56 protein-coding genes and 1 riboswitch (1 of these 57 cut by a window edge) are annotated in these 57,671 nt (G+C 37.4%); of the genes, 47 read left to right on the forward strand and 9 right to left on the reverse strand.

Annotated elements, in window-relative coordinates; genetic code table 11:
* The 4 genes from BUF11_RS04605 to BUF11_RS04620 all read left to right on the forward strand — a co-directional run.
* On the forward strand, positions 1 to 638 hold the 3' portion of the coding sequence (locus tag BUF11_RS04605) for an alpha/beta hydrolase (RefSeq protein ID WP_242952311.1). Its footprint begins 310 nt before the window's first position; only the last 638 of its 948 coding nucleotides appear in the window; the start codon falls outside the window, past its left edge; its stop codon occupies positions 636 to 638.
* A 16-nt stretch (positions 639 to 654) separates the two neighbouring features.
* Positions 655 to 1,725 (forward strand): alpha/beta hydrolase, encoded by a 1,071-nt coding sequence (locus BUF11_RS04610; RefSeq protein ID WP_073587570.1) that lies wholly within the window; start codon positions 655 to 657, stop codon positions 1,723 to 1,725.
* Between the two features lie 286 nt (positions 1,726 to 2,011).
* On the forward strand, positions 2,012 to 3,307 hold the full coding sequence (locus tag BUF11_RS04615; RefSeq protein ID WP_073587571.1) for a transglutaminase domain-containing protein: 1,296 nt from the start codon (positions 2,012 to 2,014) through the stop codon (positions 3,305 to 3,307).
* 57 nt (positions 3,308 to 3,364) lie between these two features.
* Positions 3,365 to 4,099 (forward strand): flavodoxin, encoded by a 735-nt coding sequence (locus BUF11_RS04620; RefSeq protein WP_073587572.1) that lies wholly within the window; start codon positions 3,365 to 3,367, stop codon positions 4,097 to 4,099.
* 71 nt (positions 4,100 to 4,170) lie between these two features.
* On the opposite strand, the gene BUF11_RS04625 is transcribed toward BUF11_RS04620, so the two are convergent.
* The gene (locus tag BUF11_RS04625; RefSeq protein ID WP_073587573.1) at positions 4,171 to 4,632 is read right to left on the reverse strand and encodes a MerR family transcriptional regulator; all 462 of its coding nucleotides are present in this window, start codon (positions 4,630 to 4,632) and stop codon (positions 4,171 to 4,173) included.
* A gap of 142 nt (positions 4,633 to 4,774) precedes the next feature.
* On the opposite strand from BUF11_RS04625, the gene BUF11_RS04630 reads away from it, so the two are divergent.
* The 14 genes from BUF11_RS04630 to BUF11_RS24920 all read left to right on the forward strand — a co-directional run bounded on the left by BUF11_RS04630 (position 4,775) and on the right by BUF11_RS24920 (position 21,368).
* Entirely contained in the window at positions 4,775 to 5,944 is a 1,170-nt protein-coding gene (locus BUF11_RS04630; protein WP_073587574.1) for an iron-containing alcohol dehydrogenase, read from the forward strand.
* Between the two features lie 130 nt (positions 5,945 to 6,074).
* Positions 6,075 to 7,358 (forward strand): MFS transporter, encoded by a 1,284-nt coding sequence (locus tag BUF11_RS04635; RefSeq protein ID WP_073587575.1) that lies wholly within the window; start codon positions 6,075 to 6,077, stop codon positions 7,356 to 7,358.
* Positions 7,359 to 7,406: 48 nt separating this feature from the next.
* On the forward strand, positions 7,407 to 8,237 hold the full coding sequence (locus tag BUF11_RS04640) for an oxidoreductase (RefSeq protein ID WP_073587576.1): 831 nt from the start codon (positions 7,407 to 7,409) through the stop codon (positions 8,235 to 8,237).
* A 62-nt stretch (positions 8,238 to 8,299) separates the two neighbouring features.
* Positions 8,300 to 8,788 carry a flavodoxin gene (locus BUF11_RS04645; protein WP_073587938.1) on the forward strand — a complete coding sequence of 163 codons (489 nt, stop codon included), beginning with the start codon at positions 8,300 to 8,302 and terminating at the stop codon, positions 8,786 to 8,788.
* A gap of 177 nt (positions 8,789 to 8,965) precedes the next feature.
* On the forward strand, positions 8,966 to 9,136 hold the full coding sequence (locus BUF11_RS23975) for a flavodoxin family protein (RefSeq protein ID WP_139243270.1): 171 nt from the start codon (positions 8,966 to 8,968) through the stop codon (positions 9,134 to 9,136).
* A gap of 61 nt (positions 9,137 to 9,197) precedes the next feature.
* Positions 9,198 to 9,275, forward strand: a complete 78-nt coding sequence (locus tag BUF11_RS25180; protein WP_408606868.1) for a hypothetical protein — start codon at positions 9,198 to 9,200, stop codon at positions 9,273 to 9,275.
* A gap of 534 nt (positions 9,276 to 9,809) precedes the next feature.
* Positions 9,810 to 12,092, forward strand: a complete 2,283-nt coding sequence (locus tag BUF11_RS04655; RefSeq protein ID WP_073587578.1) for a beta-glucosidase — start codon at positions 9,810 to 9,812, stop codon at positions 12,090 to 12,092.
* Positions 12,093 to 12,160: 68 nt separating this feature from the next.
* A complete protein-coding gene (locus BUF11_RS04660) occupies positions 12,161 to 13,762 on the forward strand; it encodes a carboxylesterase/lipase family protein (RefSeq protein WP_073587579.1) in 1,602 nt (533 codons plus the stop codon).
* Positions 13,763 to 14,200: 438 nt separating this feature from the next.
* Positions 14,201 to 15,907 carry a sensor histidine kinase gene (locus BUF11_RS04665; protein WP_073587580.1) on the forward strand — a complete coding sequence of 569 codons (1,707 nt, stop codon included), beginning with the start codon at positions 14,201 to 14,203 and terminating at the stop codon, positions 15,905 to 15,907.
* Positions 15,907 to 17,184 carry a response regulator transcription factor gene (locus BUF11_RS04670; RefSeq protein ID WP_073587581.1) on the forward strand — a complete coding sequence of 426 codons (1,278 nt, stop codon included), beginning with the start codon at positions 15,907 to 15,909 and terminating at the stop codon, positions 17,182 to 17,184. The genes BUF11_RS04665 and BUF11_RS04670 overlap by 1 nt, the downstream gene beginning before the upstream one ends.
* A gap of 124 nt (positions 17,185 to 17,308) precedes the next feature.
* Positions 17,309 to 18,814 (forward strand): ABC transporter substrate-binding protein, encoded by a 1,506-nt coding sequence (locus BUF11_RS04675; RefSeq protein WP_073587582.1) that lies wholly within the window; start codon positions 17,309 to 17,311, stop codon positions 18,812 to 18,814.
* A gap of 13 nt (positions 18,815 to 18,827) precedes the next feature.
* Positions 18,828 to 19,757 carry an ABC transporter permease gene (locus tag BUF11_RS04680; protein ID WP_073587939.1) on the forward strand — a complete coding sequence of 310 codons (930 nt, stop codon included), beginning with the start codon at positions 18,828 to 18,830 and terminating at the stop codon, positions 19,755 to 19,757.
* A gap of 17 nt (positions 19,758 to 19,774) precedes the next feature.
* Positions 19,775 to 20,665, forward strand: a complete 891-nt coding sequence (locus tag BUF11_RS04685; RefSeq protein ID WP_073587583.1) for a carbohydrate ABC transporter permease — start codon at positions 19,775 to 19,777, stop codon at positions 20,663 to 20,665.
* A 574-nt stretch (positions 20,666 to 21,239) separates the two neighbouring features.
* Positions 21,240 to 21,368, forward strand: a complete 129-nt coding sequence (locus tag BUF11_RS24920; protein WP_278277130.1) for a hypothetical protein — start codon at positions 21,240 to 21,242, stop codon at positions 21,366 to 21,368.
* 32 nt (positions 21,369 to 21,400) lie between these two features.
* On the opposite strand, the gene BUF11_RS04695 is transcribed toward BUF11_RS24920, so the two are convergent.
* Positions 21,401 to 22,051 (reverse strand): TetR/AcrR family transcriptional regulator, encoded by a 651-nt coding sequence (locus BUF11_RS04695; RefSeq protein ID WP_073587585.1) that lies wholly within the window; start codon positions 22,049 to 22,051, stop codon positions 21,401 to 21,403.
* Between the two features lie 133 nt (positions 22,052 to 22,184).
* On the opposite strand from BUF11_RS04695, the gene BUF11_RS04700 reads away from it, so the two are divergent.
* From BUF11_RS04700 to pgmB, 7 genes are all read left to right on the forward strand, one after another.
* Entirely contained in the window at positions 22,185 to 23,036 is an 852-nt protein-coding gene (locus BUF11_RS04700; RefSeq protein ID WP_073587586.1) for an aldo/keto reductase, read from the forward strand.
* 62 nt (positions 23,037 to 23,098) lie between these two features.
* Entirely contained in the window at positions 23,099 to 23,458 is a 360-nt protein-coding gene (locus tag BUF11_RS04705; RefSeq protein WP_073587587.1) for a nuclear transport factor 2 family protein, read from the forward strand.
* 555 nt (positions 23,459 to 24,013) lie between these two features.
* Complete coding sequence (locus tag BUF11_RS04710; protein ID WP_334293027.1) at positions 24,014 to 24,865, forward strand: DUF362 domain-containing protein; 852 nt, start codon at positions 24,014 to 24,016, stop codon at positions 24,863 to 24,865.
* A complete protein-coding gene (locus BUF11_RS04715; RefSeq protein WP_073587589.1) occupies positions 24,858 to 25,754 on the forward strand; it encodes a permease in 897 nt (298 codons plus the stop codon). The genes BUF11_RS04710 and BUF11_RS04715 overlap by 8 nt, the downstream gene beginning before the upstream one ends.
* A 53-nt stretch (positions 25,755 to 25,807) precedes the next feature.
* The gene (locus BUF11_RS25025; RefSeq protein WP_330393850.1) at positions 25,808 to 26,947 is read left to right on the forward strand and encodes an ECF transporter S component; all 1,140 of its coding nucleotides are present in this window, start codon (positions 25,808 to 25,810) and stop codon (positions 26,945 to 26,947) included.
* 186 nt (positions 26,948 to 27,133) lie between these two features.
* Positions 27,134 to 27,841, forward strand: a complete 708-nt coding sequence (locus BUF11_RS04730) for a DUF4405 domain-containing protein (protein WP_084558446.1) — start codon at positions 27,134 to 27,136, stop codon at positions 27,839 to 27,841.
* 208 nt (positions 27,842 to 28,049) lie between these two features.
* Positions 28,050 to 28,691 carry a beta-phosphoglucomutase gene (gene pgmB, locus BUF11_RS04735; protein ID WP_073587590.1) on the forward strand — a complete coding sequence of 214 codons (642 nt, stop codon included), beginning with the start codon at positions 28,050 to 28,052 and terminating at the stop codon, positions 28,689 to 28,691.
* A 65-nt stretch (positions 28,692 to 28,756) separates the two neighbouring features.
* Here pgmB and BUF11_RS04740 read toward each other — a convergent pair whose 3' ends face one another.
* On the reverse strand, positions 28,757 to 31,252 hold the full coding sequence (locus BUF11_RS04740; RefSeq protein ID WP_073587591.1) for a GH39 family glycosyl hydrolase: 2,496 nt from the start codon (positions 31,250 to 31,252) through the stop codon (positions 28,757 to 28,759).
* A 263-nt stretch (positions 31,253 to 31,515) separates the two neighbouring features.
* On the opposite strand from BUF11_RS04740, the gene BUF11_RS04745 reads away from it, so the two are divergent.
* The 12 genes from BUF11_RS04745 to BUF11_RS04800 all read left to right on the forward strand — a co-directional run bounded on the left by BUF11_RS04745 (position 31,516) and on the right by BUF11_RS04800 (position 46,117).
* The gene (locus tag BUF11_RS04745; RefSeq protein ID WP_073587592.1) at positions 31,516 to 33,018 is read left to right on the forward strand and encodes a sugar ABC transporter ATP-binding protein; all 1,503 of its coding nucleotides are present in this window, start codon (positions 31,516 to 31,518) and stop codon (positions 33,016 to 33,018) included.
* Positions 33,019 to 33,043: 25 nt separating this feature from the next.
* Positions 33,044 to 34,009, forward strand: coding sequence for an ABC transporter permease (locus BUF11_RS04750; RefSeq protein WP_073587593.1), 966 nt, complete (start codon positions 33,044 to 33,046; stop codon positions 34,007 to 34,009).
* Between the two features lie 58 nt (positions 34,010 to 34,067).
* On the forward strand, positions 34,068 to 35,333 hold the full coding sequence (locus BUF11_RS04755; RefSeq protein ID WP_073587594.1) for a type 1 periplasmic-binding domain-containing protein: 1,266 nt from the start codon (positions 34,068 to 34,070) through the stop codon (positions 35,331 to 35,333).
* 72 nt (positions 35,334 to 35,405) lie between these two features.
* Positions 35,406 to 36,413: an ABC transporter permease gene (locus BUF11_RS04760; RefSeq protein WP_073587595.1), complete on the forward strand. Its 1,008-nt coding sequence runs from the start codon at positions 35,406 to 35,408 to the stop codon at positions 36,411 to 36,413.
* A 30-nt stretch (positions 36,414 to 36,443) separates the two neighbouring features.
* A complete protein-coding gene (locus tag BUF11_RS04765) occupies positions 36,444 to 38,144 on the forward strand; it encodes a glycoside hydrolase family 3 N-terminal domain-containing protein (RefSeq protein ID WP_073587596.1) in 1,701 nt (566 codons plus the stop codon).
* Positions 38,145 to 38,193: 49 nt separating this feature from the next.
* Positions 38,194 to 39,648 carry a family 43 glycosylhydrolase gene (locus tag BUF11_RS04770; protein ID WP_330393851.1) on the forward strand — a complete coding sequence of 485 codons (1,455 nt, stop codon included), beginning with the start codon at positions 38,194 to 38,196 and terminating at the stop codon, positions 39,646 to 39,648.
* 4 nt (positions 39,649 to 39,652) lie between these two features.
* Entirely contained in the window at positions 39,653 to 39,886 is a 234-nt protein-coding gene (locus BUF11_RS04775) for a polya polymerase (protein WP_073587597.1), read from the forward strand.
* 18 nt (positions 39,887 to 39,904) lie between these two features.
* A complete protein-coding gene (locus tag BUF11_RS04780; RefSeq protein WP_073587598.1) occupies positions 39,905 to 42,664 on the forward strand; it encodes an alpha-L-rhamnosidase in 2,760 nt (919 codons plus the stop codon).
* Positions 42,665 to 42,982: 318 nt separating this feature from the next.
* Positions 42,983 to 43,882 carry a prolyl oligopeptidase family serine peptidase gene (locus BUF11_RS04785; RefSeq protein WP_073587599.1) on the forward strand — a complete coding sequence of 300 codons (900 nt, stop codon included), beginning with the start codon at positions 42,983 to 42,985 and terminating at the stop codon, positions 43,880 to 43,882.
* Between the two features lie 40 nt (positions 43,883 to 43,922).
* The gene (locus BUF11_RS04790) at positions 43,923 to 44,609 is read left to right on the forward strand and encodes a flavodoxin (protein ID WP_073587600.1); all 687 of its coding nucleotides are present in this window, start codon (positions 43,923 to 43,925) and stop codon (positions 44,607 to 44,609) included.
* Between the two features lie 408 nt (positions 44,610 to 45,017).
* Positions 45,018 to 45,106, forward strand: a riboswitch (cyclic di-GMP riboswitch).
* Positions 45,107 to 45,527: 421 nt separating this feature from the next.
* Entirely contained in the window at positions 45,528 to 45,938 is a 411-nt protein-coding gene (locus tag BUF11_RS04795; protein WP_073587601.1) for a sigma-70 family RNA polymerase sigma factor, read from the forward strand.
* Positions 45,935 to 46,117, forward strand: a complete 183-nt coding sequence (locus tag BUF11_RS04800; protein WP_073587602.1) for a helix-turn-helix domain-containing protein — start codon at positions 45,935 to 45,937, stop codon at positions 46,115 to 46,117. The genes BUF11_RS04795 and BUF11_RS04800 overlap by 4 nt, the downstream gene beginning before the upstream one ends.
* A 250-nt stretch (positions 46,118 to 46,367) precedes the next feature.
* Here the strand turns inward: BUF11_RS04800 and BUF11_RS04805 are convergent, their stop codons facing one another.
* From BUF11_RS04805 to BUF11_RS25130, 4 genes are all read right to left on the reverse strand, one after another.
* On the reverse strand, positions 46,368 to 46,928 hold the full coding sequence (locus BUF11_RS04805) for a hypothetical protein (RefSeq protein ID WP_073587603.1): 561 nt from the start codon (positions 46,926 to 46,928) through the stop codon (positions 46,368 to 46,370).
* A gap of 19 nt (positions 46,929 to 46,947) precedes the next feature.
* Positions 46,948 to 48,057, reverse strand: coding sequence for a MarR family transcriptional regulator (locus BUF11_RS04810; RefSeq protein WP_073587604.1), 1,110 nt, complete (start codon positions 48,055 to 48,057; stop codon positions 46,948 to 46,950).
* Between the two features lie 18 nt (positions 48,058 to 48,075).
* Positions 48,076 to 48,681 (reverse strand): hypothetical protein, encoded by a 606-nt coding sequence (locus BUF11_RS04815; protein WP_073587605.1) that lies wholly within the window; start codon positions 48,679 to 48,681, stop codon positions 48,076 to 48,078.
* A 711-nt stretch (positions 48,682 to 49,392) separates the two neighbouring features.
* Positions 49,393 to 49,629 (reverse strand): MerR family transcriptional regulator, encoded by a 237-nt coding sequence (locus tag BUF11_RS25130; protein ID WP_334293028.1) that lies wholly within the window; start codon positions 49,627 to 49,629, stop codon positions 49,393 to 49,395.
* 290 nt (positions 49,630 to 49,919) lie between these two features.
* Here BUF11_RS25130 and BUF11_RS04825 point away from each other — a divergent pair, with 290 nt between their 5' ends.
* The 4 genes from BUF11_RS04825 (at position 49,920) to BUF11_RS04835 (ending at position 51,724) form a co-directional block, all read left to right on the forward strand.
* The gene (locus tag BUF11_RS04825; RefSeq protein WP_139243272.1) at positions 49,920 to 50,177 is read left to right on the forward strand and encodes a hypothetical protein; all 258 of its coding nucleotides are present in this window, start codon (positions 49,920 to 49,922) and stop codon (positions 50,175 to 50,177) included.
* Between the two features lie 47 nt (positions 50,178 to 50,224).
* Complete coding sequence (locus BUF11_RS25185) at positions 50,225 to 50,365, forward strand: lmo0937 family membrane protein (protein WP_139243273.1); 141 nt, start codon at positions 50,225 to 50,227, stop codon at positions 50,363 to 50,365.
* Positions 50,366 to 50,562: 197 nt separating this feature from the next.
* Positions 50,563 to 50,910 (forward strand): hypothetical protein, encoded by a 348-nt coding sequence (locus BUF11_RS04830; RefSeq protein WP_073587607.1) that lies wholly within the window; start codon positions 50,563 to 50,565, stop codon positions 50,908 to 50,910.
* 166 nt (positions 50,911 to 51,076) lie between these two features.
* Entirely contained in the window at positions 51,077 to 51,724 is a 648-nt protein-coding gene (locus BUF11_RS04835) for a MerR family transcriptional regulator (RefSeq protein WP_139243274.1), read from the forward strand.
* A gap of 337 nt (positions 51,725 to 52,061) precedes the next feature.
* On the opposite strand, the gene BUF11_RS04840 is transcribed toward BUF11_RS04835, so the two are convergent.
* Positions 52,062 to 52,967, reverse strand: coding sequence for a DUF5643 domain-containing protein (locus tag BUF11_RS04840; protein ID WP_073587609.1), 906 nt, complete (start codon positions 52,965 to 52,967; stop codon positions 52,062 to 52,064).
* Positions 52,968 to 53,298: 331 nt separating this feature from the next.
* On the opposite strand from BUF11_RS04840, the gene BUF11_RS04845 reads away from it, so the two are divergent.
* From BUF11_RS04845 to BUF11_RS04855, 3 genes are all read left to right on the forward strand, one after another.
* Entirely contained in the window at positions 53,299 to 54,294 is a 996-nt protein-coding gene (locus BUF11_RS04845) for an aminopeptidase (RefSeq protein ID WP_073587610.1), read from the forward strand.
* An 11-nt stretch (positions 54,295 to 54,305) separates the two neighbouring features.
* On the forward strand, positions 54,306 to 54,674 hold the full coding sequence (locus tag BUF11_RS04850) for a hypothetical protein (protein WP_073587611.1): 369 nt from the start codon (positions 54,306 to 54,308) through the stop codon (positions 54,672 to 54,674).
* A 74-nt stretch (positions 54,675 to 54,748) separates the two neighbouring features.
* Positions 54,749 to 55,297 (forward strand): metalloregulator ArsR/SmtB family transcription factor, encoded by a 549-nt coding sequence (locus BUF11_RS04855; protein ID WP_073587612.1) that lies wholly within the window; start codon positions 54,749 to 54,751, stop codon positions 55,295 to 55,297.
* A gap of 117 nt (positions 55,298 to 55,414) precedes the next feature.
* Here the strand turns inward: BUF11_RS04855 and BUF11_RS04860 are convergent, their stop codons facing one another.
* Positions 55,415 to 55,750, reverse strand: a complete 336-nt coding sequence (locus BUF11_RS04860) for a hypothetical protein (RefSeq protein ID WP_073587613.1) — start codon at positions 55,748 to 55,750, stop codon at positions 55,415 to 55,417.
* A gap of 183 nt (positions 55,751 to 55,933) precedes the next feature.
* Between BUF11_RS04860 and BUF11_RS04870 the strand changes: the two genes are divergently transcribed.
* The 3 genes from BUF11_RS04870 (at position 55,934) to BUF11_RS04880 (ending at position 57,540) form a co-directional block, all read left to right on the forward strand.
* Positions 55,934 to 56,458, forward strand: coding sequence for a CDP-alcohol phosphatidyltransferase family protein (locus tag BUF11_RS04870; protein ID WP_278277132.1), 525 nt, complete (start codon positions 55,934 to 55,936; stop codon positions 56,456 to 56,458).
* A 54-nt stretch (positions 56,459 to 56,512) separates the two neighbouring features.
* On the forward strand, positions 56,513 to 56,974 hold the full coding sequence (locus BUF11_RS04875) for a hypothetical protein (RefSeq protein ID WP_073587616.1): 462 nt from the start codon (positions 56,513 to 56,515) through the stop codon (positions 56,972 to 56,974).
* Positions 56,975 to 57,066: 92 nt separating this feature from the next.
* Entirely contained in the window at positions 57,067 to 57,540 is a 474-nt protein-coding gene (locus BUF11_RS04880) for a MarR family transcriptional regulator (RefSeq protein ID WP_073587617.1), read from the forward strand.
* Positions 57,541 to 57,671: the final 131 nt, after the last annotated feature.

The raw sequence follows: 57,671 nt of genomic DNA on the forward strand, positions 1-57,671 counted from the left end.
ATGAAGAAAAAGCTGCTGACCCCGCCAAGGAAAATACCGGACTTTTCTTTTTCAGGGGAAATACAGGTGAGAAATTTGCCATTGTGAATGCCGGTGGCGGCTTTTCATATGTGGGAGCCATGCATGACAGTTTTCCCCATGCATTGGAATTATCGAAAAAGGGGTATAATGCATTCGCACTGATTTACCGACCGGGAGCCGAGACAGCCTGTGAAGATCTTGCTCGAGCGATTGCTTTTATCCATGAACATGCGGACGAACTTGAGGTCGACACGGTGGATTATTCCCTGTGGGGAGGCTCTGCAGGTGCGCGTATGGCGGCCTGGCTTGGATCATACGGAACAGCAGCCTTTGGAGAAGCGAAGTATCCGAGGCCCGGAGCGGTCATCATGCAGTATACGGGACTTTCTGAAGTGTTCAGGAATGAGCCGCCGACATATGCATGTGTGGGTACCAGAGACGGCATTGCAAGCTATCGTACAATGAAGAACCGTATTAATCAAATCAAGGCAAATGGAACAAACGCAGAGATTGAGATTTTTGATGGTCTGCCCCATGGATTCGGACTTGGCGAAGGGACCATTGCAGAAGGATGGATAGATCATGCGGTCAGATTCTGGGAAAATCAGATGGGATGAGAAGGAGGTATGGAGAATGAGAGTAAAAAGATTTGCAAGTTTGGCAGTGTTGCTGTTTCTTATCATTTTACTTGGGGCATGTAACAGTCGAAATGCATCAGATGCTACTTCTGTCACTGACAAGCAGGATAATGCAGTCAGTGAAGCAATAGAGGAGGTAACAGGAGAGGAGGCAGAAGCTGGCATGAACACGGGAAACGGTACTGAGCATTCTGTTCCGCAGGAACTTAAGACTATTCCAAGGGAGTATTACCAAGCGGCAGATCATCCGGGAACCTTGGCGGAGATTACCTACAATACCTATGAGTCAAAAACATATGAACAGAAAAGTAAAGAACTAACAAAACGGGCAATCGTATATCTGCCATATGGGTACTCAAAAGAAAAAAAGTATAATGTTTTTTATCTGATGCATGGAGGCTGGAGTAATGAAACAACGACCCTTGGCACTCCGAATCAACCGAATTCCTTTAAGAATGTAATTGATCATGCCATAGAGAACGGAGAGGTAGAGCCGCTTATCATTGTGTGTCCTACCTACAATAATGAAAGTCCGGAGGACAGTGCGGACTATACGCTGGCGTTTTATACTCTAACCGTCAATTATCACAATGAACTGGTAAATGATCTGATTCCTGCTGTGGAAGGAACCTACTCGACATATGCGAAAAGCACATCGCCGGAGGATATTAAGAATTCCAGAGACCACCGTGCATTTGGTGGCTTTTCGATGGGCTCTGTTACCACATGGTATACCTTTGTGAATTGTCTGGATGAATTCCGGTATTTCCTGCCGATGAGCGGTGCGATGGACTATGAGGGGGATGATGTAGATGCGGCAGTCACTGCCTCCGGTTACAGCCCGGACGATTTCTTCATCTATGCGATTACCGGAACAAATGACTTTGAAGGCGGACATTTCACAAGCCAGATTGAGGGAATGCTTGGTATGCCCAGTGGGAATTTCATATCAGCCGATAGTGAAGAATCCGGAAATATTGCATTTCGTATTAAGGACGGATATTCCCACGATGGTCGGGCAGCGATGGAATACACCTATAATGGCCTCATGTGGTTTTGGAACTAATGAGGATGCATCCGGAGCAGAAAATGTAGATACCTTGATCCTTTTGACAGTTTAAAAGTCAGGTGAAAATTAGAGAACCCTGTAACCCCTATAAATGGCTACAGGGTTCCTTGCTTACCATTTCGTAAAATACCGGTAAGTACAACAACATAAGTGTTAGTATTCATATAAATCTACTTCTTTTCTCACAAATTTCTCACATTTTCACTTTAATGTTAGTTATTGAATTTGAATTAGTTTATACTTTGGAAGAAAATGCGAACTATACATAAGATTGGAGTTAAGTATGAAGAAACTGCTTGGACTTTTATTTATATCCTTTTTTGTACTGGGTATATTCTCGGGACTGTTATATTTAAAAGAGCAAGAACCGGATACATACAGCAGAATCATGGGGATTCCGGATGGAAGTACGCAGACAAAGGATAATGGTCTGGAAATTGTCAACAGTGCTTATTCAGATAATGCTGGCGGCATGGAAATACAGAAAACCCCAAGTGATTCGGGAACAAAGACAGAAAAAGAGAAAAAAGCAACAGAGAATAACGGTAAAAAGGCCAAAAAGGCAACTAATAAAGCGGCTGGGAAGGATGCTTCTAATAAAAAGGCAGAGCCAAATAAATTAACTTCTGATACCAACAGACCCATAACGGAAAAAGCCAGAGGAAATATTCCGAAAAAAGAATTACAAGCCGTACAAAAAGCAGATATGGTACCTTTAGAAGGAACCGGTAAAGAAGTTGATGCTGCCAATTCTGCTATTGATGAAGGAGCGCTGGGAGGGGACTATACTTTTTCAGAACTTCTGTATCCATACAGAGCTATGCTGGATAGTGAAGAGCAAAAAGCATATGACCAAATATATGCCAATGCCTTAAGCTACAACAGTGAACATTTTGCAATCCAAGCTTCTGTTAATGCAACTCAAATAGATGATATTATGCAGTCCGTATATAATGACCATCCTGAATTATTTTGGCTGGAAACGCAGTATGATTACCAGTATGGAAGTAATGGGATAGTTTATAGTATCAGATTGAATTTTAATGAGACAATTGAGGATATTGATAAAAATGTTGCTGTTTTTAATGAAAAAGTAAATGAAATCATCAATTTGGCCAAGGATTACAAGACAGATGTGGAGAAAGAACGATTTGTACATGATTACCTTATTAATACAACTACTTATGATGAAAATGCTCCCATGCATCAGAGTGCATACAGTGCGTTAGTGAATGGGAGAAGTGTATGTGCAGGTTACTCAAGAGCTTTTCAGCATATACTGATGCAGATGGGAATCCCGGTTTATTATTGCACGGGTGTAGCTGACGGCGGTACACACGCCTGGAATATCATAAAATTAGGTAACAATTTTTATAATGTTGATACGCTCTGGGATGATTCAGTTGAAGAAAGATATGGTACAGAATGTTATTTATATTATAATATGCCCGATTCTGAATTTAATATCGAGCACAAAAGAACAGGGCTGTCAGTGAATCTTCCTGACTGTACCGAAACAGATATGGAATATGATGCTGTTTTTAGCAGTAATATAATGGGTGATAATTTAGCTGCTTAATAATTCAAAAACTGTTAAATTGTTAGCAAAAAATGAGAGGCAGACAGGAGACTATTTATGAGGAAAATATTGTTGTGCGTTGTAATGGGACTTTCACTTGTAATGACAGCATGTGGAAATCAAAGAACAAATATAGGAAGCGAAAGTAACACAACAAATTCGAATAATACAGCGAAAGCAGGCAATCAAGCAAAGATAAATACTCAGGAGAAGAGCGAGGAGAATTCAGGAGATTCTAACAAGGAAGCTGGTAAAAACATATTAATTGCATATTTTGCGGTTGCAGAAAACAGCGATGTGGATGCTGTTTCATCTGCCAGCGTAGTAACAGATAACGGAGAAGCAAAAGGCCGTGTTCGTATTCTTGCAGATGATGTTCAGAATGTGACAGGCGGAGATTTGTTCTCTATTCAGACTTCGGTAAAGTATCCGGGAAATGTAGGTGATTTAATAGAATATGCCAATAAAGAAAAGGAAGACAAGGCTCGACCGGAATTAACTTCCCATATTGAGAATCTGGATGATTATGATGTGATTTTCATTGGATATCCGACCTGGTGGTATGACATGCCAATGGTTATGTATAGTTTCTTTGAGGAAAATGATTTTTCAGGAAAAACTATTATACCCTTTAATTCACATAATGGAAGTCGTTTCTCAGGCACGATTGAAACCATACAGGAGCTGGAGCCTAATGCAACTGTTATTACAGATGGATTTACGGTAAATGAACGTGATGTATCAGATGCAGCACCTGATATAGAAGATTGGCTGAAAGGTCTTGGATATTGATAATACATGGATGGTACAGTATATAACATTAATATGACAATCCATCAAAATAAGAAAAAATCCATTTTTTCTTATTTTGATGGGTTTCGCCTCTTTTCATATTTTTCTTTATAAGGTCGAATGTCTTCTGGTACATCTTCCGTCTTCATTGCCCTGGGAACAGCAGTGGCCCCCATGGCTTTGGCAGTCTCGTAATACCAACGTTTATATTTTAGTATATCAAGGGTATCCTGAAGCTGGGCAAGCTGCAATTCTACTGCTTTGCATTGCTTTTGAAACATTTCCAGCCGCTGATTAATGGAATCATCTCCCTGCTGTACTAAGTCCATAAAAGTCTTAATTTCTTTAATTGACATGCCGGTCTTCTTCAAACAATCAATGATGAGCAACAATTCAAGATCATCATCCTTGAACATCCGCATACCTCCATCCGAACGTTCTACAAAAGGAAGCAGTCCTTCCTTATCATAGTAGCGGAGAGTAGAAGGTGCTATATTCAATTTCTTTGCCATTTCACCAACGGTATATAGCATGAGAGCTCCTCACTAATAAATATTTTTAAAAGGTTTAAAAAACATATTGACTTAAAGTTAACTTTAACTTGTATAATCTAATTAAACTTGTAGAAATACTATACAATAGTTCAAAAGTAATGTCAATGAAAGGATGAATTTTATGAGTTTCAATATGTATGTGCCAACAAAAATTTTATTTGGAGCCGGACAGTTAAATACTTTGCATTTACAGGAAATGCCCGGAAAAAAGGCAATGATCGTGATTTCAAACGGTAAGTCTACCAGAGTCAATGGCTACCTAAGCCGTACGGAAGAACAGCTGAAGTCTGCCGGCGTGGAATGCGTTGTGTTCGACAAGGTTCAGCCCAATCCTTTGAAAGTCACTGTTATGGACGGTGCAGGTTTTGCTAAGGAAAACGGGTGTGATTTTATTGTCGCCCTAGGAGGTGGCAGCGTAATTGATTCTGCCAAGGCCATAGCAGTTATGGCAGCAAATACAGGGGACCTTTGGGATTATATCGGCAGCGGCACCGGAAAAGGACAGCCGATTCAGAACAGGCCGCTTCCCATTATAGCAATCAGCACAACAGCGGGAACCGGCTCGGAAGCAGATGCCGGGTGCGTGGTAACAAACCCTGAAACAAATGAAAAGGTAGGATTGAAAACACCGCTGATCTTTCCGGTACTTTGTATTGAAGATCCCGAATTAATGACAAGTGTCCCTGCCGGTTTTACAGCATACCAGGGCTTTGATGCACTGTCCCATAGTCTGGAAGGTTATGTGTCAAAATATGCAAATTTAATGAGCGATATGTACGCCCTTACCGCGATTGAAAATGTAGGTCGTCATCTTGCCAGAGCTGTTAAGAATGGGAATGACATGGAAGCCAGGGAACATATTGCATTCGGAAATATCCTGTCGGGTACGGTAATGTGCGTCGGCACCACCTCCAGCCAGCATTCTCTGGAACATGCTTTATCTGCCTATCACGAAAATCTGCCCCACGGTGCAGGCCTTATCATGTTGTCCCGTTCCTACTTTGGCAATATTATCGAACATCATGCCTGTGACGACCGTTTTGTTCGCATGGCAAGGGCAATGGGGATGGAGGATGCTACAAGGCCGGAAGACTTCCTGACCGTGTTGCAGAAGCTGCTGGAGGATTGTGGAGTAGCGGACTTGAAAATGTCCGACTATGGCATCACTCCGGATGAATTCTCTAAAATGGCAGATAACGCGATGGGGCCGATGGGCGGACTATTTGCTTGTGACCGGGTGTCTCTCACGAAAGATGATGTGATTGCGATTTATCAGAAGTCGTATAAATAGCCCAAAAAGGGAGGACGAGTGGATGGAGCCGGCACGGACGAAAGAATATAATCAATTAAAATAATACAAAAAGGAAAAGAATATGGCAAAACATATGGACACCTTTCGGATATGTTAGGAGACATAATTTATGAAACAGCAATCTAAATCAGAACCGCTATGGACAAAAAACTTTATTTTACTTCTAGCCAGTGCCGTTTTTATGTACATAGCAACATTCATGTTTACACCTACTTTGCCATTATTTGCACGGAGTATTGGGGCTGTTGATCCTTCGGTAGGTGGCTTTGTCATCTTGGTTTATACCGTGGGTTCTTTCGTTCCGAGGGTAATCTGGGGAAATATGGCCGACAGGCGCGGACGTAAACCGGTCTTTCTCATCGGTGTGATTATTATGGCTGCGGCAGCACCCTTTTTGGGACTGTTTGTGTCATTGTCCGGAATATTGATCATACGTCTGATTCAGGGTATTGGGTTCAGCGCCTCCTCCACCTCGGGAAGCACTATGGCAGCAGATCTGGTACCGGCTTCACGGATGACAGAAGGCATCGGATTATATACACTGGCCAATACCATAGGAATGGCTCTGGGGCCGGACCTGGGACTGAATATACTGCGGCAGTACGGCGCAAGGTGGCTGTTTGGTGCAAGTATAGTGTCAGGAGTAGTGAGTTTAGGGCTTGGAATGTTATTGAATTATGAGAAAAAACGAGGTGCAATCCAGTCAGAGCCAGGTTACGTAAGAAATGCTATGCCAGAAGCCGAATCTACTGAATCGGTAAAGTTATCCTCTAAACACGGTAAGCTGATTGAAAAGAGTGTTTTAACCACCAGTCTGGTAGCCTTTTTCGCAGTTATGCCCTATGGTGCGATCATGGCCTATATCGCCAGCTACGGTATTGATCGGGGCGTGGGAAATATCGGCTTGTATTTCTCAGTATATGCTTTATCGCTTTTTTTAGTGCGGTTAGTAATCGGCCGGTTATCAGACCGCCATGGCATAACAATGGTTATCATACCAGGTAGTGCACTGATGTTTGGGGGGCTGGTTGTACTGCACCAGGCAAATAGCCTGGCGGTCTTTCTAATTTCGGCAATTCTGTTCGGTTTGGGATTTGGTGTAGTTTTCCCTCTTTTGCAGGCGATAGCCTATATGTTCTGTCCTGAAAATCGCCGCGGTGTTGCCAGTGCAACACTGTTTACGACTACAGACTTAGCATATGGACTGGGAGCCGTAATCATCGGTTTTGGAATCAAGTATCTGGGATATGCCACAGCGTTTGCCGGGTTATCCATTTTTATAGTCATTTCAATAATATTTTATATCATTCTTCTGTATCCCCAGCTTAAATCTTCCGGCAATAAGCAAGCTGATTTATACAGAAAAAATGTCGTAAAGGAAAAAACGTTGTAAATATTAATCAACAATACACAATAATAACAAAGAAAGAGAGGTAATAATATGTCTACATGGTTAATTACTGGTTGTTCAAGCGGCCTCGGTCGCAATCTTGCTCAGGCTGTGTTGAAAAATGGGGATAATGCAGTCGTTACTGCCAGAGACCTTTCCACTGTCCAGGAAATTGTGGCTTCCTATCCCGATACAGCAATTGCTCTCCAACTGGATGTGACTGACCACATGCAGGTTGCGCAGGTGGTACAGCAGGCGGAGAATCGATTCGGCAGGATAGATGTTCTCATCAATAATGCGGGACATGGGTATCGTGCCGCTGTGGAAGAAGCGGATGAAGCCGAGGTGGATGAGCTTTTCGCTACCAATTTTTTCGGCCCTATCGCATTGATAAAAGCGGTGCTGCCAGGCATGAGAGCGAGACACGATGGTGTTATCGTGAACATTTCTTCCATTGCCGCCCGCACTACTGCACCGGGTTCCGGCTACTACTCGGCAACAAAATGTGCCCTTGAAGGGCTCTCAAGAGGTCTTCAGAAAGAAGTCAGCCCTCATGGAATTAGAGTTATCATAGTTGAACCTGGTGCATTCCGGACTGATTTCGCGGGTCGGTCCTTGCTGCAATCCCGGACTGCTTTGACGGATTATGCCGAGACCGCTGGACAGCGTCGAAAAGAAAATGACCATACCCACGGTAATCAGATTGGTGATCCGGCAAAGGGGGCACAGCTCATCATCAAAGCTGTCGAAGCTTCTGCTCCGCCTTCTTTGCTGTTATTGGGAAGCGACGCCGTCCAGGTGGTCAGCGGAGCGCTTGATGCGGATCGTGCCCAAGTGGAAGCTTGGAAAAATGAGAGTATTACAACGGATTTCCCGGCTTAAGTAAGGATTCCATAGTTTCAGCAGGAACAGGAGTGAAGCATTGGGAAGAAAAGGAGCTTATTATGAATTCAAAAAAATTGGTTGTTTATTATTCAATGGATGGAAATACAAAACAGGTTGCAGAAAAAATTCATAAAGCAACCGGAGCTGATATCGTAGAAATCGATACGGTAATTCCTTATACCGGTACAGATGAAGAGATTGTAAAGCAGGGAGAGGACGAGGTAAAAAGAAAATATATGCCGCAAATAAAGCCTTTGCAGGTAAATTTGGGGGATTATGATACCATCATAATCGGAACACCTACCTGGTGGTATACGATGTCTCCGGCAATACTTACCTTTATTACGTCCAATGATTTTGCAGGAAAAACAGTGATTCCGTTCCAGACACATGCCGGATGGCCGGGACATGGAATGAAAGATATAAAAGATGCATGTAAAGATGCGTCAGTAATGAATGAGAAAACGATAAAATTCAGTCCGCAGCAATTTGGCTTAATGGAGACATCAGAAAAGGAACTGAGTAAGTGGATTGAGACCCTGAAATAATTAAATTTTATATATAGCTCAGATCATTAATAATATAATCCCGCGTTAAAAGATCTGTCTTTAACAATAAGACGGCAATTTGCACAAAACAGAAAGAACTCATGCGCTGGTTCAAAGGCGCATGAGTTCTTTCTGTTTTGTGCAAATTGCCTGTGAATATATTGAAATAGGTCATTTATGAATCTTGACAATGATAAAGAACAAATGCGCACAAAGATAGTAGTAATATATTATTCTGTAGGTAACAATACGAAAAGAATAGCAGAGAAAATTCAAAAGGAAATAGGAGCCGATATTGCACGTATTGATACGGTAATACCATATAAAGTTCCTATGATAAGATTGTGAATCAGGAACAGGAAGAAGTAAATAGAAATTACAGCCTGAAATCAAGCCATTGTCAATTGATTTGGCTAACTACGAGACTGTTATAATAGGGACTCCAATATGGTGGTATACAATGGCACCGGCAGTACACACATTTTGATGTAAAATAAAATTACTCAGTTTGATGGCTTTAATATATATCTAAGAGAAGAAGGGATGCCTCTCCCAAATGACAAGCATTATGTGAAAATGTAATCCAATCAAAATAGTGAAAAGTGTAAAATAGTACAAAAGAAAGTATAAAAAAGTGAAAGAAACATATTAAAAAATCCTTATACTAGTAAGTGGATAGTACATCAAAATAAGACTACCACAGAGTACAGATCACCGATAAATAGAGATTAAATTACTCTGATTATGGAAGCAATGTTAGGTATACTTTTATTCTTTCGTAGTAGATGCGAAAAATTATTGAAGTCAGCAATTATATATGAATACGACTTGTCTTGTTATATAAGCAGTTTTCTATATTGCCTTTTGGGAGAACAGATATCAAATTTTAAAGCTGCAGTAATTTTACCATGCTTATAGAGCTGAAAATGATATTCTTTTTAAGTACCAAGATGGATATGGACACAGTCGGTTGCAGTATAACTTAACCATAAATATATTGTAGTAGATAGGAGTATTAAAAATGGAAGAGAAAAAAATGAATAACATTTTGGGTGATTTGTCCAACAGGGAAAAGTCGATAATTACTTGTGAATTATGGGGGAATATAAGCAATCCATTAGAACCATACGGTATTACCAAGATTAAATGTGGTGATAGTGCGAAACCTGTTGACTTTTGGTTGAAACAGGAAGAGTATAGAAATCCAGAAGATTATTACTGTATTACTTATCCATCATCGGCAGCGTTAGGTGCAGGATGGAATAAAGATAATTGCTATAAAGTAGGGCAGAATATTGGACGCTCAAGCAAGTTACATGGAGTAGACATCGTATGCCGCCCAGGTATGAATATTAAACGATCTCCCTTATGTGGACGTAATTTTGAATATTATTCCGAAGATCCAGTTGTGACAGGTGAACTAGCTGAAAGTTTTATTCGTGGTGTCCAAAGTCAAGGAACAGGGGCTTGCCCAAAGCATTTTTTGTGCAATAATCAGGAATTTGAGAGAATGACTACCAATGCAGTTGTAAGCGAACGAGCTTTGAGAGAAATATACATAAGAGGTTTTCAGATAGCAATAGAAAAGGGAAATCCATGGAGCATTATGACCTCTTATAATAAAGTGAATGGAGAATATGTCACGGTTAATAAGCATTTGATGAATATTTTAAGACATGATTTAAAGTTTGATGGCTATGTGTTATCTGATGGTGGTGCAGTACAGTCAGGTACAGCGGTAGCATCTCATCGTAATGGTATGGACATGGAGATGGGGTATTACCATCCAACAGAAGTGCAGAATGCTCTTGATTCAGGCGAGTTATCGCAGAATGCAATTAATGAGAATATTCGTCATATTATAAAAACATTTGAAAAGATACACTCTATGGAAGCAACAGGGATTGAAAATCAGGCGGATGAACATGTCCTTGCTAGAAAAATTGCTGCAGATTGTGCAGTATTATTAAAAAATAATGGAATACTTCCGTTGCTGAGACAGGAAAAAATTGCCGTCATTGGAAAATTGGCGAAAACCCCTAATTTTATGGGCGGAGGTTCCGGGTTTTCTAATGCATATAAGCTTGATAACACGTATGATGAAATTGCAAACATCTTGGGATATCAGCCGGAATATGCTGCCGCATATGATTTAGCTGAAAATCCGGATGAAGAAATGTCTTCAGACATGCATTTAATTAGTGAGGCAGTTGAAAAAGCAAAATTGGCAGATAAGGTTATTTTCTTTACAGGAATACCTTATGGATACGAGGTGGAAGGTATGGACAGAAAGGGCTTCTCGCTTCCCTCTAACCAGATAGAAGCAATGAACGCAGTCATAGATGCATCAGTTTCAGTTATTGTGGTTAATGTTAGCGGAGCCTCCGTAGAGATGACAGGATGCATTGAAGCATCAGCAATTTTGCATAGCTATCCAGCTGGAGAGAGTATGGGAGGAGCAATAGCAGATGTTCTGTTTGGCATAGCTGAGCCTGGAGGACGTCTTTCGGAGACTTTCCCAGTGAGAATTCAAGATACACCGGCATTTCTTAATTATGTGTCATATCCACAGGTCAGAGAAAATGTATTATATGGAGAAGATATATTTGTTGGATATCGTTGGTATGAAATGCGTGACATTAAGCCGATATTTCCATTTGGTTATGGTTTAAGTTATTCTGAATTTGAATATAGTAATGCAAGTATAAACAGGAGCGAGTTGACACCAGATAGCACAGTGACGTTGAGCTTATTTGTAAAAAATATAGGAACCCGCTCTGCTTCGCAGGTTATACAGGTGTATGTGGCACAGGAGAAGCCGAAAGTCTTGCGCCCGATTAAAGAACTAAAGGGATTTGAGAAGGTGTTCTTGAATCCAGGTGAAGAACAGGAAGTGTCTTTGACTTTAGACCGGAAAGCATTTGAGTACTTTAGTGAGGAACAGAACAGATGGATTGTAGAAAGTGGATCATATCACATACTTATAGCAATTAATAGTGAAGAGATAATTTCTTCGATGCAGATTGAAATAAAGTCTAAGGATAAAAGTCATTTGTTCCACTTTAATTCAGCTTGTGAACGACTGTTTAAAGAGGAAAGGATAAAAGAAGCTTGTTCATTCCTTCCAGAAGATAAACAGAGATTTTTTATACCAGATAAAAATAAAGATTTAATTTTAGCAAGTCCATTTGCTTACGCTGTGCCAATATATCATGCAATCGAAGATGATTCAATGATGATAGGGGATAAACGATTGACTAATCAGGAATTAAGTCAGGTGATTTCCAATTTGAATAATGTATAGGATTGAATTGTTTAATATATAAATTAAGTAGAAAATAATGGGCCATTATGGCAGAAAGAGAGTAAAATATGTCACAGCATTTATTTAGACACGGAAATGACACTGCAGTTGTAGTAACTGCAAAAGGAAGAGTAAGAGGGTATGAGTATGATGGCGTTTCTATTTTTAAAGGAATTCCATATGCCAATGCAAAACGGTTTCATGCACCGGAGCCCACTGACACATGGGAAGGAGTGTATGATGCTACAAATTATGGTTATGTCTGCCCTCTTATGAGCACGCCTATGATTTTTGGGGAGCTACAAAACCCACACAGATACTGGGTTCAAAATGAGAACTGCCAAAATTTGAATTTGTGGACTCCGTCATGTGACTCTCAAAAACGTCCGGTATTTATGTGGCTTCATGGTGGAGGATTTACGGAAGGATCTTCCGTTGAGCAGTTGGCATTTGAAGGAGAGAATCTAAGTAGATACGGAGAAGTTGTAGTGGTGTCCATAAATCATCGCGTAAATCTTTTGGGTTATTGCGATTTGTCTGACTTTGGTGATGAATATAAGAATTCAGCAAATGCAGGGACTGCTGACACAATAGCTGCACTGCATTGGATTCATGAGAATATTGAAAATTTTGGAGGAGATCCTCAGAATGTCACTATTTTTGGACAGTCAGGTGGTGGAGAAAAAGTTTCTGTTCTCTTGCAGACGCCGGCTGCAGATGGACTGTATCAGAAATGTGTTATCATGAGTGGCGTGCTAGATCCTAATCTTGAGGATACAAAAGGTAGTGGAAAAGAACTTGTTGAAGCTATGTTAAATGAATTGAAAACTGATGATATAAAGGTATTGGAAAAGATTACTTATCAGGAATTAATCGAAGTATATAATAAAGTAAGTCCAAGATTGAAAAAAGAGGGAAAATATATTGGTCTGGTTCCTAATCCCAATGAATTTTATGTAGGTATGCCAATTGAACATGGCTTTAGAAAAGAAACAGCTGATGTTCCAATGATGATAGGGACAGTATTTGGTGAAATGGTTACTGTAATTGATCCTGAAGCTTCTCAAAGATATAGACAGGAACGCATGCTTTCCAAAGAACAGCAGATAGAATGCATAGAAAAACTTATAGGTGAAAAGGGAATCAATGAGATGTTTGATGAGTTTGAAAAGGCTTATCCTGAGCGGCCAATTGCAGATATACATTTCATTGACATGGTATTCCGTTTACCTACTAAAAAATATATTGATATGCGGAGTGTATTAAATAGCTGTACATATTCGTATATGTTCAATCAGGATTTGCCATTGAATGGGAACACTGCACCATGGCATTGTGCTGAAATACCTTTTATGTTTCATAATACAGAGTTGGTTCCAGTTACACAAATACCGGAAGTAACACAAAAATTGGAGACACAAATGGTTGAAAGTCTTATTGCATTTGCAAAAACTGGTACTCCTTCGAACGTGAGTATCCCGGAATGGCCGGCAAGTACTTCAGAAGAAGAGAAAACTATGATATTTGATGCAAATACGAGATTGATCTGCAACAATGATAAAAAATTGTTACAGCTATTGAAAAAATATTTTGGACCGGTATACGGACGTGAATTGCAAAATAGTATGGAGTTCTTGTTTGGAGATAAATGGATGAAAATGTGGCAGTAGTGCTAGAAATAGTATGCATATCAATCTGGTACTTATAATAGCTTGAGATGTCTGAAAAAAGAGTTGTAATAGTACTATATACATTTATTCAAATGAAAGAAGGATTTGTGGATTAAGTTATTTTACTGTAAAAGGTTAATACTAATGATGCTGTATAAAATGAATATAGAACAAAATGAGGCATAGATGAATTAAGCTATGCTCTATTTTGATTATGGACTTTACTTTGGTTGAGTATGCATAAAAAACGTCTGAAATCAAAAAAATATTCATTATACTTAACAACATAAACTTAAAAATTCAATAAATATTTGGACATTTAATACAAAATTATGTATCATATTGTTATAATAAAATAACGAGACGGATATGAATGACTAATGATTGGCGCCGTAACTTTTGGTATCAATAAGTATATTAAAGTGAGTTGGGGTAGGAATGAAAAAACATACACAAATAAAATTAAGTAAAAGTATCATTGTCGTAGTTGTTGTATTGGTGATTGCTGGTATTCTGCAAGCTTTATGGGGAAGCTATATTATTAAATTCTACAATAAGCAAAATAAAAAAATAGAGAATGATATTACTTCAACCTTTTTAGCCAATAAGGATATATCATTTTCATACTTATATCAAGAAATGCAGCAATTAGTTTATGGTAGTGATATTCTTGATCGTGTAAAGCAAGCTAATAATTTACCAGATGATGCACAAAGCACAGTGTTCTCACGCAACAATTCTGTTATTGCCACAAAGGAGCTATTTCAACAAATGGTTACTTTATACGGAGATTCCATGAACTTTTTTTATTATGACCCTAGTTATAATAAAATCGTGGAATACGGTAGAATGAAAATAGGAGACAGAACACATTTTATTAGCTGCATACAAAATGATATGAAAGAAGGAAAAATAAGATTTTCTCGTGGCGGTAAATGGTATCTTTATGATAAAAAATATTTATGTATGATTACCAGAGGTAAAAAAGGATATATTGGTTGTTTTATGAAGAATGATGATTTTATAAATGAAATTATGCAGATTTTTTCTAAAACTGGTGTAACGGTTACACTTTATGATTTTGAGGAGCAAATTGTATATGCTCAGGAAAGAACATCAAAAGGGGAAATGAAAGGGATAGCCATTGACACCATTGATTTGGAAAATACTAAATGGCACAGTATGACTTATGCGGATTTTAAAATAGCAGTGCAAATACCAATGTTCAGTCTTGCAAGTCCTTTATGGTTACAATTTGTTTTTACAATTGTTTTTGTTATATATTTGATTAGTGTTGTGTTTGTAATTCAATATACTCGCAAAAATATTTTAGGGCAGGCAAAATATTTTTATAATAATTTGATGATGTTTTCTGATAAAGTTAAATTTCAGGAAGAAAATGGTATTGTGGAGTTTTCAGAGGCAGGAAAAGTATTGAATAAATTAGCAGATGAAATCAATAAATTGAAAATTAACGTATACGAGGAACAATTGGAAAAGAAAAAAGTCGAATTGGATTATGCTCAATTACAAGTTCGTCCACATTTTTATATAAATTGTCTAAATGTAATTAATAGCCTTGCTCAGATGGGAGAAAACGAGCAGATACAAAAAATTTCCTTGCATGTATCCAAGTATTTGCGGTTTATTTTTAATAAGAGCATGGAACTGCTGCCTATAGCAGAGGAACTGTATTTTGTAAAGAATTATCTAAATGTAATAGATAGTGTTAATGGTGTGGAGTGTCAATTAAATATTGATTTAGAAGATGGATTGGAACAATTTCCAGTGCCACCATTGATTATACAGACTTTTGTTGAAAATTCTGTAAAGCATGGGATGAATATAGAGGAGGTATTCTCTGTTTCTATTGTGGTAAAAAAGCAGGAGGCATATGTTGAAATTACAATTACTGATTCTGGCAAAGGAATTGACTCAGAGATCAGAGAATTGTGGAATAAGGGAATCTATGAGAATGGAGATAAATGTTATCATGTAGGAATTCGTAATGCTGCAAAAAGAATGCAAATGTTGTATGGAGCAAAAGCAAGTATATTTTTTGACATCTTGTCTCAAGGAGGAAGTAAGACGGTTATTCGACTTCCTTACAATGAAATAGAATATGGTGGGGAGGATGAACTATAATGAAAATATTACTGGTTGATGATAATATATATATTCTGAATAGTTTACAGAATGGGATTGATTACAACAGCTTAGGGTTTTTGGAGGTATTAGTGGCAAGAAGTTTAGAGAGAGCAATTGAAATCTTAGAAAAAAATGAGATTCAAGCTGTTGTTACGGATATTGAAATGCCCAATGGAACGGGGTTGGAGTTACTTGAATGGATAAATGCAAATAAGCCGAGTATTGTTACTGTTTTTTGTACCAGCTATGCAGACTTTAGCTATGCAAAAAAAGCTTTAGAGTTGCATAGCTTTGACTATTATTTAAAACCAATTAAATTTGATGATTTATATAAAATACTAAAAAGGGTAGTTGAAGAAGTTCATCATAGAGAAAAAGAGAATAATCAAAAAAAAATGGGAAATTATTGGCTTGATAATCAAGCTGAGAACAAAAACTACTTTTGGTTAGAAGTATTGGTACGAAATTATGGGTACGCAGAGGATGAATGGGAAGAACTTGCGTCAACCAGACATTTAGAATATCACAATGATAATTCTTATATGATTGGTATTTTATTGTTATATATAGAAAAAGATGAGATGCGCTATAGCAATAAACAATTTATAACGGATAATATATTAAGAGAACAGTTATCAAGGAATTATCTGCAGTTAGAAGCATTCGTCGGTGAGAATAACAATACCTGGCTAATTGTGGTATCCGAACAACTTGAAAAAGATAATGAAGTGATTCAAGGCATAATGAATCAAATTATGGAGGAAATTCAAAGTAGTTTTAAATGTAAAATGGGATTTATATATAGTAGAGATATCCTGCTTAAAGATTGTAGGGACGCTTACCTTGATTTAGAGCAGGCTGTTAAAGTGTATCAACAAAAAAACAAAAAAATCCCATTATGCACGGGATATGAGATACAGGAGGCTCTTGGAACCAGTGAAGCTAGTGAGAAAGCACTTGATGATTTAAAAAGTTATCTAGAAGCACATTATAATGAAAAAATAAGTCAGGAGCAGATAGCAAGAGAAATATATTATAATCTTGCATATATATCAAAGCTATTTAAACGTAGGTTAGGAATGCCAATAGGAAATTATATTTTGGAATACAGAATAGAAATGGCAAAGAAGATGTTATTCATGAACAGATTAAGCGTTACAGAGATTGCAATGGAAGTAGGCTACGACAATTTTGCATACTTTTCACGTCTTTTTAAAAAAAAGACAGGTTATACACCAAGAGAATATAGGAAAATGATGAAAAGTGCAAAATAGTACAAATGAAAATACAAAAAAGTGAAAGAAACAAATACAGAAATCCTTATACTTATAAGTGTAAGGATTTTTAGTTTATATACTCATATAACGAAAACAAAATCTAAAAGTGGAGGAAGAATTTATGAAAAGAAAAATGGCTTTATTGTTAGTATTGGGAATGTTAGTTTTCTGTTTTACTGGTTGCGGAAACAGTAATGATACTAGCAACTCTTCACCAAGTAATGCTGCAAAGGCGACAGGTACTGAAGAAAAACCATATGAAGCAACAGTTATGTATTGGGCTTCTAATGATCCAAGAGATGTACAGCATGTTGAGGATTCACTTAACGAATTATCTATACCCGATATCAATGTAAAAATTCATTTGCAGCCAGTTACACTTGGCACATATATGCAGCAAATTCAGATGGTTTTATCATCAGACGATGCATTGGATATTTTCCCTATATTTGGATCAAATGCGGGTTCTTATATTGACGCAGGATATGTGGTAAATATAGCCCCATTTCTTGATAGTGCTGGAAGTGATTTAACGGATATTATTGGTAAAGAAGATATAAAATGCTGTAGTATTGGAGATTTTTTGTGGGGTGTTCCAACCATGCATGAAAGAAGTAATCCAATCGGTTATGTTGTTAGAACTGATTTATTGAAGGAAGCAGGATTTACGGCAGATGATGTTAAAACTATGGCGGATATGACTAAAGTATATGCAAAAGTGAAAGAACTACATCCTGATATGATTCTTTACAGTGGAATCAACAATTTGACACAACCATTATTACAGAGTACATTTGACCCGTTAGGTGGTGGAAACTTTGGGGTATTGCTAAATTATGGTCAGAATACTACTGTTTCGAACTGGTATGAGTCTGATGAATTTGTATCATGGGTGCAATTAATGTATGATTGGAATCAGCGTGGATATGTTTCTAAAGATCTTGCAGTAAGTGCCGATTCAGGTGAATCACTGATAAAAGCTGGAAATCTTTTTTCTTTCACCAGTTATGTTAAGCCCAATTCAAAGCAGGAAAAAGATGCAGCAACTGGATATGATACTACTATTTTACAGGTGACAGAACCGGCTTGCTATACTGCAACAACAAATGCAGGTGCTTATGGTATTCCTGCAAATGCCAAAGATCCTGAAAAAGCGGTAAAGCTTTTGAACTGGCTTTATAAAACCAAAGAAGCAAATGATTTACTGAATTGGGGTGTAAAGGGAGTTGATTACGAAGTCAAAGGCGATGGAACAATTGGATTCCCAGAAGGTGTATCAACAGAAAACGTAGAATATCATCAGGACTATGGGTGGGCAATGTTTAATCAGTATAATAGTTATGTATGGGAAGGCAACGATGTAGATATATGGGATAAATATAAGGAAGTAAGAGACAAAGCAATTGTATCAAAAGCATATGGATTTACATTTAATACAGAGCCAGTTCTAAATGAACTAGCTGCATTGACTGCAGTTACAGATGAGTATTTATCAACAATTGCGGCAGGCGATGTAGACTCCAAAACAGGTTTAAAAGAGTTGAATAGTGCTCTATATGCAGCAGGGCTCCAGAAGGTTATGGATGAGAAACAATCACAACTTGATGCATGGCTTGCAAAAAAATAAAGGAGAATATGACATGAGAAAGCAGAAAGGGAAAGTCAGCCTAAAACAGATTAAAAAGTTTCTGCCGCTGTATATTATGATTCTGCCAAGTATTGTTTACATGTTTATTAATAATTATATCCCAATGACAGGCATCATTATTGCATTTAAAAAATATAACAAACAAAAAGGAATCTATTTTAGCGATTGGTGTGGGTTGGATAATTTTAATTATTTATTTCAGAATGATGCGGCAATCATAATAAGAAATACTTTCCTATATAATGTTATATTTATAATTTTGGGAACTATTGTCGGTGTGACTTTAGCCATATTAATTACTAATGTGGCGTCTAAAAAGGCAAGAAAGATATATCAAAGTGCGATTATGTTGCCTTTTTTGATTTCGATTGTCATTGTAAGCTATATTGTGTTCGGTTTCTTGAGTGCAGAAAACGGATTGATAAACAATATGATTTTGGCTCCACTAGGAAAGAATCCAATCAAGTGGTATTCTACACCAAAATACTGGCCATTTATTTTGACGTTTGTTAATTTGTGGAAAGGGTGTGGATATGGAACACTGATATATATTGCGGGGATTGCAGGTATTGATTCAAGCTTTTTTGAAGCAGCAAGGTTGGATGGAGCAAGTAGATGGCAACAGATAAAAAAAATCACATTACCTTGTTTAGTCCCATCTATTATTACTTTGACCGTCATGAGCGTAGGACGTATCTTTAACTCTGATTTTGGACTGTTTTATCAGGTACCGCAAAATTCAGGTGCATTATACAGTGTAACCAACACAATTGATACTTATGTATACCGTGCTTTGATGTCTACTAGTGGACTAGGTCGTTCTGCAGCAGCAGGATTTTTCCAGTCTGTAGTAGGATTTTCATTGGTTATGGTAGTTAACGGACTAGTAAGAAAATTCAATAAAGAAAATGCAATTTTTTAGAAGGAGTAGATAATATTATGATAAAATCAAAATCATATATTCGGCATCAAATTTTATCAAATACCGTTTTATTTGTAGTAACACTGATTATGGTACTACCTTTGGTAATGTTGTTTATGTCATCTATCTCCTCTGAGAGAACATTACTGCTGAATGGATATTCGTTTATACCAAAAGAATTTAGTTTAGATGCATATCGCTATATTCTGTCAAATAAAGAAACAATTTTCAGGGCATATGGAATGACTATTCTTGTGACAGTGATCGGTACAGGTATTAATATGTTTCTTTCTGCCTCAACAGGATATGTGTTATCGGTTAAAAAACTTCCATTTAGAAATGTCATAAGTTTTTATGTGTTTTTTACCATGATATTTAGTGGCGGTTTAGTTCCAACCTATTTAATGTGGACAACAATTTTTCATATTAAAAACACGATTCTGGCATTAATAGTTCCTAACTTTCTATTAAGTGCAATGAACGTTATCCTGATTCGAACCTATTATTCGACCAGTATACCGGAAGAAATTTATGAGTCAGCCAAGATAGATGGTGCATCCTACTATAAACTATTTACCAGCATGGTATTGCCTATGGGTAAACCAATTCTTGTAACAGTTGGACTATTTACTGGCTTGACCTATTGGAATGATTGGACAAATGGTTTATACTATGTAAATGAATCAAAATTATATACGGTTCAGATATTATTGAATAAGATGATTCAAGATTTACAAGCTTTACAGACCAATGCTTCTACTGCTAGCAGTAGTGCAGCAATGCAAATTCCAACAGTCAGTGTGCGTATGGCAATTGCCTTTGTCGCATTGTTCCCTATTCTTGTGTTATATCCATTTTTGCAGAAATATTTTACAGAAGGTGTTACGTTAGGAGCAGTAAAAGGGTAAGGAAGGCAACACTGACAAAATAACGCATGAGTCATTGAATCAGATAATTGTAACATTAAATGCATAGATTGCATCAGAGTAATTTTGTGATATTATTTATAGTGAAGGGGTATATTCATATTCCTAAAGAATATGCACAAGCATACTGGTTTTTAATTCCAATCATAGTTCACAAGGACTTGAAAACAATTTTCTATTATGAAAAATTTTAAAAAGATTGAAAATTGTGAAATACCTGCACAATACATAAGTTCACGAATAATAAAGGACCTTAAGGGTTCTGTTTATAGTTCATGAAAAGGCAGAAACTAAATTAAAAAGTGTCTGCCTTTTTTTGAGTTACTATCTAATTCCATATTTACCGGCGTCTGTATTTAGAAAAAACCGGAGTAAATCTTGTATATTATGTTTTCTTAAAACCTGCTGTAACCTAAGCAAAAAAGCCGGAACAACAGCTACTTATGATCAAATGAACAAATGGTTCAGTTTACAAAAAATTATAATTGTATCAGCCAGATACTGGAACATGGTACAATGCCAGGGGATATATGAGTATAAAGAAGGCTTATTTAATATGCATTTACTTGTTAAAAACATGGCATTTTTCTTAAGATGCAAACAGGCAGGACTCCAGGATAATCTGGAACTGCCGGAAAGAGAGCCTCTGTGTTTACTAACTTTATTAGATGACATCATGGAGTGAAGCGTTGAAAATTCTTACTGTCTCTTTAAAAATTATGGAATTTGTCTGTAATGACTCAGACACATAAGCATAAATTTGCGAAAATTTTGTACAAAATTGATTTGAAACTCCGGCAAACCGGCAAGCTCCATCGCTTTTCTAACAAGCGGGCTGACATGACAACTGTTATTTAATCCACAGGCGTGGAAAAGTAGTGTCCAATAAAGAGAAATGACATCATCGTTTGATACACTATGACAATGCTTAGATAAAATTTGTATGATTGAATCAAAGCCAGAGAGAACAATTTTTTTAAATTCAGCTAATCGTTCTACTGTAACATTGGTTTCAATAATGGTGGCAAGAATCGAATAATATCGTAAGTAATCATGATTTTTATCCAGAATGCTTGTCCATAAATCTGTAAATTCTTCGTCCGTTAAACCATCTTTATCTATAAAAGTTGATTCAATATCAAAAAAATAGTTATTCTGCTTTTCCAAATACAATTCTAAGAATATTTCTTCCTTTGTTGTCACATATTTATATAAGTTACCACGGGACCAACCTAATGCTTCTGCTATTGTGGTTAATGTAATTTCTTGATAAGTACGGTCATGAAAAAGGTAGTCTGTTGTTTTCATGATTTCATTCATGCGTCGCCTTTTTTGCTCGATGCTGCGGGCTCTGATAAATTCGGTCATATCTTTTTCCTCCGGTTTTGCGATGTTTTTAGTATATCATAAAAAAACTCGCTTGACAAGAAACGAAACGTCACTTATAATATAAAGTATAAGAAACATTTCGTCACTTAAAATACAATTTGGAGGTAAAGCAATGGAATTTACTACACTTAACAATGGTATTAAAATGCCAATGGAAGGATTTGGAGTATTCCAGGTACCAGATCCGGCACAATGCGAGCAATCAGTTGTTAATGCAATTCAGGCAGGCTATAGACTGATAGATACGGCAGCTGCCTATTTTAATGAAGAATCAGTAGGGGCAGCGATTAAAAAATGCGGCGTTCCAAGAGAAGAACTTTTCATTACAACAAAGTTATGGGTGCAGGATGCCGGATACGAAGAAGCAAAAAAAGCATTTCAGACTTCTCTTGATAAGCTTGGGCTTGATTATCTTGATTTATATCTGATTCATCAGCCGTTAGGTGATTACTATGGTGCATGGCGTGCAATGGAAGAACTGTATAAAGAAGGAAAAGTAAAGGCTATTGGTGTATGTAATTTCTATCCGGAGCGTTTAACAGATTTATGTTTAACTGCAAAGGTAACACCGGCAGTCAATCAGGTAGAACTTCATCCATTTTTCCAGCAGGAGAATGCCCTGGCAACTATGAAAGAGTTTGGTGTCCAGCCTGAAGCCTGGGGACCCCTCGCAGAAGGAAAGCACGGTATTTTCACAGATCCTATGCTTACGGAAATTGCCGGGAAATATGGAAAATCAGTTGCGCAGGTAGTTCTGCGTTGGAATACACAGAGAGGGGTAGTGATTATTCCTAAGTCGATACATCAGAATCGTATTGTAGAAAATCTTGACATCTGGGATTTTGAATTATCAAAGGAAGATATGGACAAGATTTCCAGGATGGATTTGGGACATAGTGAAATTGTAGACCATAGCAGTCCTGAATTTGTGAAATACCTGCACAGCGCAAAAGTTCACAATTAAATATGCTTGCTATGTAGAAGTAATGCTTAAAAATTATAATTTGCAGATTGGAGAAGGCAATAATGAATAAGGTTGTAGAAGTATCGAATAAAATATGGGATGCTTTTAATAAGGTTGATGTTGATGTATTAGTTGACCTGGTGCATAAAGAAGCAATGTTTGTTCATATGGGGGTTACCTTATCCCGTGATGATGAAATTAATGTTATCAAAGAAGGAAAAATTATTTATAAAGAAATTGAATTTCAAGAAAAAACAGTGAAAGAATTGGATTCAATTGTGATACTCTTAAATAAACTTAAACTTACTGCTATTGTTGGCGGAAATGAAGTTATTAACCCTTTTGTAGTAACGGAAGTATATACAAAAAATGGTGAAGACCTTAAATTAGCTTCATTGTCATATACAAAAATTGTTTATTAGTATATTGAATGCAGAAAGAATACTCTGAATTTAATTTTCCAATTGTACTTCAAGAGCTGGGGGTTGGTTTTAGGCTTCCAGCTTTTAATTATTCTGCATAACAACTAAGATCTTTGAGGCATCTGCAAAGGAAACAAAGATTTATGTTTGACTGAACTTAAGAAGACCCAAATCAATAAATATCTTTCATAGAAATCTACCTTTTTCTTCACAGAATTCTCACATTTTCCCATTAATTTAAAGTTAATGAATTAGGATTATGCATCCAGCAAAAAATTATTAAAACAGAATAATAAGAATGGAGAGTGTGATATGAAGTTGAATAGGGTTATTGGTTTAGTTTTAAGTCTTATGATGATATTTTCACTCGTAGCATGTGGAAATTCTCAGACTAGCAATAAGAAAGCCGATACAGAAATGAAAAGTTCAGAAACAGAAGGTTCAGAAACAGAAAGTTCGGAAGTACAAAATTCTGAAGATAGTAACACAGTGCAGACAGATGCTTCTGGTACGGAAGAGGTATCCCAATCACCCAAGGAAACATCAAAAGTTTATATGACAACGGATATCAGTCCGGAAGGATTAATGGCGGTTTATAAGGCCTTGAACTGGACGCCAGAAGGAAAGGTTGCTGTGAAGCTTAGTACGGGAGAGCCTCCGGCCAGCAATTATCTGAAACCGGAATTGATTAAAGACCTGGTTCAGTCCGTAAATGGTACGATTGTAGAATGTAACACGGCGTATGGCGGTTCTCGCGGTGAGACAGCGATGCATATGCAGGTAGCAAAGGATCACGGCTTTACGGATATTGCAACAGTGGATATTATGGATGCTGATGGGTCAATAAGTCTTCCGGTAGACGGAGGAACTCATCTGAAAGAGGATCTTGTCGGATCACACTTTGCAAATTATGATTCTTTTATTGTACTTTCCCATTTTAAAGGTCATCAGATGGCAGGCTTTGGAGGAGCTATTAAAAATATTTCTATAGGAATTGGCTCGAAAGAGGGAAAATGTCTGATTCATACTGCAGGAAAGAGTCATACAAGCCCGTGGGGAGGAGATCAGGATGACTTCCTGGAATCAATGGCTGACGCAGGTAAGGCTGTTTCTGACAGTCTGGGAAATGGGAAAAATATTGTTTATGTCAATGTTATGAACAACATTAGTATAGATTGCGATTGCAATGGGAATCCGGCTAAACCGGATATTCACGATATCGGAATTCTTGCTTCAACCGACCCCGTAGCACTGGATCAGGCATGTATTGATCTTGTATATGCTGCGGAAGGCAGTAAATCTCTCGTAAACAGAATAGAACAAATGAATGGACTTCACACATTGGAAAGTGCGGAAAAAATCGGACTTGGCAGCCGTAAGTATGAACTGGTGAATATAGATGATTGACATATTACATAGAGAATACGTATATCTTTGGTATTATTTTAGTATTCAACTACATCAGATTTTTCCATACTGGTTGCTTGGTATGGTTATCGGATCGGTTGTGTCCGTGTTCGCTAAAGAACGAATTCATCGGCTTTTTAGTAACTTGAAGGATAAGAAGTGGGGGGTATTTGGCATTGTACCAGCCTGTTTATTGGGCATAGCTTCACCACTTTGCATGTATGGAACGATTCCGATAGCCGCTACTTTTTCTGAGAAAGGTATGAGAGACGACTGGCTGGCAGCATTTATGATGTCTTCTATCTTGCTCAATCCCCAGCTGATTATTTACAGTGTAGCATTAGGAACTAAGGTATTGATAGTTCGGATTTCAGCCTGCCTCCTATGTGGTATAATGGCGGGATTGCTTGTACATGTATTCTACAAGGAGAAATCATTTTTTAACTTCTCTTCCTTTTCAGAAACGAAAAGCCGAGATACCGACCCAAATATTCTGTTACGTCTAATTAGAAATTTTGGCCGCAATGTAAAAGCAACTGGTTTGTACTTTCTTATAGGCATAGCATTATCAGCAATGTTTCAGAGATATGTACCGACAGATGCGTTTGTTAATTTATTTGGAAAAAATGAGGGATTCGGTGTACTTATGGCAGCTACCATTGGTGTTCCGCTTTACATGTGCGGTGGCGGAACGATACCTATTTTACAACAGTGGCTTTATGACGGTATGAGCCTGGGATCAGCTGCTGCTTTTATGATTACCGGACCGGCTACTAAAATTACCAATTTAGGAGCTGTTAAAATTGTGTTAGGTACCCGCCGGTTTATAATGTATTTATTATATGTGATACTATTTTCATTTTTAATTGGCCTAATTATAAATATTTGAGTACTATACCTTATGATAACAAGATGTCGGATTATTTATCATGGAGAATAAAAATGAGAACAAACAGGACAAATAAGTTAGTATTATCAGCACTATTTATAGCAATTGGAATCATATTACCATTTGTGACACTGCAGATTCCATCAATTGGTAATATGTTGTTGCCAATGCATATACCTGTTATCTTATGTGGGTTTATCTGCGGTGGGCCATATGGGCTTATAGTAGGATTCATACTACCGTTATTACGTAGTATTTTATTTGGTATGCCGCCACTGATGCCTACAGCAGTCTCTATGTCATTTGAACTTGCTACCTATGGACTTATCTCTGGTATTATATATCAAAGAATAGCAGGTAAGAGGTTTGCCGCCTATATTTCCCTGATTGGTGCAATGATTGCAGGAAGGATTGTTTGGGGAGCTGTATCTTTTGGGTTATATACCTTACTTGGCAATATATTTACATGGAAGATATTTGCTATGCAAGCTGTTATCAATGCAATTCCAGGTATCATAATACAATTGGTTTTAATTCCTTTATTGGTTTCCTCACTAAAGCATGCAGGAGTAATACGCCATCTATCAAAAAATGAGAAATTGGACATGAAAGCAGCGTGTGCCAATCGTTTTGAACCTGTTCTGACGGAAGTAAATAATTTGTTGAAATCAAACAAGGATAATCTCATGATAGCAATCGATGGAAAATGCGCAAGCGGAAAGACAACATTGGCATACTATTTACAAAGTGTATACGACTGCAATCTCTTTCATATGGATGACTTTTTCTTAAGAGAAGAACAAAAAACGGAGAGTCGTATCAATGAGATTGGTGGCAACGTTGACTACGAAAGATTCAAAACAGAAGTAATTAATAAGCTCTTAAAGAAACAGGATGTTGAATATACGAAATATAGCTGTGATAACAAATCCATAGAAAAATCAGTAGCAATAATGAAACATAAGCATCTTAATATTATAGAGGGTTCCTATAGCCAGCATCCGTATTTTGGAAACATATATGATTTGAAGATATTTATGGATATTGATGATAATTCACAAATAGATAATATCAGAAAGCGTAATGGAGAAGAAAAATTAAAACGCTTTATAAGCGAATGGATTCCAAAAGAAAACGCATATTTTAATAAATTTGCTATAAAAGAAGAAAGCGTAATTATTAAATGGCAGTAATATTCTACTATGAAATGGAAAGACTTATGGTAATCCATAAGTCTTTTTTACAACTTCTTTATACCATTTGTTTTATATAGACAAACTTAATGAGATTTCCAATTAATTGGTGCGGCAGAAAAGAGGTCAAAATGAACGATTTTTATTTGAAAATGGTATTTACGATGAGACAGAAGGAGGAATGCTTTGAACACAAAAGTGAAAATAAAAATATCAGTGGATATATTAATGACTATTACGCTATTTGTCCTTATGTGTTTCCAATATACCGGCAACAATAATCATGAAGTAGCAGGAGCAGCAATGTTGATTCTTTTCCTCGTTCATAATATTCTAAACAGGAACTGGTATAAGAATCTGTTCAGAGGAAAATATACAGCCCCCAGAATGCTTCAGACAATTGTTGATATTTCAATGCTGATTGTGATGCTATTGCAGATGATCAGCGGAATATCCATGTCCGGATATGTATTTACTTTTATACCCTTTGGATTAAGAGCATCGACTGCAAGAACAATCCATATGTTATGTGCCTATGCAGGTTTTCTGTTTATGAGCTTTCATATCGGTCTTCATTATGGAATGATTATGACTATGTTTAAGAAGATGCTTAGGTTTCAGACTGAGAACAAATACAGAATAATTTGTTTAAGGAGTGTTGCGGCAGGAATTGCCGTATACGGTATTTATGCATTAATTAAAAGAGATTTTATTAATTACATTACTATGCAGATACAATTCGCATTTTTTGATTATGAAGAACCGGTGATTTTCTTTGTTCTTGATTATTTTGCAATTATGGGAACTATGGTATTTATTGCATATTACTTACAAAGATGGCTGATTAGTAAAAATAAAGAAGTGAAAAAGCGGGACGCCGGAGTGGAACATTAAAACCGAATAGCCCTCTTGCCGGAAAGTATATTAGCTCAATCTATTTTGCAGGAGATTAAAAAATGTACATCCTCGTTCGCGATTTACTATTGAAATCATAAAAAATAAAAGATAAATTCGTAATGAATGATATTTTTTATAAAGATTATTGATGATATACTTAAAAGGTACAATAATTTGGTTTTATGAAAATTACGGAGGATAAATTGTGAATTTAAAAGCTGTTATATTTGATTTGGATGGAGTTATTGTTTTCACAGATAAATTTCATTATCAGGCATGGAAGAAGATGGCGGATGAAATGGGAATTTACTTTGATGAAGTGATAAATAACCGTTTGCGTGGTGTCAGCCGAATGGATAGTTTGGAGATTGTTTTAGAGCAATACGAAGGGGAACCTTTATCACAGGAGAAAAAACAACAATTAGCAGATAGGAAGAATGAGACCTATAGAGAGCTTCTTAAAACCATGACACCGGCAGATGTATCAAAAGAAGTGAGAGATACCTTGAGAGAGATTCGTGGCAGAGGATATAAAATTTCATTAGGTTCTTCCAGTAAAAATGCAAAATTCATTTTAGAACGTGTAAATCTCTTAAGCGCTTTTGATGCAATTTCGGATGGAACGAACATCACTAAGTCAAAACCAGAGCCTGAGGTGTTTTTAAAAGGAGCGGAATTCCTTGGAGAGAAACCGGAAAATTGTCTTGTAGTCGAGGATGCAGAGGCAGGGATTGAAGCAGGAATATCAGGTGGAATGAAGACCGCCGCTATGGGCGATGCCGTAAAATGTCAGAAAGCAGATTATACACTTACCACATTTGCAGACTTGTTAAAAATATTAATATAGAGAAGAGAGGGGCTGTCGCAAAATACAAAAATTCATTTTGCGACAGCCTCTTTTTTAATTATTTATTATACCGGTTTGATTTCTGCAAACCGAATTTCTAATGGTTCCAATAGTGCAGTGTAGGAAAGTGTATTCTTTTCTACTAATCGGTATTCTTTGTGATAACCGGGTACACAAAGTCCCCGCAATAAATTAGTATCCTGTGGGTTCAACGGAACACCACCCATACTAATCCACAAGTCATAACAACTGCCATGTTCCCGGTTTACGAAGTATTCAATGATTTCGTAACGTCCGTTTTCAAGCTGCTCTAAGCCCAGATTCACCTGTAGTCGTCTGGATATATCGAAGGCAGAATAACGGCTGGTCTCCGTGATGTCAAATAATTCACCGGAAGCAAACAGATTACCATAATGGATATAATTATAGGTGATAATCTGATAGCAGTCTTCCTTTCTGGTAATAAAATAGCCGTCCTCTGCCATAATCAATTCATTCCCCAGCATATTAGCAAAATAGAACGCATAGAATACATTTTTGCGCAGCCCATTCATGGTATAAATTCCAAGTCCTCCATGGAATAAGGTATCTGGCAAGGCATTCTCTTCTAACAAATCGGTAAGGCTCCAGTAGCCAAAGCTGTCTAGCCTGTCATAATTTTTAAGTAGATTTTTCATGATATAGCAGGATTTAAAGCAGGTGTCATTAATCAAATTGCGATGGGACAATGTAAAGTTCCATTCTGTCAGATAAATAGGAATATCGGGCAGATTCAGTGAAGAAATAATTTTTCGGATACTGCCAATCCAAAGAGAAAAATCGTCGGTCCTCTTTGGGAATGACGAAGAGGCAGCATGGGCAATGTAGAAGTTCTGATTATTCACAGAAGGAATGATATCAGAATAATAGTGCATATTCATAAACTCCGGAATACAATTATGTTTTTTGGTATAAGCCACAAAATTTCGTATCCATATATCGCTGCCCAGATTTTCCATATAGAGAATGGATGGAGAGCCAAAAATAATTTCAGGGCAAACTTTTTTTACTGTCCGATAGGTTATTTCATAAAAACGGAAGAAAAGGTTGTCATTACCAAAACCAAACATGGACTTTGGCGTTACCGGTTCGTTCCATACACAAAATGGCCAGGTAAGAACTTCCTTGATTCCATAACGTTCGATTAGATGCTTCGTAAAATCTTCAATTAACAGTTCCCATTCAGAAAATTCTTTTGGTGGGCTGGTGTTAAATGCGGAATAAAAGGTAGTTTTATTAAGGTCACTGGCAAGCTCTTTTGGCATGAAGGAAAGTTGAATTAAAGGTTTTAAATGGATGGACATCAGAAAGTCAAGTGCCATATCTACAAGGACGTAGTGAAATTGCAGCTTCCCTCCGGTACGGCTGACCACCATCATGTCATCAGACAGAATACCATGAAATTTTATATATTCATATCCAATATGTTCTTGTAGATCTCTCAGCATACTCTGAATGTTGGAATTAAGAAGCTCCTTGGCACGTCCTACTGTAGTGAATTTTTTAAAGGTATGTTTTAGTTCCTTCATAGGGGAAGCAACAGAAATACTGCTTCTGTTAATTTCATCAGTGTATTCACGGGAAGTATTGTAAAAAGATTCATCTATGTTTCCTAAATATTTGGTTAATTTATGAAGATAACTGCTTGGCTCAATAAGCAGGTAATTCAGATTCTCCGGCGTAGGGGCATTTAATCCCTGCATTTTTTTATCCTTACGGTAAGTGCTTGGCAGCATTTCATAACGTTTCTTAAAACAACGAACAAAGGAATGGGATTCTGTAAACCCATTTTTAATAGCAATAGCTTCAATTGAGTCATCCGAAGAAAGCAGGTCATTGACAGCATGAGAAAGCTTCACATTGGTATAATATTGTGAAAACTTGATTCCCATATGTTTATCAAAAAAATTAGAAAGGTATGGGACAGAGAGCTGTTCACTTTCTGCCAGGTCACTTAAACTGAAATTCTCTGCGTAGTGTTCTTGTATATAGTTAATAATGCGGGTAAGGCGCACCATATATTTTTGCTGGGTTTTCATGGCTTCTGTAGTGGGAACCTGAAAGTTAGACAAAAGTTCTGAAACAAGATAATAACACAGAGCATAATTTTTGTATTCAGCACCCTTTGCATTATGGGCGTTCTCCCGGATCATAGTGGCAATAGTAAAACGAATGCCGTTAAATTTTCCGGAGTCTGAAGAAGTACTGCTGTTACAGTCAAAGGATAGATTTTCTAACGAATTATCAAACTGATTCATTCGGGCCAAATCAATCTGAAGAGCAATCATAACTGCACTTTCAGAATGAATCTCATGAATGCTGTTGGAATTGATCAGAATAATATCTTCACCATTAAGCATATATGTCGTACCGTCTAATGTAATCTCAATGGTCCCTTCTAAAACCATGAGAAGTTCTAAGCTTTTATGCCAATGTCTTGCTACGAACCCCAGCTTATGCATAAATATCTTCAAAGGAATATTGGGAGAAAATTCAATAATCTCATGTCGTTCTTCTAACATCGTAGTTCCCTTCTGATTAAAAAATGTACATTATTTTCGTTTTGCTTTTAGTATAACAGCTTTAATCACTATGTAAAGACCTAAAATGTATAAAAATTAATATGCTTTTATACCAAATAACTACCCCAAACAATTTTTCTTATATTTTCTTAAAAAATGTACCTAAAAAGAAAAAGTGATGAACTGGGAGGAGAACGCTTAGGATGCTATAATTATCACAGTATCAGAACATCAGAAATGATTTCCATGACATGGAGGCAATTATGGAACAATTAATGATAGAAGTAAAGAATATGTGTAAAAATTTCGGCCCGACAAAAGCACTGCATAATGTGGATGTCAAATTTTATAGAGGACAGATTCGAGGACTGGTCGGTGAAAACGGAAGCGGAAAATCCACGATTACATCAATTATAGCCGGAATGCAGAAAGCAACCAGTGGAGAAATCTTTTATAAAGGAGAACCCTGGAATCCAGGAAGCATGGTAGAGGCGCAAAAAGCCGGAATCAGTATGGTATTGCAGGAAGCAAATACAATTTCAAACTGTACCATTGCAGAAAATATATTTGCTGGAAGATTTGATGAATTTTCAAAATTCGGTTTTGTAAATATGAAAAAGGTAAATGAAGAAGCACAGAGAATTCTGGATTCTTTCAATATTTCTCATATCAAAGCATTGGATAATATCAATCAGTACGGATTTGAAGAACGAAAGTTAGTAGAAATTGTACGCTGCGTGTCTGAAGATACAGATGTTTTCGTTGTGGATGAAACAACAACAGCATTATCCTTGGAGGGTCGTCAATTACTCTATAAACTGATACATAGATTGAAGGATCAGGGGAAATCAGTAATTTTTATATCTCATGACATGGATGAAATATTAGAGCAGTGTACACATTTAACCGTACTTAGGGATGGAGAAATAATAGGACACCTTGATCGTAATGAAATGGACATGCCAAATGCGGAGCAAGTAATAAGATATATGATGGTAGGAAGGGAAATTGGAGATTCCTATTATAGAGAGGATTACGATTCCTCCCATAGTGAAAAAGTAGCTCTGGAGTTAAAGAACGTTAGCCTTGGGGCTATCAAAGATTTTTCACTTACTCTTCATGAAGGTGAAATTATTGGATTTGGCGGCTTAAGCGGATGTGGAATGCACGAAATCGGCAGAATTGCATTTGGGCTTGAAAAACCGGAGCAGGGGACAGTAGAACGTAATGGACAAAAAATTACAGGATGCCATGAAGCAATCCGCTCCGGTATAGGATACATCTCAAAAAACAGAGATATGGAAGCCTTGATTTTGGAGGGTTCCATTCAAGATAACATTACTCTCCCTTCAAAGACGGAATTATCGAAAGCTACTTTTATTAGTCCATTAAAAGAGAAGAAGATGGCAGATAAAGAAATTGAAGCATTCCGCATCAAATGCGGTGACGGAAAGCAATGGGTCAATACCTTAAGTGGCGGTAACAAACAAAAGGTATCATTCGCAAAATGGACGGCAAAAGGTTCCGATGTTATCATTATGGATTGCCCGACACGAGGCGTGGATATTGGTGTAAAACAGTTCATGTATGAGTTAATTAATGAAATGAAAAAGCAGGGAAAAGCAATTATCTTAATTAGTGAAGAAATGTCAGAACTGATTGGTATGGCAGATAAAATTATAGTTATGAAAGATTTCCTGATTACAAAGGAATTCATGCGAAACAAAGATTTATCAGAAACAGATATGATTGAATACATGATTTGATGAGTGCATACCAGGAGGAAATAAAATGTTTTCAACAGGATTCTTGAAAAAACATGTCTATGATTTGGCTGCATATGCGGGGCTGATAGCCACCTTTATCCTTTTTCTGGTTTTTAGCGGGGATAAGCTTACATACAACATGACAACGGTAATACAGGCCGGAGCAGTATATGCTGTCATTGCGCTGGGAGCAGTATTTGTATATTCCATGGGTTATATGGACGTTAGTGTAGGACAGCAGGTAGGTGTATACGCAATTTTAATTATTTTGATTACAAATCGAATGGGCGGCACCTTAGCGGGAGTAATAATAAGCTTTCTGGTTATCCTGGCAATTGCTATGGTGTGCGGTGCATTTAATGGTGCTGTTGCGGTATGGCTGAAATTACCCTCTATTGTAACCTCTCTTTTCTTAATGTTTTTCTTTACAGGAGCACAGTTGCTTCTAATGGAAAGTACGGGTACCAACTCCATCTCTATTCAGGCAACTATTAAACCTGCAGACAGAAATACTTATAATCTGGTTCTGGTTGCAGCAATCGTAATTGTAACATTGGCAGTAACCTATTTTTTTAGATTCTCAAAATTAGGAAAATACACAAAGGGAATAGGAGCAAATGAAATAGCAACTGCTCAAAGCGGTATCAATACATTGAAATGGAAGGTAGTTGCTTATATGGCGTTTGGAATATGTGTTGCAATCGGTACTTTTATTATGCTGATGCGCACTGGCAGTGCTGGAAAAGGAACAGGAAGCGGCTACGCTATGGATATCATGATTTGCCTGATATTGGGCGGAATGCCGTTATCAGGTGGCATGAAATCAAAAGTAAGCAGTGCATTAATTGGTACATTTACCTATGTGCTTTTGTCAAATGACTTAGCAACTATGGGCGTTAGTTTAAATATGATTAATTTTGTAAAAGCAGTTATTTTTATCGGAATCATATTTGTTACCTGTCGAAAAAAAGATAACGTTTTACCAAGATAAGGTTTTTACTGCATAGGCAGAAGAACATATACATTTTTAGAAAATAGGAGGTAAGAAAATGAAAAAGGTTATAAAAAAATTTGCAGCAATCTTGCTTGCAGGGGTTATGACCGTTTCCATGGCAGCTTGTGGAAGTAGTGAAAGTAATAAAGGTACTGGAGGTACTGGAACACAGACAGAGAATACGACGGGAACAGGAACTTCCGATGCGGCAGAGAATACAAAAAGTGTGGAAGGAAAAGACTGTACCATCGGTGTTGCCTTTTATCAGGATACCGGTCTTGCAGTGGATGCAACAAAAGCATATCTGGAATCTATGTCAGATACGTTAAAGGTTACATTTAAGTATACCGTTTTAACACAGACTGATGAGGCAGCTAACCTGACAAAAATTCAAGAATTGATTTCTTCCGGTGTAGATGGAATCATTTGTACCATGGATTTGGGAATGACTTCTATTATTCAGGAATGTGAAGCCGCAAACGTATATATCGGAGGATATCTTTGCGATTATAATACCTCCTATACTTCAGCATTTGATCAGGTATTTAAAAGTAAATATTTCGTTGGTACAGCATCGGATGGACAGAATCCGGATGATGTGACAATTGGAACCACTATGTTTAACAGTTTGGTTGAGTATAATAAAAGAAATACAGAAGCACCGATAACACATGTATCTATGGCTGTTTTTCCGGTATGGGCATTCCCATCACAGCAGGCAGGTGCCGACCAGTTTGTAGCAGCAGTGGAGGAATACAACAAAACAGCAGAGACCCCGATTACCGTAGATCCATTGGATGAAGAGACCGATGTATTAGCATTCTCTCCTATGAATACTACGTATTTCTCAAAACATGCAGATACTCAGGCAATTATTAGTTTTGCGGCAGGCAGTGCTTTTGTATATCCGACCATGGTTCAGGCAGGCGTAGATAAAGACATTAAATTATTTACAACCGGTTTTGACGGTGGTGAAGAAGCGAACTTTGGAACAGCCGGAACCGGAACCTATCAGCAGAACATGGTAACAGCTGTAGAATCCATTAATTATCCCCTCGTATTACTGTTAAACAAAATTAATGGTGTAACGTTTTCTGACCAGCCGGAAGTGGCTGAACGTATCAGTTCTTCTCAGATTGTTATCAACAGTGACGAAGATTTAGCAAAATTCCAGAAAAGTGTTTATTATACAAAAGCTGCTACAGACGCTATCTATTCTCCGGAAGATGTACTTAATATGACAGCTTATGCAAATCCATCTGCTACTTATGCAAACTTAAGGGATATGCTTGCTGCTCTCACAATTGATGATATTAAATAAGCAAATATAAGAAACGGCAGTGATGAAGGGGGATTAGTCCCCCTGACATCATCCGGATAATGAGGAAACGGTATGAAGAATTCAAGCAATGGACGAACTATTTTGAAAAAAATAATTTTATCAGTTATTTTTCCATTATTAATGTTTACGGTGATGCTCATCATTACAGCAAGCAATGATAAGTCCTATGTGAATGGAAAGTTGATATTTTTAACCACAGACTTGATAAAACAGGTGTTTATTAATTCCTGTATGACCGTTTGTGTGGCAATGGCAATCTGGTTGCAGCTTAAAAACGGAAGGTTTGATTTTTCTGGTGGGGCTTCAATGATTTTAACAGCAATTGTGGCAGGAAACATAGGAATCCAAACACAAAGTCCATGGGTTGCATTGATCATAGCAGTTGTATTGGGCGTTATCCTCAATTGCTTTACAGGTTTTATTTATATTGTAGGGAAATTACCGATTATCATTTGTACCATTGGTATGACCTTATTATATGAATCTCTTACCTATCTTGTTTTTGGTGGTCAGGGTATCAGAATTTTTTATTCCCAGGCGACTACTTCCATATTTGGAAGAATGCCGGGGGTTTTATTCCCAACAGCACTTGCAGTAGCAGCATTTGTAATATATAGCTATTTTACTTCCGCCGGCCGTAAGGGGAAGATACTTTCAAATAATCAGCGTGCAGGTGTAAATATCGGCATTAATGAAAAGAAGAATGTTTTTATTTCTTATATTTTTACAGGAATTATTATTGGATTAGCAGCAATTGTATATGTTTCACAGAATGAAGTAAAACCACAATCCGGACTTGCAACATCTGGAATTTTATTCTCTTACATCGTTCCGGTATTTATGGGAACGTTTATCGGACTTGCAAGCCTTGATGTAGTTGGAATAATAATTGCAGCTATAGGAATGGAAATTATGAATTACGGATTAAACTGTCTAAACCTGGGAGCCGGCGGCTGGCAGCAGATTATTATGGGAATATTTGTATTAGCTTTCTATGCATTCTCAGCACAGACAGATAAAATAGAAATTTTTCTGGCAAGATTCCAAGCAAAAAGATAGAAAGTGATGCGCAAATAGCAGAGGTAACTTATGATTGATTTAAAAGCAAAACCATTTTATTTATCAGACGAAGATATCAAGTGGGTAGAAGAGGCAAAAGCGTCTTTATCTCTGGATGAAAAAATAGGACAGTTATTTTTCCCCATTGGTTATTCACCAAATGAGCAGTATTTGCAGTACGAAATCTTAAACCGCAATCCTGGTGGACTAATGTTCCGCACGGGAAAATCAGAGGAATTGTTTTTCGCATATAGTTACTTACAGGAGCATGCAAAGATACCAATGCTTTTGTCAGCAAATTTAGAAGCCGGTGGTGATGGAATTGTGGAAGAGGGCACCGCTTTTGGAAAACAGATGCAGGCTGCTGCAACAAGTGATCCAGAGCAGGCATACCGTCTGGGAAAGATTAGCTGTAGTGAGGCACAGGCGGTCGGATGCAATTATGCATTTGCACCGGTGGTAGATATTGATATGAATTATCATAATCCCATCACAAATGTTCGAACTTACGGTGCCAATCCGGAAATGGTAAAGCAGTGCGGCCTTGCTTATATGCGGGGAGCAAAAGAGTGTGGATCAGCAGTTTCAATCAAGCATTTCCCGGGCGATGGAGTGGATGAAGTAGATCAGCATATATTAACAAGTGTAAATTCTTTATCCTGTGAAGAATGGGATCGTACTTTTGGAGATATTTATCAGACTTTAATTGATGCAGAGGCATTAACAGTTATGGCAGGTCATATCGCCCTGCCTGCATATCAGAAGAAATTTAATCCTGCTTCTCCTGATAAACTGATACCGGCGAGCTTGTCTCCTGAATTACTTCAGAATCTTTTAAGAGAAAAAATGGGATTTAATGGGATGATCATTACAGATGCGACACCAATGGCAGGATTTTTATGTGCAATGGACCGTGAAAAGTCTGTTCCATATTGTATAGAAGCCGGCTGTGATATGATTCTTTTTAACAAAGATTATGAAGAAGATTTAGGCTTTATGAAAAAAGGATATGAAACAGGAATCCTTTCTGAAAAACGCTTAGAGGATGCAGTGACAAGAATTCTTGCTGCCAAGGCAGCATTAAAACTGCATATTAAGAGAAAAGAAGGAACCTTGATACCAAAGAAGGAAAATTTATCCCTTATCGGATGTGAAGAACATAAAAAATGGGCAAAGGAATGTGCAGAGAAATCTGTGACACTGGTAAAAGATACCCAGAAATTACTTCCCATATCACCGGAAAAGCAGAAACGTGTATTATTTGAAATTATGGGAAGTTGTCCGTCAGAAGAGAGAGTAGCAAAACGCTTTATAGAGCGCATGGAACAGGAAGGCTTTGAGATGATTCCGTATCAAAAAGAGGTCTTTGATTTCTCCAAACCGATGCACTTTGAAACAGTGACTGAGTTTCGTAATAAATATGACTTGGTCATATTTATCGGCAATGTAGAAAATGCATCCAATAAAACCACAAACCGTTTAAATTGGCATGCACCTTACGGAGCAGGCAATAATATCCCATGGTTTGTAGAAATAGTACCGACAATGTTTATATCTCTTCAAAATCCCTATCACCTGTTAGATGTGCCTATGATAAAGACATATATCAATGCTTATTCCAACCATGACATGATGATTGATACCGTTGTGGAGAAGATAATAGGAAAGAGCCCGTTTGTAGGAAAAAGCCCGATAGATCCATTCTGTGGAAAAGAGTATCTTACATATTAAAATAATTAGATACTAATTTAAATTACCGCAAACAAGCAGGGAGAAAACAATGATGCAACAACAAGCATATAATCCATATTTACCATCCTATGAATATATTCCGGATGGAGAACCTTATGTATTCGGAGACCATCTCTATATTTACGGAAGCCATGATAAATTTAACGGAGGCAATTATTGCGAGCTAAATTATGTCTGCTGGTCAGCGCCGGTTGATGACCTGGGAAACTGGAAGTTTGAAGGGGGAATTTTCGACAAGAGAAAAGATCCATTATGCCCCAATGGAGATAGAAATCTCTTTGCTCCGGATGTAGCACTGGGCGCAGACGGAAGATATTATCTGTATTATGCATTTGATTTTCTTGGAGTCATGTCAGTAGCAGTTAGTGATTCTCCGGCCGGAACCTATGAATTTTATGGGCATGTCCATTATGCGGATGGAACCTTGCTTGGCAGCCGGGAAGGAGATGCTTTTCAGTTTGATCCGGGAGTACTTGTGGATTCAGACGGAAAAGTTTATCTGTATTCTGGGTTCTGTCCGGAACATGGACCATGGGAATACTTTGGCATGCCTGCACCGATAGTAAGAGGCGGGATGGTCATAGAATTAGAGTCGGATATGCTCACGGTTAAAAAGGAGCCGGATTATATTTTCCCATGGAAAGCAAATGGAAAAGGAACTGGTTTTGAAGGACACGAATTTTTTGAAGCATCCTCCATTCGGAAAGCCGGTGATAAATATTACTTTATCTATTCGTCAATCAATGGTCATGAATTATGTTATGCTACAAGTAATTATCCAGATAAAGAATTTACATATGGAGGAACTATTATTTCCAATGGAGACATTTATCTGGATGGCAGGAATGAGCAGGAAGCAGTTAATTATACCGGAAATAATCATGGAAGCATGATAGAAATCAGTGGGAAATGGTACGTATTTTATCACAGGCAGACTAACAGACACCAGTTTTCCAGGCAGGGCTGTGCAGAGGAAATCAAGATAGAAACAGATGGGACGATTTGCCAGGTTGAAATGACAAGTTGTGGCTTAAATGGTGGTCCCTTATGGGGAAAAGGGAAATACAATGCAGGAATTGCCTGCAATCTTTGGAGCAGAAAAGGCGCTATGAGATATGAATTTGGCGAAAAAGTTCCGGATTTTCATCCATATTTTACCCAGAGCGGTGAAGACCGTGAAGATAAACCGGAACAGTATATTGCAAACATGACTGAAGGTTCTGTTGCTGGATTTAAGTATTTTTCTTTTGAAAAGACAGCAGTCATTACTATTACGGTTCGTGGCAAAGGAAAGGGTGTTATGTGGATAGGCACCAAGGCAGGCGATAAAGATGTCGCAGCGATAGAGATTATGCCCTCTGATGAATGGTACAGATATAAAGGCCAATTGCAGGTACAGGATGGGAAAAAGGCACTGTATTTTACTTATAAGGGAACAGCCGCAATAGATTTTCTGGAATTTGAATTTGACCGGGAGGAATAAGACTATGAAGATTGATAAGGTGACCGATGTAGAGGCATTTTTTAAAGTAGTAGACTCCTGTAAAGGAGAGGTAGAATTAATAACAGGCGAGGGTGATAGATTAAATCTAAGGTCAAAGCTGTGCCAGATTATTTCATTAGCTACTTTATTCCCGGTAATGGCAGAGATTCCAAATCTGGAAGTTGTCGCACACGAACCGGAAGATATGGAAAAGCTGGCAAAATTTCTATTTGAATAAGTGCTGAGAGGGAATATTATGAGAGTGGTTGATACAAAAATAAATGGAATAAAAGACCCAATGGGGTTTTCCTATCCAATTATTAAATGTTCATGGAAAGTTGTAGAGGCAAAAAGCAGGTATCAGATTAATGCAAAAATCGTAGTCAGTGAGACTTCAGTGTTTGATAAAATTCTGTACAAAAAAGAAGGCCGTGATCTAAATTGCATTGGAGAACGTCTGGAAATTTCTCTAAAGCCACAAACACGGTACTATTATTATATAGAAGTGACAGGCGAGAATGAAGAAGTAGTCAGAAGTGAAACAGCGTACTTTGAGACAGGAAAAATGGCAGATTCTTGGAGTGCTGCCTTTATTGGTATGAAAGAAGAAGACCATTTTCATCCCATTTTCTTTCATAAATTTCCAACTCAAAAGAAGGTAAAGTCTGCCAGAATCTACGTTACAGGGTTAGGGTTATATGAAGCCTCTCTAAACGGATATAAAATCGGAGAAGATTATCTAGCTCCGTTTTGTAATGATTATAACAGCAGCATCCAGTACCAGACTTATGATATTACAGAAATCTTAAAAAGTGAAAATCAAATAGAAATCATGACAGGGAATGGCTGGTATAAGGGGCGGCTCGGGTATGACGGAGATGTAGAGTATTATGGAAATCGCTTTTTGGCCATTGCGGAAATTCACATTTCTTATGAGAACGGTTCCAAGGAAACAATTCTTACCGATGAAACATGGGAATACCGTGGCAGTGACATAGAAATGAGCGATATCTATGATGGAGAAACTTTTAATCATCTTCTCTGGGGGAATAAAGAAAATAATGCAAAGCCGGTGGAGGTGCTGAAAGAAAGCAATGAATTAAAGGCAATGCTGGTAGAGCGTTACAGTCTCCCGGTGAAAGTTAAAGAAACACTGGCGGTGAAGGAAATCCTACATACACCGGCGGGAGAGACCGTACTGGATATGGGACAGAATTTTACCGGTTATATGGAGTTCCTTCAGGAATTCTCAAAAGGAACAACAATTACATTGGATTTCGGAGAGGTATTGCAGCAGGGGAACTTTTACAATGCGAATTACCGTACAGCAAAATCAAGGTTTATCTATGTGTCTGATGGCAGGAAGGAAGTGGTCCGGCCACACTTTACTTATTATGGATTCCGTTATGTTAGAGTAACAGGCTGGCCTGTAGAAATTAAAAAAGAAAATTTTACCGGAAAAGTTGTGTATTCAGATCTAGATATCGCTGTAACAATAGAGACTTCCAGTGCAAAGCTAAATCAACTTGCAAGTAACTGTCTCTGGGGACAGAAGTCGAATTTCTTAGACATGCCTACGGACTGCCCGCAGAGGGATGAACGTCTTGGCTGGACCGGCGATGCACAGGTATTTGCTCCTACTGCATGCTTTAACATGGATACGAGAGCATTTTACCGGAAGTATCTTCATGACCTGCATATTGATCAGCTGCAACATGATGGCGCAATAGCCAATTATATACCCAATAACAGCAGAATACCCGGAGGCAGTAGTGTATGGGGTGACGCAGCAACCTTTATTCCTATGACTCTATATGAGTATTATGGAGATAGAGATGATTTGGAAGGCTATTATCCAATGATGAAGGATTGGGTGGATTATATTATTCATCAGGATAAAGAGAACGGAGAAGAACATCTTTGGAATTTTGGATTTCATTTTGGTGATTGGCTGGCGCAGGACGGAGTAACAACCCAGAGCATGAAAGGCGGCACAGACGATTATTTTATTGCGTCTGTTTATTACTATGCATCTGTTCTAAAAACCGCAAAAGCAGCAGGTATTCTTGGAAAAGAAACGGATATGAACCATTACCGCAATAAAGCAGAGAAAATATACCAGGCCATCCTGGAAGAATATTTCTCACTGAACGGAAGACTTACGATTGATACCCAGACAGCATATTTTCTTTGCCTGAAGTTCGATATCTATACCAGCAAAGACCGTATTATTACAGGGTTAAAAGTACGTCTGAAAAAGGACTGTTATAAGATAAAAGGTGGTTTTGTCGGTGCTACTATGATGTGCCGGATATTGGCGGAAAATGATATGGAAGATATGGCTTACCATATACTGTTCCAGGAGGGATTTCCCGGCTGGATGTATTGCGTAAACCTTGGCGCAACTACCATTTGGGAGCGGTGGAATTCTATTCTGGATGACGGAACCATCAGCGGAACAGAAATGAATTCGTTGAATCATTATTCTTATGGTTCCGTAATGGAATATGTTTATCGAAATATTGCAGGAATCCAGGAGATGGAACCAGGTTTTAAGGCTGTACGTTTTGCACCTCAGTTGAATGCAAAGCTGCAGTATGTAAATTTCACGTACGATTCTATAAGCGGGAAATATGTATCAAACTGGAAGCTAAATAAAGACGGAACAGTGACCCTTTACTTCGAAGTTCCTTTTGATTGTACAGCGGTAGCAATACTTCCCGGAACCAGAGGGGAACAAGTTAAATTAGAAGCAGGAACTTATGAAAAAACCTATCGTCCTGAATGTGATTACAGGAAATTATACAATATGGATACTCGTCTGGAAGAACTGGAGAATGATGAGAGAGCCATGGAAATCATTAAAAAAGAACTGCCCATTGCTTATGGCTTGATTCAAAGTAAAAATCCGGAAAATCTTAGTATGAGCATGAATGACTTACAGTTTATGACTTTTATGGGATTTCGACCGGAAATGGTGCAAAAGGCAGTAGAAAAATTATCAGACTTGATCTAAAACGTATTTAAGAGCTGGGGGCGGTTTTAAGCTTCCGGCTCTTGATTACTTTTGCGCAGCTAAAAAAAAGAGCTGAATTAATAAATTGGGGAATACCTTTCATAAAAATATACTTTTTTTCTCACAAAGTTCTCACATTTTCTGATTAAGTTAAAGCTATTGAAACAGAGTCATACATCCAACAAAAAATTATTAGAAGAGAATAATAAGGATGGAGCCATAATTCATGATGGACTTTTTGTTAATGAACTTGATATGGATGTGATAACAGATTACCAGATTACACGGAAGGGAAGTAAACAGTCAAAATAGGTGATTATGAAAAAACATAAAAGAATTGCAATGGTCATATTATTGGTACTCGCCTGTACAGGCTGCAGTACTGCCAGTTCAGAGAGATCTTCTGAGATATCCGACAATGCAGTTAAGCCACAGAATACGGAAGAAGTTGTAACCGGCGAGGATACAGGTGAGATGGATACAAAGGATTATGTAGTGGATGGCTCTAAGGTTTACCGGGATTTTGTTGTTGATAGTGTGCTTTACTCTGAATCAGAGGGCGAAATCCATTACTGTGTCTACATTCCAGAAAGCTACGACAAAAGCAAGCCATATGCATTGTTTGTTACATTACCCGGCTACGAAGGCCTTTATTTTCAGGGTGTGGCTGTAAATATCAAAGCAGAAGAATTTGCTTTTGAGGCACAGAACTATAATGAACAAATGATTATCGTTGCTCCGCAGTTAGATGACTGGGGTGCAACATCTGCGAATCAGACAATTATACTAACAGATTATTTCCTGAATCATTACAATATTGATCCGGATAAGGTGTATATCAATGGTTATTCCGGCGGAGGTGAAACCTTGTCCCTTGTATTAGATAAGCGTCCGGAACTTTATACTGCGGCTTTAATGTGCAGCTCCCAGTGGGACGGAGGATATGATGCCCTGGTAAAGGCAAGAACCCCTGTGTATTTTGTTATTGGAGAAAGTGACGAATATTATGGTTCCAAACCCTTTCAAGAAACTTATCAGGAAATTTACAAAATGTATCAGGAGCAGGGACTTACCGAACAGAAAATTGACCAACTACTGGTACTCAATATAAAGGATGCCGGATATTTCAATGCAGGTGGAATTAGGAATCAACATGGTGGCGGTGCGGCTTTGTTTTGTAAAGATTCCGATATCATGGGCTGGTTATTTCAAAAGTAGAATATCCGGCGAAATCATTGAAGAATAAAGGAGAAACCACATGAGAAAATTATCATTTATAGCCATATTCATGAGTATTGTACTTTTGGAAGGATGCGGTAGAACCGATACATTGGGTACCACTGATTCAGCGAAAAACAACCCAACTGCAGTTGGAGCATCGGAACAAGTACCGACATCTGCAGACGGCAATATTCTGATCGCTTATTTTTCCCGTGTTGGCAATACGGATTTCCCTGATAATGTCGATGCAGAATCATCTGCCAGCATCCAATTGGATGGAGATGAAATCCTTGGAAATTGTGAAGTGATTGCGAATGATGTTCAAAAGGTGATAGGTGGAGATGTTTTTCTGATACAGACTGCCGATAAGTATCCGGCAGATTACAAGAAAACGGTAAAGCAGAATGTGGAGGAACAGGAGAAAGGATATTTGCCTGAGATTGCCGGGAAAGTGAAGAATATGAAGCATTATGACCGCATCATACTGATTTATCCTACATGGGCGATGTCTCTTCCACAGGCTGTAGCCTCTTTTTTAGATAATTATGATCTGACTGGAAAAGATATATATCCAATTAATGTCAATGGAGGTTATGGTGCAGGAGATACAGTTAGTCTGATTCGAGAACATGCCAAGGGAGCAAAGGTGGATGATGGAATCGCGATTAATGCACAGGAACCTACTTCTGCGGAGGATAAAATAAAGGAATATCTTCTTGAATAATATTCAAACCTCATCTTCCTTTACTAAGAGAATCATAGTGGCATATTTTTCAAGAGGTTGCAATACAAATTTTACCAATAATGTTGATACAATATAATTGGCAAGTTTGAATGTTGTAAATAAAGGAATACTTGATGTTTTGAAATACCAGACACGAAACTAAGGGAGGCACAGAGTTATGAAGAACTGTATCTAAATGTAATGGTACTGTTAGTCATAAGGACGTTCCCATCAATTCCCTATTCACATGATATTATGGTGCCCGGTAAATGGTATTGCCTCTACTCCAACGGTTCACTTACGTTCAGTGTGTAATTTGACACTATGAAGAAGCTGCTACCTGTATGGAACATACAGGTAGCAGTAAAGAAACATTAACAGAGAATGTGACACATATCAACCAACAGAATAAATCAAGGGCAAACCCATCGAAAGGTGGGGACGCAAAGCCGTAGGATCTAAGACGTATGATACGTTATGATAGCCTGGTTGCCGAGAGTCATGCAAAAAAGCCTGCCCTTTATTAATAAGGGTGGGCTTTTGTGTTTTTCTGACTTTTGACGAATGATTTTTGGGTATCAGGAGAAGGGCTTTTGTCATGCTTTTGACGAAGGGGGGACTACTATGTTAATTCCCTGCAACAAGCCCTTTTGACCCTTTTGAAGGTCGAAATAAAGACGGCACTTTTCGTTCATACGCCATCTTACCAATAGGATATCTATTTAAGCCAGTATTTTGCTATAGGCAAAATGCTGGCTTTTTCTTTTCGACATTTTTTTATCATTCTCGACCATTATTTTCCAATTTGCAGCGACAACATATAAATACATTCCAGAAGCATGCTATGAGCCCACGTTGCCGTTCCCCTCCTTTCGATTCTGAATTTCTTAAAAAAATTCAGAAATCGGAGGAAAGGACATGAAAATACATAATGACGGCATTGGAGAGTCCAATGTTTTGCAAAACCAGTTTACGGCTTATCTTGTGACAGCAGTAAGGCGGCAAAAGATACAGTTTTTACAGACCAAATCCAGAAGTATGAAATGGGAAATTCCACTGGATATGCAAGAGGAAAGAAAGGAACTGCAGTTTGAGCAGGATTTGACACCTCATTTGCCGCTTTTGGAACAATTGGAAAACAATGACCTCAGACGGGCGCTTGTACAGCTTAAAGACCAGGATCTTCTGATATTGACCAGAAAGGTACTTGATGAACGGTCTTTTCAAGAGATTGCAAATGAGACTGGTGTTGGTTATAAGACGGTTACTTCCATCTACTACAGGTTGCTTCAAAAGCTTCGCAAGGAGTTGGGAGGTGAGGAACAATGAATTTCAAGGAATTACTGCTTTTAGCAAAAAGTAATGAAGCTTTGGCTGTCAAGCAATTGGTAGAGATGTATAAACCATTGCTGATAAGAGAATCTATTATAGATGGGGTTTTTGACGAGGATCTTTATCAGGAGCTTCAATTGACACTGTTGCGCTGTGTCCAAAAAATAAAAGTATAAATTTTTTACTTGTTTCTACGAAAACAGCAACAATAGTTCTGTGCCTATCAGGCGTAAGAGAGAAGTGGACAAGCTGACTCTTACGCCTGAACTTTCTGTACCTTGGCGATTTTTACAGTATTTCATTGTATCTTCAGCATTTATATCTTTTGTTTTCAAGTAGTTATAGGGCTGGGCTTGTTAGGTGCCTTATCTACAAAGGCTGCATCCGGCAAATTTCTACTAAGTGCTGTCTATTTCATTTTTAATGTCACTTACTGCTATCAAGGGAATCAGGAAAAAACTTCTCCAAAACATCCATACAATCTTTAGAGGTATAGCCCCAAAGCACAGAGCTTAAAGCCTCAATCGCTTCCTGACGTTTGCGGTAATATGTACGGAATGAGATATTACGAATGTGCGGTTGCAGTTTCTCAATGATTTCTTCTACATTACGTAGTTGCTGTGGGGATAAAAAGGTATAATAGAGAACCCAATAATAGCTTTCCCCATATTTGTGCTTGCTGCGTAAAAGATCAATTGCCGTTTCCATCAATTTCAGCATCCGGTGGCTGCGTTCAATGCACTTTGCATGATGCTCCAGGCTGCTGCCCGACAAATCAGCACCGGCAAGATAGATAGAGTCCAGAAAATCCTCAATGCTGGAACCAAATTCAATCTGAAAGCTATTCCGTACCTGTTGTACAGAAAGTTCCAGGCTCCATACCACATCCCTGTATTTTTTTAGCAATTTCCAGGTGTCATGAAACAACGGATCTTCGACTATTTCCTGGTCTACATTCTGCAGCTTTATTTTATCATTATCCTTCATGGCAAAATCCTCCTCATCGTCATATTTTTGAAATGGGGCAAAGCCGGAGCTCGAAATGATACAGCTCGATTTCCCCACAAACAATAGTCAAACGGTACTCCCTAAAAGCTTCCTTGCAGTCGTGAGATAAGGGAGATAACTTATATATGGAATTGGAGCAGTCACAGCAAGCAAGTCCGCCTGCGGAAAGGATTTGCACCACTTTTCCGATGATTCTGCAGAAGCGCGTTTTTGATACGCTAATATCTTTTTCTGAAACATATATCTGTTCCTCCGTAATAGCGGCCTCCGATTCTGTTTCAGCACCATACGGAACAGAAATCTTTATGTTGAGTGACATAGCAACCTCATCCTTATCAATCATAATGTCTGAGATTTGGAACATAGTGGAGAGATAATTATTTAAGTAGATGACACTTCCATGTCGGCCAGGAAAGGACAGCACGGAAAGATAATTCTGATTTGAAAGTTTTTTTAGGATTCGGCCAACGGTAGCTTTTGACAGCCCCCAGCGGCGCGCGAGTTCAAAATAGCCGATCAACGGGGAACCAGTACCATTTCGCATATAAACGACCGGTCCGATGTCAGACCCATGTACTTGCTCGTCGTTATAGATGGTGTGCATCCACATATCCAGCAACATGTCCATCTCGGAGCATTTTCCGATACTAATCAGCTCCGCTACCTTAGAAATTGGGAAAAAGAAAAAGCCCGCATCCTTTTGGCATGGGGCATTGTAATCGAGGACCGTATTGTGCTTTTTCCAGTCTTGTATACGGAATTTTATCACATTACCACGCCCGATCCGGGAATAGGTAATGTGATGATGTTCCTGTAAAAGATCCAGAATCTTGATCGTTTGGTAATTGTAGCGTGTTCGGAACCAGCCTGCCAGTTCGGACAAACGGCAGACCCATTCACCAGGGTAGACCGTATAGCTGATTCCATCTATCCTTCGGTATGAGGTGCGGAAGTTTGCATAAGAGCAAAGGACCACAAAATAAAAAAGACCGGAGCATCCATTTATGCGAATGCTCCGGTCTTCAATCAGAGTTTGTATAAACTGCCGATAAATCCGGCACCGTGGATAGTCCACAATTTGCTTGATTTCAAGTTGATATTCTGGCATACAAAAAGCCTCCTTTAATTAGTTTTTATTTGTTTTGACTGTGTCCAGAAAGTTTAGTGCATCGGCTTTTTGTATGTTTGTTTGATTCTGAATTCTAATATAATAATATGAGCATAGAAAATCAATTAAATAAATTTTGGGAATACGGTTAACGCTTCCGGTAAATGCCTTTAAATGACCGCCTTTAATCCAGTTACCGACTGCGGATGTGGAGAACCCGGTCATTTGCGAGATTATTTTTGAAGTAAGTAAATCAGGATATTTCTTATGCTTTTTTTCATAAAATTGCCGTAACTGCTCTGTACCATTGGCGTGTATATATTCGCAAAGCCAATCGACATATATTTTCTTTCGCTGGCGTGGGGTTTTACACTTTGAAGAGAAAATACCGACTGGCAGTATAGCATCTATTTCTCCGGCATCAAGCCGTTTTAGGTACTCAATCACATCTGTCAGCTTTATTTTAAAGCGACGTGTCTTTTTCCCTGAGTCCTTACAAGGGACAATTTTGTTCTCCAGCAGCCACTTTGCTTTGCGTTTAGAAATATGGCAAATCCGATAGAACTGATCTAAAGTAATTATATCAGTATACTGATCCTGAAGATAAGAATGTTCATTGTTCATATCAAGTCACCTCCGAATTTTTGTCAATGGTAGGTGGTGGAACTTGATAGAATTTTCTTTCCTCTTTCTTTCCTATGGGAAAAAAAGAGTCATTTTTGTATGATTTTTTGCTAATGCCCGGTGGGTTCGAATTTTAGGGCATTTTTTAAATCTATTCGCTAAAATACCCGGATTTCAAAGGTTTTTTAAAGTCCATGAGAGGGTATCATAATACTCAATATTCCACGAAAGTGCATGAAGCACGTAACACTCGAAATCAAGTTGTCCGCAAGGGCACGTGGGTTCGAATCCCACCGTCTCCGTCAAGTAGCTGTAAGTCCGAACCTTTGATTTATGAGGTTCGGATTTTGTTTTATTGCTCCATCAATAAAAAATATAATTTATTATGCAAAGGAGAAGCAATCTCCTTTTTCAGCCAGACTTCAGTTGACTTTGTGGAGGCTCTCTTTGGTATATAGAATTATAAAAGAATGATATAATTTCAGAAATTCCGGAAATAGTAAGCCGGAGAGTAAAACTCAACTTAAAATATGATGCATAATAGGAGAAAATAATCTAAGAGCCTGCTCCTGGTGATATTTATCAGAGATTAATTTTTCCCGTCAAAACACCATCATAGAATTCTTGTTTGCGATTAATAAAAGCAATACTTTCTTCAATACTTTTAATTTCTTTTAAAAGGCTCTTTTTTTACTGCTAGAATCGTTTTCCTTATCTTAATAAAGAAGGTCCTTCTAAACATAAATTTAAATATTCTTTTATTTCTTTGATACTCAGGCCACATTTTCTCAAACATTGTAAGCTGCGCAGCCAATTCAAATCCCTATCATCAAAAATACGGCAGTTGTTTTGGTCCCTTTTTACATTGGGTACTAAGCCTTCATTGCAATAATATCGTAGAGTTTCATAAGGCATATCATGTATGCCAGATAATGCAAGGAGGAAAATAAAATGAACGTATTATAAGTTCGTCGAGCATCACGTCAGCATCCACCGTGTAACTGGTGAATGCACTTGCTTATATCAGAACGAAAAACTCGTCTGCATAGACATAATCTCGCTACGGTTATGAAAAAGAGCTCTAATTTTATAAAGTCATTGACATTTATCTCAATAAGGTATAACATAATAGTATATCCATTAGGTAACACATATATGAACCAGATATATCAAAAAACTGCACTATCAAGAAGTTGGGACTTTACCGTTTCAAAACAAGAAGGGAAATCGTGATTCATATGAAAAACAACAAAGCTGTAAACACTGTGGAAAATATGAAGGACTCTATTCAAACTGCGGCAAAAACCGTCAGCAATGCAGCGGACCATGCGACAGAGAAAGTCAGCGACGCAGCAAGCCGTGCGGCGGCAAAAGTTGCTAAAGCGGATGAACGAAAGGATAATATTGGAAAAGGAATAAAAGAAGGATATCAAGAAATTAAGAAGGATATTCAAAGAACTGCTCAAGACATTTCAAAAGAACTAAAAAAATATTAAAAGCAAAGGGTGCTAGGGTTAGCACTAAGGAAGAGAGGACACACAAAATGTTATGGTTAATATCAATTATTCTCATTGTTTTATGGATTCTGGGCTTAGTCACTTCGTATACACTGGGCGGATTTATACATATTCTTCTGGCAATAGCAATTATCATGGTTTTGGTAAGAATAATTAAAGGGAAATAAATTTACTGTCTAAGTTTTGTTTTTCATTCGCGACCGGCTAAGAAGCAAATAGCAACCGGAACTTGAATGGTTGAACAATTCCAAACCATAAAAATAAGTATATTCCTTTTATGTGTTTACCCGATTGGTTACCTGTTGCGGATTAGAAACAACATTTACAATTAGAAAATTTGTTAAAAGTATTGGAGGTGCTTCATATGGTAAAAATGATGGGTTTTATTCTTAGCCTGGCTTTCCTGGCAACAGGCTTTCTGGGCTTGACAAATCTGTTGCCGGTATTTACAACTTATCCCGTTTTAGCCAATATCGGGGCAATTATCCTGGGTATATTGGGTCTACTGATCTTGATATATGCTGGACGGGGCGGAGAAACCGCACATCAGAAAAGAGAACACTCCCAACAGAAAGAAGAAAATGTGCAGCTAAGAAAAGAGGCATCCGATCAGTCAAAAAGAGAAATAGAGCAATTAATAAAGGAAAATGAGCAGCAGCGGAACATAATCGAGCAACATGCCTTGCAGAACAGCAGTGAAAAGGGTATTTGATAAGCACCTCACTGCTAAAGCATTGTTACCGGTACGCACCGTTTTAGAACATAAAAATGCGGGACCGGATATCAGTATCAGTACATCAATACAAGCCACAAAGCTGTTATAATAATGGTTGGACTTGCGAATAATAATATTCAAAAATAGAGAAAGGGTTGTGGAAATGAGCAAAGAACGGGCAGCAGAATTAAGGAATATTGAAAAAGATAATTATGAACTAATCATAAAGGAAGTCGTTACTGGTATTTCTAAAAATGTTCAAAATAAATATAATACAATTAATCTCCAAAAGATTCCCGATCATGTAAGCTATTCTAAGGTTGAAAAATATCTTCGTTCTATAGGTGTTGAAATCACTCGAAAAATGTTTTTTACATATCTCGCGGAGAATCTCATCCCCGCGGAGCAGGAAGTAAAAAACTCCAGATACTCCTATTACACAAAAGAACAGATTCTTTACTATATTTTAATAGACATGTTCAAGCCAATATTGCCATTAAGCAAAATAAAAGTCCTTTTTGACGATCTCTTAAAACCAATGATCGCTGAAAGAGGGTTAGAATCCACATTTAAAACACTGTGCGGACTAATAACTTATATGGTGGAGCAATTCAGTGAGACTGCGACATCTGTAATAGGAAATAAAGAGTTAGGGGCAACAGATATTGCGCTGAAAACATTGGGAAATATTGGTGACGGCGATCCAAAAGCACTTTCATATGTTGCGCAGTATACGAACCTTGTGACATTGTGTATGGCAAAGGGGGCTCTGGATTTTTATAAACATTCACCCAATACACTATTGGAATAGAAGTATGCATGGTTGACACAGATGCTCAAGATACCATTTTTCAATTTTTGTGAAAAACCACATGCGGGATGCTATAAATTTAAACTGACAAACCCCCAAGTTTTGCGGATACAACACATTTAAAAACTTGTATGAATAGTAAAAAATGCAGAAAAGGCTTGCGGAAGGAAACCATAGAAAGAATTTTGGCACAGCAAAAAACATGAATTCTAATATATGCAAATGATAGGAAAAGCCCGGATGGAAATGAAGGTGGGGCTTATTTTTGCATATATGAATCTCAAAAAGCTGGCAGGAATACTGTAGAGGAAGGGACTTTTGAAGAAAAGTATCAAAATTATTTCGGTAGTATAATTTCTATTTTTTCGTCAAGAGGAATTATTTTTTCTTTACTAGTGGCATCGTATTGATATATTCTTGGATAGAGATATAATTTGGTGGCTTTTTCGCTTACATTATTATAAAAATATTCAGAAGTATTTTCACTGGCAGATGCACCGTAAAATGCTGCTTCCTCTCCGGATTCATCATATGCCTTGAAGAAACACCACATATCAGAGGACCTCTCGCGTTCATAATCACATTCAATGCGCATATACAATCCATTCAGTATAATTTGCTTTACTTTAATTGACTTATCCAAATAGGAGAATTCACGGTTTACTTGAATAATTGTTTCATTATATATTTGGGTTGGCGTATATTCAAATTCAAAGTCTTGTGTAAGCCCCTGATTATCATCATTTGATTTATAAATAATATTTATAGAAATTTTTACCGTTTTATTAAGATAATTTGAAACGGTATCTGCATTTTCCTTTGTTAAAACAGCTAACGTCGTGGAAGATAGATCATTGCTCAAAGCTTTCACATTATATTCGGACTTATACTTGTAATGTTGATTTTGGTCGAAAACCATAGCATAAGATATAGCCTGACCGGGGATTGAGGTATTATCATCTTTCCTTAGATCGTATTTTAATAGTATTTCCTGGTTTTCAAAAACAATATTATAAATATTTAATGTCAGATTATTTGCCGATATTGATTTTATAGGGTTTCCAGCATTACCTCCCATATTTTCAAAATTCTGAAATATGATATTGGAAAAGCGTTGATTCAAAGAATCATGCGTTACCCTAATGGGACTGAAGAACAGTGTAATAGTAATAAATATCAATAAAGAAATTAATAATTTTAGAATTAGGAATTCCTTGTCCACTATGTTCATTTTCTTAAACATATTATCCTCTTTTCAAAATGGAAAATAGTTATTTGTTATTTATTAACTGTTAACCAATCTTTCAACTTCTGTTTATCACATTCATTTTACCATATATGAAATATTTTACAACAAATTACCGGGGAAATATTTTTTCCTGTATTTCTAATATCAAATCTTTGATTTGATATTCCTGAAAGGAATTAATATGAAATTATGAACTGTAGGTGTATATTTTCAGAACATCGCTAAATTTGATTAGATAATTATAAAATTATAATTGACATTATAGTTATATGTATATTATAATAAAAATACAATTTGATAATTGTCTAATCAAAAGGAGAGGTATATGAATACTGAATTAATAAGAAAAATCGTGAAAGTAAGCGGTGTAACAGCAGGAGAGTTGATATTGGTTCAGTTCTGGGGAGAAGACTCTGATATTGATATTATGCATAATTTTGCGGTTGCTGTGGCAGAACTTGGAGCTTCACCCTTTGAATTACAGCAGTCAAGAACTCATAACAGAAATGTTTTTACAAATGCGAAAAGAACAAGTTTTGATGACAAATATTATTCTATCTTTGAAAATGTTGATGCTGTCATAGATGTATTTATCTATCAGCCTGTGGTATTAAAGCATGAAATTACAGCAGAACAAATGGATTGCTACAAAAATTATATGAAAAAGTTATTTGAGTCTTTAATGAAGAAGAAAAGATTTACTCAAATCCGTATTCCATCCATAGAAAATGCACTGGAATCAAATTTGAGTGCAGAGGAATATATAGATCGGATGACAAAAGCATATGATATCGACTACTTAAAATTAAAAGAAATATGTGAGGAGAAAATAAATGAATTAGAGGCTGCGAAGGAAATTATTTTACATACAGGTAATAATTGCAGTTTAAAACTGGTGACAGAGGGCAGAACCTGGATTGCTGACTGCGGGGACGGGGACTGGCCATGCGGTGAAGTATATATCGCTCCCATTGAAGAAGAAACAAACGGTACTATATTTTATAATAAATTGTTTATAGAAGATACTGGTGTATTTGAAAATGTTATATTAACGGTTGAAGCCGGTATAATAACAAACAGCAATCATGAGCAGGTGAATCACTTCCTAGAAAGCCTCCTCAAAGAAAACCTGACTGTTTGTGAGCTTGGATTTGGCTGTAATGAAAATATCACAAGTATGTGCGGCTACACAGTATTGGATGAAAAAATGCATGATACCTTCCACATTGCAATCGGTGATAACCGGATGTTTGGCGGAAAAAATAAAGCTGATTTTCATATGGATCTTGTTGGCGCCGGGAAAGTAGAAATGGTAAAATAGGAGAAGATTATATGCATGAGAATGGGAAAATAGAATTTTTAGAGTATCTGGACTTATCCTTTAAAAGCACACAGGATGAAAGTATGAAATTAATGCAGGAATATAGGAATGATGATGCCAATTTTATAAAGGTAAAGGGTAATATTTATCAAATTTTTAAGACAGTGTTTCTGGGAGTGGCTAATCAAAAAGCTCTTGATAAAGAGGCGGTTAAAGAGTTATTCGTATCCAAGATGGAAACTATTCCTGCTAACTGGAAGAAATCCTATGAAAATGCCAGAAAATTTAACGATATAGAAAAAATTACGATTGAGGAAATAAAGCTGCAAACCTTAGAAGAAATACAGAGTACATTTTTAAGGATTTGGGAAAGGAGTTAGGTTGAAAAATAAAGTTTCAACTATGTATTCAGGAATATCAAATCAAAGATTTGATATTCACGAAAGGAGTTAAAATGACAGAAGCAGATGCATTAAAACTATTTAAAGTCCTGGCCGATAAGTCAAGAATGAGGATTTTAAAATCCCTGATAATAGAAGATATGTATGTGGAAAGGCTGGCTGAAAGACTAGCTCTCACTCCCGCAACTATTTCCTTTCATTTAAAAAAATTAGAGGATGCAGGTGCTGTTACTTCCTATAAGGATCAGTATTATATGATGTACTCCCTATGCAAAGATATCTTTATGACAAACATTTTGGAAATTATAAAAGAAGAAGCTGACAATGCAGAGGAGCAGGAAGAACGCGATAGGAACTATAGGAAGAGAGTAATTGATTCATTCTTTGAATATGGTAAATTAAAGTCAATACCCGCACAGCGGAAAAAAGAACGAATCATCTTAGAAGAAATCGCAAAGTCTTTTGAAAAAGGAAAAGAGTATTCGGAAAAGGACATAAACATAATCATTGCTGACTTCCATGATGACTTTTGTACCATACGAAGAGATATGATTTCGGAAGGAATATTAGAAAGAAATGGTAATATTTACAAAGCCATATAAAATAAAAGAGATGAAACGCGGATAAATTATTTCCAAGAGGAGTGTAATGTATTCTAACTAATATAAAGTCAGCCCGCATTACACCTTCCTCTTAAAGTATCTCAATCTCTTGGCAGCTTAATATAGTGGTGGGTCTATAATTTCAGAATCTGTATCTAAGCAGCTGCCGCAATTTTCTGAACTGACTTCTCCGTCCTGATTTGCATTCTGTCCGCATTTTCCCGCAATCTGTCCGCCTTGATTGGCGTTCTGTCCAGCTTTGCCGGAAATCTGCCCGCCTTCACTAGCCCTTTGTTTCAGACCGGCTTCACTGCCTTCGTTTGCATTGTTATTAGTGTTATAAATGGTGATATAGATGGATAATCCATCTTTATCATGCTTGAAAACAATTCCGTTATCCGGGCATTCTTCTGTATTATTGTTGATTTCACTGGGCCTATTCTCTTCACACATTATATTTTTACTCCTTCCCTTATTATTACATTATATAATATGCCGTATAGTTTCAAAATTTGACAAATATCGACGATTAGACTTCCTTCTTTTTTTATGGTAAAATATAGTGAATAAATTGCAGTCAGAATATTAATGATATAGGATATACAGGAGGAAATAACTATAAAAAATATACCAAACATTATTACTTCAATAAGGATCTTGTTTTCTGCTATATTACTGTTTACTGTGCCCATGTCAGGTTTGTTTTTCCTTCTCTATATCATATGCGGAGCCAGTGATATTCTGGATGGATACATTGCCAGAAAAATGAATTCTGCCAGTACCTTTGGGGCAGTTCTTGACAGTATAGCTGACTTTCTGTTTACAGCTGTAATCTTATTTAAATTGATAATGATTATAAAGCTGGCATTTTGGATGCTAATCTGGCTGACGCTTATTGTAATAATCAAGATAACCACCCTTTTAATTGGTTTTAAGAAATATCATTCTTTTGCCTTTTTGCATACATATATGAATAAAATAACAGGAGCGCTATTGTTTTGCTTTCCCTTATTTTATGTTGCATTAGGAATAGTTCCAACCGCTTTTATGCTGCTTGGTACGGCAACCATTGCCGCAGGTGAAGAATTCATAATTAACCTGACAGCCAGGAAACTTAACCATGATGTGAAATCTATTCTTAGGAAGTCAGGCAAAGAATGAAGAAACACTTTTATCAGATTTTATGCCGCTGTGAGCGGCGGAATGAGGTGAATTATGAAGGAAGAATTAATTGATGCCGATTTTAATGGCTGTGTATCTGTAAGAAAGAATGGCAGGCATATTTTGAATAAAGCTTTTGGATATGCGGACCTGGCCAATAAGATACCAAATCAATTGACCACCAGATTTGCGACAGCATCCGCCGGAGCGTTTACCACTGTTATTGATATCGAAAAGTTTTGGGATGCCTTATTCTCTTATAAGCTGCTGTCAGCTAAGATGACAGGTGAAATGTTAAAGGTACATAGCGGGAATGAGGAAGAAGGCTATTATGGCTATGGCATCTGGCTAAGAAAGGAAAAGGATGATACCTACTCACCCTATTTTCAGGGCTGTGATCCTGGTGGAAGCTTTATAACCTGGTATCATCCGGCTGAGAATAAAAACATCACCCTGGTGAGTAATCTGGGCTGCAATGTTTGGAAGCTTTTAAGAAATTTAAAGGATACTATATAAGGAGATGTTTAATAATTATTTTAATATTGTTGAAATAGAAACAAAAATTTAATATAATGTTGTTAATGTACCAACGGGTGGGAGGACAGGCCATGAACAAAGAAGAACAGGTCATAATGGGTTTCAGGGATTTATATAACAAGATGGCTTGGCTTAATAATTTTAAGATGAAAGACAGTTTTAAGGGGTATAAGTCTTCTGAAGTACACTGTATCGAATACATTGGAAAAAATTTAGATCCCAACGTGACAAAACTTGCGGAGTCCTTTTATATGACTAGCGGTGCCATAAGTAAAATGACTAAAAAGCTTATAAAAAAAGGCATTATCGAAAGCTATCAGAGGCCGGATAACAAAAAAGAAATCTATTTTAGGCTTACGGAACAAGGGGAAGTAATTTATAACATTCATGAGGAACTGCACAAAGAGTTTCGTGAGCGGGATAAAGCCGTATTTGATCAGGTAACTGAGGAACAATTTGACAGTATGCTTAGCTTCATAGAAAAGTATAGCGGGCATTTGGATGCAGAAATAAAGAAATTGGATACCGATATTAAATCGGAATAAATTTGAATAATGAAACTGAAACCACAGGCAGCCTGACTCTATTGAGAACAGGCTGCATTTTTATTGCTATTATTTTGTTGACAAGGAAACAAAATAATGATATGATGTTTTTGCTTCCAAGGAAGCAAAAA

It is taken from the genome of Anaerocolumna xylanovorans DSM 12503, from assembly GCF_900143645.1.
GTDB classification, from domain to species: Bacteria; Bacillota; Clostridia; order Lachnospirales; family Lachnospiraceae; genus Anaerocolumna; species Anaerocolumna xylanovorans.

What these genes read in the sequence shown, in the direction of transcription:
- BUF11_RS04755 (WP_073587594.1), top strand. Translation starts at nt 34,068, where the DNA reads ATGAAAAAGGTTATAAAAAAATTTGCAGCAATCTTGCTTGCAGGGGTT.
- BUF11_RS04655 (WP_073587578.1), top strand. Translation starts at nt 9,810, where the DNA reads ATGGAAGAGAAAAAAATGAATAACATTTTGGGTGATTTGTCCAACAGG.
- BUF11_RS04620 (WP_073587572.1), top strand. Translation starts at nt 3,365, where the DNA reads ATGAGGAAAATATTGTTGTGCGTTGTAATGGGACTTTCACTTGTAATG.
- BUF11_RS23975 (WP_139243270.1), top strand. Translation starts at nt 8,966, where the DNA reads ATGAATCTTGACAATGATAAAGAACAAATGCGCACAAAGATAGTAGTA.
- BUF11_RS04815 (WP_073587605.1), bottom strand. Translation starts at nt 48,681, where the DNA reads ATGAACAATGAACATTCTTATCTTCAGGATCAGTATACTGATATAATT.
- BUF11_RS04640 (WP_073587576.1), top strand. Translation starts at nt 7,407, where the DNA reads ATGTCTACATGGTTAATTACTGGTTGTTCAAGCGGCCTCGGTCGCAAT.
- BUF11_RS04850 (WP_073587611.1), top strand. Translation starts at nt 54,306, where the DNA reads ATGCATGAGAATGGGAAAATAGAATTTTTAGAGTATCTGGACTTATCC.
- BUF11_RS24920 (WP_278277130.1), top strand. Translation starts at nt 21,240, where the DNA reads ATGCATTTACTTGTTAAAAACATGGCATTTTTCTTAAGATGCAAACAG.
- BUF11_RS04775 (WP_073587597.1), top strand. Translation starts at nt 39,653, where the DNA reads ATGAAGATTGATAAGGTGACCGATGTAGAGGCATTTTTTAAAGTAGTA.
- BUF11_RS04760 (WP_073587595.1), top strand. Translation starts at nt 35,406, where the DNA reads ATGAAGAATTCAAGCAATGGACGAACTATTTTGAAAAAAATAATTTTA.
- BUF11_RS25025 (WP_330393850.1), top strand. Translation starts at nt 25,808, where the DNA reads ATGAGAACAAACAGGACAAATAAGTTAGTATTATCAGCACTATTTATA.
- BUF11_RS04825 (WP_139243272.1), top strand. Translation starts at nt 49,920, where the DNA reads ATGAAAAACAACAAAGCTGTAAACACTGTGGAAAATATGAAGGACTCT.
- BUF11_RS04840 (WP_073587609.1), bottom strand. Translation starts at nt 52,967, where the DNA reads ATGTTTAAGAAAATGAACATAGTGGACAAGGAATTCCTAATTCTAAAA.
- BUF11_RS04790 (WP_073587600.1), top strand. Translation starts at nt 43,923, where the DNA reads ATGAGAAAATTATCATTTATAGCCATATTCATGAGTATTGTACTTTTG.
- BUF11_RS04855 (WP_073587612.1), top strand. Translation starts at nt 54,749, where the DNA reads ATGACAGAAGCAGATGCATTAAAACTATTTAAAGTCCTGGCCGATAAG.
- BUF11_RS04875 (WP_073587616.1), top strand. Translation starts at nt 56,513, where the DNA reads ATGAAGGAAGAATTAATTGATGCCGATTTTAATGGCTGTGTATCTGTA.
- BUF11_RS04715 (WP_073587589.1), top strand. Translation starts at nt 24,858, where the DNA reads ATGATTGACATATTACATAGAGAATACGTATATCTTTGGTATTATTTT.
- BUF11_RS04610 (WP_073587570.1), top strand. Translation starts at nt 655, where the DNA reads ATGAGAGTAAAAAGATTTGCAAGTTTGGCAGTGTTGCTGTTTCTTATC.
- BUF11_RS04625 (WP_073587573.1), bottom strand. Translation starts at nt 4,632, where the DNA reads ATGCTATATACCGTTGGTGAAATGGCAAAGAAATTGAATATAGCACCT.
- BUF11_RS04880 (WP_073587617.1), top strand. Translation starts at nt 57,067, where the DNA reads ATGAACAAAGAAGAACAGGTCATAATGGGTTTCAGGGATTTATATAAC.
- BUF11_RS04750 (WP_073587593.1), top strand. Translation starts at nt 33,044, where the DNA reads ATGTTTTCAACAGGATTCTTGAAAAAACATGTCTATGATTTGGCTGCA.
- BUF11_RS04860 (WP_073587613.1), bottom strand. Translation starts at nt 55,750, where the DNA reads ATGTGTGAAGAGAATAGGCCCAGTGAAATCAACAATAATACAGAAGAA.
- BUF11_RS04695 (WP_073587585.1), bottom strand. Translation starts at nt 22,051, where the DNA reads ATGACCGAATTTATCAGAGCCCGCAGCATCGAGCAAAAAAGGCGACGC.
- BUF11_RS04780 (WP_073587598.1), top strand. Translation starts at nt 39,905, where the DNA reads ATGAGAGTGGTTGATACAAAAATAAATGGAATAAAAGACCCAATGGGG.
- BUF11_RS04635 (WP_073587575.1), top strand. Translation starts at nt 6,075, where the DNA reads ATGAAACAGCAATCTAAATCAGAACCGCTATGGACAAAAAACTTTATT.
- BUF11_RS04705 (WP_073587587.1), top strand. Translation starts at nt 23,099, where the DNA reads ATGAATAAGGTTGTAGAAGTATCGAATAAAATATGGGATGCTTTTAAT.
- BUF11_RS04810 (WP_073587604.1), bottom strand. Translation starts at nt 48,057, where the DNA reads ATGCCAGAATATCAACTTGAAATCAAGCAAATTGTGGACTATCCACGG.
- BUF11_RS04765 (WP_073587596.1), top strand. Translation starts at nt 36,444, where the DNA reads ATGATTGATTTAAAAGCAAAACCATTTTATTTATCAGACGAAGATATC.
- BUF11_RS04660 (WP_073587579.1), top strand. Translation starts at nt 12,161, where the DNA reads ATGTCACAGCATTTATTTAGACACGGAAATGACACTGCAGTTGTAGTA.
- BUF11_RS04785 (WP_073587599.1), top strand. Translation starts at nt 42,983, where the DNA reads ATGAAAAAACATAAAAGAATTGCAATGGTCATATTATTGGTACTCGCC.
- BUF11_RS04795 (WP_073587601.1), top strand. Translation starts at nt 45,528, where the DNA reads ATGAAAATACATAATGACGGCATTGGAGAGTCCAATGTTTTGCAAAAC.
- BUF11_RS04615 (WP_073587571.1), top strand. Translation starts at nt 2,012, where the DNA reads ATGAAGAAACTGCTTGGACTTTTATTTATATCCTTTTTTGTACTGGGT.
- BUF11_RS04675 (WP_073587582.1), top strand. Translation starts at nt 17,309, where the DNA reads ATGAAAAGAAAAATGGCTTTATTGTTAGTATTGGGAATGTTAGTTTTC.
- BUF11_RS04645 (WP_073587938.1), top strand. Translation starts at nt 8,300, where the DNA reads ATGAATTCAAAAAAATTGGTTGTTTATTATTCAATGGATGGAAATACA.
- BUF11_RS04805 (WP_073587603.1), bottom strand. Translation starts at nt 46,928, where the DNA reads ATGAAGGATAATGATAAAATAAAGCTGCAGAATGTAGACCAGGAAATA.
- BUF11_RS04685 (WP_073587583.1), top strand. Translation starts at nt 19,775, where the DNA reads ATGATAAAATCAAAATCATATATTCGGCATCAAATTTTATCAAATACC.
- BUF11_RS04830 (WP_073587607.1), top strand. Translation starts at nt 50,563, where the DNA reads ATGGTAAAAATGATGGGTTTTATTCTTAGCCTGGCTTTCCTGGCAACA.
- BUF11_RS04770 (WP_330393851.1), top strand. Translation starts at nt 38,194, where the DNA reads ATGATGCAACAACAAGCATATAATCCATATTTACCATCCTATGAATAT.
- BUF11_RS25185 (WP_139243273.1), top strand. Translation starts at nt 50,225, where the DNA reads ATGTTATGGTTAATATCAATTATTCTCATTGTTTTATGGATTCTGGGC.
- BUF11_RS04710 (WP_334293027.1), top strand. Translation starts at nt 24,014, where the DNA reads ATGACAACGGATATCAGTCCGGAAGGATTAATGGCGGTTTATAAGGCC.
- BUF11_RS04800 (WP_073587602.1), top strand. Translation starts at nt 45,935, where the DNA reads ATGAATTTCAAGGAATTACTGCTTTTAGCAAAAAGTAATGAAGCTTTG.
- BUF11_RS04670 (WP_073587581.1), top strand. Translation starts at nt 15,907, where the DNA reads ATGAAAATATTACTGGTTGATGATAATATATATATTCTGAATAGTTTA.
- BUF11_RS04745 (WP_073587592.1), top strand. Translation starts at nt 31,516, where the DNA reads ATGGAACAATTAATGATAGAAGTAAAGAATATGTGTAAAAATTTCGGC.
- BUF11_RS04700 (WP_073587586.1), top strand. Translation starts at nt 22,185, where the DNA reads ATGGAATTTACTACACTTAACAATGGTATTAAAATGCCAATGGAAGGA.
- BUF11_RS04835 (WP_139243274.1), top strand. Translation starts at nt 51,077, where the DNA reads ATGAGCAAAGAACGGGCAGCAGAATTAAGGAATATTGAAAAAGATAAT.
- BUF11_RS04845 (WP_073587610.1), top strand. Translation starts at nt 53,299, where the DNA reads ATGAATACTGAATTAATAAGAAAAATCGTGAAAGTAAGCGGTGTAACA.
- BUF11_RS04740 (WP_073587591.1), bottom strand. Translation starts at nt 31,252, where the DNA reads ATGTTAGAAGAACGACATGAGATTATTGAATTTTCTCCCAATATTCCT.
- BUF11_RS04630 (WP_073587574.1), top strand. Translation starts at nt 4,775, where the DNA reads ATGAGTTTCAATATGTATGTGCCAACAAAAATTTTATTTGGAGCCGGA.
- BUF11_RS04665 (WP_073587580.1), top strand. Translation starts at nt 14,201, where the DNA reads ATGAAAAAACATACACAAATAAAATTAAGTAAAAGTATCATTGTCGTA.
- BUF11_RS04680 (WP_073587939.1), top strand. Translation starts at nt 18,828, where the DNA reads ATGAGAAAGCAGAAAGGGAAAGTCAGCCTAAAACAGATTAAAAAGTTT.